The sequence below is a fragment of the Paracoccus versutus genome (assembly GCF_000763885.1).
Classification (GTDB): Bacteria; Pseudomonadota; Alphaproteobacteria; order Rhodobacterales; family Rhodobacteraceae; genus Paracoccus; species Paracoccus versutus.
Genome location: NZ_JRKO01000002.1, coordinates 53,992 through 109,185, shown reverse-complemented (window position 1 = coordinate 109,185; position 55,194 = coordinate 53,992). Strand labels below are relative to the sequence as shown.

At 68.8% G+C, this 55,194-nt stretch carries 52 protein-coding genes, 1 tRNA gene, 1 pseudogene and 1 riboswitch (1 of these 55 only partly in view); of the genes and pseudogenes, 22 read left to right on the top strand and 32 right to left on the bottom strand.

Going from position 1 to position 55,194, the window contains the following annotated elements:
- Positions 1-16 precede the first annotated feature (16 nt).
- Positions 17-592: a LysE family translocator gene (locus tag IT40_RS01620; protein WP_036749637.1), complete on the top strand. Its 576-nt coding sequence runs from the start codon at positions 17-19 to the stop codon at positions 590-592.
- Between the two features lie 151 nt (positions 593-743).
- Here the strand turns inward: IT40_RS01620 and IT40_RS01615 are convergent, their stop codons facing one another.
- The 5 genes from IT40_RS01615 to IT40_RS01595 all read right to left on the bottom strand — a co-directional run bounded on the left by IT40_RS01615 (position 744) and on the right by IT40_RS01595 (position 6,173).
- Positions 744-1,253: a CarD family transcriptional regulator gene (locus tag IT40_RS01615; RefSeq protein ID WP_036749634.1), complete on the bottom strand. Its 510-nt coding sequence runs from the start codon at positions 1,251-1,253 to the stop codon at positions 744-746.
- A 452-nt stretch (positions 1,254-1,705) separates the two neighbouring features.
- Entirely contained in the window at positions 1,706-2,044 is a 339-nt protein-coding gene (fdxA, locus tag IT40_RS01610) for a ferredoxin FdxA (protein WP_024845187.1), read from the bottom strand.
- Positions 2,045-2,224: 180 nt separating this feature from the next.
- The gene (locus IT40_RS01605; RefSeq protein WP_036749632.1) at positions 2,225-2,494 is read right to left on the bottom strand and encodes an RNA-binding S4 domain-containing protein; all 270 of its coding nucleotides are present in this window, start codon (positions 2,492-2,494) and stop codon (positions 2,225-2,227) included.
- A complete protein-coding gene (locus IT40_RS01600; RefSeq protein ID WP_036749627.1) occupies positions 2,491-5,427 on the bottom strand; it encodes a helicase-related protein in 2,937 nt (978 codons plus the stop codon). The genes IT40_RS01605 and IT40_RS01600 overlap by 4 nt, the downstream gene beginning before the upstream one ends.
- Positions 5,427-6,173: a tetratricopeptide repeat protein gene (locus IT40_RS01595; protein ID WP_036749624.1), complete on the bottom strand. Its 747-nt coding sequence runs from the start codon at positions 6,171-6,173 to the stop codon at positions 5,427-5,429. The genes IT40_RS01600 and IT40_RS01595 overlap by 1 nt, the downstream gene beginning before the upstream one ends.
- A 50-nt stretch (positions 6,174-6,223) precedes the next feature.
- Between IT40_RS01595 and IT40_RS01590 the strand changes: the two genes are divergently transcribed.
- The 5 genes from IT40_RS01590 (at position 6,224) to IT40_RS01570 (ending at position 11,509) form a co-directional block, all read left to right on the top strand.
- Complete coding sequence (locus IT40_RS01590) at positions 6,224-6,508, top strand: SCP2 sterol-binding domain-containing protein (RefSeq protein WP_036749621.1); 285 nt, start codon at positions 6,224-6,226, stop codon at positions 6,506-6,508.
- 4 nt (positions 6,509-6,512) lie between these two features.
- On the top strand, positions 6,513-7,457 hold the full coding sequence (locus IT40_RS01585) for an alpha/beta fold hydrolase (protein ID WP_036749618.1): 945 nt from the start codon (positions 6,513-6,515) through the stop codon (positions 7,455-7,457).
- Between the two features lie 89 nt (positions 7,458-7,546).
- A complete protein-coding gene (locus IT40_RS01580) occupies positions 7,547-9,403 on the top strand; it encodes a M3 family oligoendopeptidase (RefSeq protein ID WP_243700105.1) in 1,857 nt (618 codons plus the stop codon).
- A gap of 228 nt (positions 9,404-9,631) precedes the next feature.
- A complete protein-coding gene (locus IT40_RS01575) occupies positions 9,632-10,813 on the top strand; it encodes a dipeptidase (RefSeq protein ID WP_036749616.1) in 1,182 nt (393 codons plus the stop codon).
- Between the two features lie 36 nt (positions 10,814-10,849).
- Complete coding sequence (locus IT40_RS01570; protein WP_036749614.1) at positions 10,850-11,509, top strand: glutathione S-transferase family protein; 660 nt, start codon at positions 10,850-10,852, stop codon at positions 11,507-11,509.
- 584 nt (positions 11,510-12,093) lie between these two features.
- Here the strand turns inward: IT40_RS01570 and ppk2 are convergent.
- Positions 12,094-13,089 (bottom strand): polyphosphate kinase 2, encoded by a 996-nt coding sequence (ppk2, locus tag IT40_RS01565; protein ID WP_116171009.1) that lies wholly within the window; start codon positions 13,087-13,089, stop codon positions 12,094-12,096.
- 265 nt (positions 13,090-13,354) lie between these two features.
- Between ppk2 and parE the strand changes: the two genes are divergently transcribed.
- Both parE and IT40_RS01555 read left to right on the top strand, forming a co-directional pair.
- A complete protein-coding gene (parE, locus tag IT40_RS01560; RefSeq protein WP_036749608.1) occupies positions 13,355-15,325 on the top strand; it encodes a DNA topoisomerase IV subunit B in 1,971 nt (656 codons plus the stop codon).
- Complete coding sequence (locus IT40_RS01555; protein WP_036749605.1) at positions 15,322-15,657, top strand: YnfA family protein; 336 nt, start codon at positions 15,322-15,324, stop codon at positions 15,655-15,657. Before parE ends, IT40_RS01555 begins: the two co-directional genes overlap by 4 nt.
- A gap of 31 nt (positions 15,658-15,688) precedes the next feature.
- On the opposite strand, the gene IT40_RS01550 is transcribed toward IT40_RS01555, so the two are convergent.
- The 12 genes from IT40_RS01550 to ccoN all read right to left on the bottom strand — a co-directional run bounded on the left by IT40_RS01550 (position 15,689) and on the right by ccoN (position 27,040).
- Complete coding sequence (locus IT40_RS01550) at positions 15,689-16,012, bottom strand: hypothetical protein (RefSeq protein WP_036749762.1); 324 nt, start codon at positions 16,010-16,012, stop codon at positions 15,689-15,691.
- Between the two features lie 179 nt (positions 16,013-16,191).
- On the bottom strand, positions 16,192-16,815 hold the full coding sequence (locus IT40_RS01545; RefSeq protein ID WP_243700106.1) for a phosphatase PAP2 family protein: 624 nt from the start codon (positions 16,813-16,815) through the stop codon (positions 16,192-16,194).
- Positions 16,812-17,486 carry an ABC transporter ATP-binding protein gene (locus tag IT40_RS01540; protein ID WP_036749602.1) on the bottom strand — a complete coding sequence of 225 codons (675 nt, stop codon included), beginning with the start codon at positions 17,484-17,486 and terminating at the stop codon, positions 16,812-16,814. The genes IT40_RS01545 and IT40_RS01540 overlap by 4 nt, the downstream gene beginning before the upstream one ends.
- Entirely contained in the window at positions 17,479-18,780 is a 1,302-nt protein-coding gene (locus IT40_RS01535) for a lipoprotein-releasing ABC transporter permease subunit (RefSeq protein WP_036749599.1), read from the bottom strand. The genes IT40_RS01540 and IT40_RS01535 overlap by 8 nt, the downstream gene beginning before the upstream one ends.
- An 85-nt stretch (positions 18,781-18,865) precedes the next feature.
- Positions 18,866-19,024, bottom strand: coding sequence for a cbb3-type cytochrome oxidase assembly protein CcoS (gene ccoS, locus IT40_RS01530; RefSeq protein ID WP_036749596.1), 159 nt, complete (start codon positions 19,022-19,024; stop codon positions 18,866-18,868).
- Between the two features lie 10 nt (positions 19,025-19,034).
- Positions 19,035-21,245, bottom strand: coding sequence for a heavy metal translocating P-type ATPase (locus tag IT40_RS01525; protein WP_036749594.1), 2,211 nt, complete (start codon positions 21,243-21,245; stop codon positions 19,035-19,037).
- A 1-nt stretch (position 21,246) separates the two neighbouring features.
- The gene (locus IT40_RS01520; protein WP_036749592.1) at positions 21,247-21,711 is read right to left on the bottom strand and encodes a FixH family protein; all 465 of its coding nucleotides are present in this window, start codon (positions 21,709-21,711) and stop codon (positions 21,247-21,249) included.
- Positions 21,712-23,169 (bottom strand): cytochrome c oxidase accessory protein CcoG, encoded by a 1,458-nt coding sequence (ccoG, locus tag IT40_RS01515; protein WP_036749590.1) that lies wholly within the window; start codon positions 23,167-23,169, stop codon positions 21,712-21,714. It lies immediately after the preceding gene.
- Positions 23,170-23,442: 273 nt separating this feature from the next.
- On the bottom strand, positions 23,443-24,489 hold the full coding sequence (gene ccoP, locus IT40_RS01510; protein WP_175562291.1) for a cytochrome-c oxidase, cbb3-type subunit III: 1,047 nt from the start codon (positions 24,487-24,489) through the stop codon (positions 23,443-23,445).
- Positions 24,489-24,677 (bottom strand): CcoQ/FixQ family Cbb3-type cytochrome c oxidase assembly chaperone, encoded by a 189-nt coding sequence (locus IT40_RS01505; RefSeq protein ID WP_036749587.1) that lies wholly within the window; start codon positions 24,675-24,677, stop codon positions 24,489-24,491. Before IT40_RS01505 ends, ccoP begins: the two co-directional genes overlap by 1 nt.
- A gap of 8 nt (positions 24,678-24,685) precedes the next feature.
- On the bottom strand, positions 24,686-25,411 hold the full coding sequence (gene ccoO, locus IT40_RS01500) for a cytochrome-c oxidase, cbb3-type subunit II (RefSeq protein WP_036749584.1): 726 nt from the start codon (positions 25,409-25,411) through the stop codon (positions 24,686-24,688).
- 9 nt (positions 25,412-25,420) lie between these two features.
- Positions 25,421-27,040, bottom strand: coding sequence for a cytochrome-c oxidase, cbb3-type subunit I (ccoN, locus tag IT40_RS01495; protein ID WP_036749582.1), 1,620 nt, complete (start codon positions 27,038-27,040; stop codon positions 25,421-25,423).
- 250 nt (positions 27,041-27,290) lie between these two features.
- On the opposite strand from ccoN, the gene IT40_RS01490 reads away from it, so the two are divergent.
- On the top strand, positions 27,291-28,124 hold the full coding sequence (locus IT40_RS01490) for a universal stress protein (RefSeq protein WP_036749579.1): 834 nt from the start codon (positions 27,291-27,293) through the stop codon (positions 28,122-28,124).
- A 72-nt stretch (positions 28,125-28,196) separates the two neighbouring features.
- Here the strand turns inward: IT40_RS01490 and fnrL are convergent, their stop codons facing one another.
- On the bottom strand, positions 28,197-28,946 hold the full coding sequence (gene fnrL, locus IT40_RS01485; protein ID WP_036749576.1) for a transcriptional regulator FnrL: 750 nt from the start codon (positions 28,944-28,946) through the stop codon (positions 28,197-28,199).
- Positions 28,947-28,995: 49 nt separating this feature from the next.
- Between fnrL and hemN the strand changes: the two genes are divergently transcribed.
- Entirely contained in the window at positions 28,996-30,351 is a 1,356-nt protein-coding gene (gene hemN / locus IT40_RS01480) for an oxygen-independent coproporphyrinogen III oxidase (RefSeq protein WP_036749573.1), read from the top strand.
- Here the strand turns inward: hemN and IT40_RS01475 are convergent.
- The 3 genes from IT40_RS01475 to IT40_RS01465 all read right to left on the bottom strand — a co-directional run bounded on the left by IT40_RS01475 (position 30,348) and on the right by IT40_RS01465 (position 34,598).
- Complete coding sequence (locus tag IT40_RS01475) at positions 30,348-31,283, bottom strand: cation diffusion facilitator family transporter (protein ID WP_052095670.1); 936 nt, start codon at positions 31,281-31,283, stop codon at positions 30,348-30,350. The genes hemN and IT40_RS01475 overlap by 4 nt on opposite strands.
- Positions 31,284-31,356: 73 nt before the next feature.
- On the bottom strand, positions 31,357-34,200 hold the full coding sequence (polA, locus tag IT40_RS01470) for a DNA polymerase I (RefSeq protein ID WP_036749570.1): 2,844 nt from the start codon (positions 34,198-34,200) through the stop codon (positions 31,357-31,359).
- A 209-nt stretch (positions 34,201-34,409) separates the two neighbouring features.
- Positions 34,410-34,598, bottom strand: a complete 189-nt coding sequence (locus IT40_RS01465) for a zinc-finger domain-containing protein (protein WP_036749567.1) — start codon at positions 34,596-34,598, stop codon at positions 34,410-34,412.
- Between the two features lie 69 nt (positions 34,599-34,667).
- On the opposite strand from IT40_RS01465, the gene IT40_RS01460 reads away from it, so the two are divergent.
- Complete coding sequence (locus tag IT40_RS01460; protein ID WP_036749565.1) at positions 34,668-35,627, top strand: ABC transporter ATP-binding protein; 960 nt, start codon at positions 34,668-34,670, stop codon at positions 35,625-35,627.
- Here the strand turns inward: IT40_RS01460 and IT40_RS01455 are convergent.
- Together IT40_RS01455 and IT40_RS01450 are read right to left on the bottom strand one after the other, a co-directional pair.
- Positions 35,615-35,989 carry an HIT domain-containing protein gene (locus IT40_RS01455; protein ID WP_036749563.1) on the bottom strand — a complete coding sequence of 125 codons (375 nt, stop codon included), beginning with the start codon at positions 35,987-35,989 and terminating at the stop codon, positions 35,615-35,617. The genes IT40_RS01460 and IT40_RS01455 overlap by 13 nt on opposite strands.
- 10 nt (positions 35,990-35,999) lie before the next feature.
- On the bottom strand, positions 36,000-37,577 hold the full coding sequence (locus IT40_RS01450; protein ID WP_036749561.1) for a DUF5928 domain-containing protein: 1,578 nt from the start codon (positions 37,575-37,577) through the stop codon (positions 36,000-36,002).
- Positions 37,578-37,734: 157 nt separating this feature from the next.
- Between IT40_RS01450 and IT40_RS01445 the strand changes: the two genes are divergently transcribed.
- From IT40_RS01445 to IT40_RS01430, 4 genes are all read left to right on the top strand, one after another.
- The gene (locus IT40_RS01445) at positions 37,735-38,553 is read left to right on the top strand and encodes a sulfotransferase family protein (RefSeq protein ID WP_036749558.1); all 819 of its coding nucleotides are present in this window, start codon (positions 37,735-37,737) and stop codon (positions 38,551-38,553) included.
- Positions 38,554-38,844: 291 nt separating this feature from the next.
- On the top strand, positions 38,845-39,051 hold the full coding sequence (gene rpmF, locus IT40_RS01440; RefSeq protein WP_010392407.1) for a 50S ribosomal protein L32: 207 nt from the start codon (positions 38,845-38,847) through the stop codon (positions 39,049-39,051).
- A 17-nt stretch (positions 39,052-39,068) separates the two neighbouring features.
- Positions 39,069-40,181 carry a phosphate acyltransferase PlsX gene (plsX, locus tag IT40_RS01435; RefSeq protein WP_036749555.1) on the top strand — a complete coding sequence of 371 codons (1,113 nt, stop codon included), beginning with the start codon at positions 39,069-39,071 and terminating at the stop codon, positions 40,179-40,181.
- On the top strand, positions 40,181-41,152 hold the full coding sequence (locus IT40_RS01430) for a beta-ketoacyl-ACP synthase III (protein ID WP_036749551.1): 972 nt from the start codon (positions 40,181-40,183) through the stop codon (positions 41,150-41,152). The genes plsX and IT40_RS01430 overlap by 1 nt, the downstream gene beginning before the upstream one ends.
- A 4-nt stretch (positions 41,153-41,156) precedes the next feature.
- Here IT40_RS01430 and IT40_RS01425 read toward each other — a convergent pair whose 3' ends face one another.
- Positions 41,157-41,432 carry a DksA/TraR family C4-type zinc finger protein gene (locus IT40_RS01425; RefSeq protein ID WP_036749548.1) on the bottom strand — a complete coding sequence of 92 codons (276 nt, stop codon included), beginning with the start codon at positions 41,430-41,432 and terminating at the stop codon, positions 41,157-41,159.
- Between the two features lie 212 nt (positions 41,433-41,644).
- Between IT40_RS01425 and ihfA the strand changes: the two genes are divergently transcribed.
- From ihfA to IT40_RS01405, 4 genes are all read left to right on the top strand, one after another.
- Positions 41,645-41,953 carry an integration host factor subunit alpha gene (gene ihfA, locus IT40_RS01420; RefSeq protein ID WP_011748157.1) on the top strand — a complete coding sequence of 103 codons (309 nt, stop codon included), beginning with the start codon at positions 41,645-41,647 and terminating at the stop codon, positions 41,951-41,953.
- Complete coding sequence (locus IT40_RS01415; protein WP_036749546.1) at positions 41,953-42,537, top strand: MerR family transcriptional regulator; 585 nt, start codon at positions 41,953-41,955, stop codon at positions 42,535-42,537. The genes ihfA and IT40_RS01415 overlap by 1 nt, the downstream gene beginning before the upstream one ends.
- 124 nt (positions 42,538-42,661) lie before the next feature.
- Positions 42,662-42,739 (top strand) — tRNA-Pro (locus IT40_RS01410).
- A gap of 60 nt (positions 42,740-42,799) precedes the next feature.
- A complete protein-coding gene (locus IT40_RS01405; RefSeq protein WP_036749543.1) occupies positions 42,800-43,867 on the top strand; it encodes a 2'-deoxycytidine 5'-triphosphate deaminase in 1,068 nt (355 codons plus the stop codon).
- Positions 43,868-43,948: 81 nt separating this feature from the next.
- On the opposite strand, the gene IT40_RS01400 is transcribed toward IT40_RS01405, so the two are convergent.
- The 6 genes from IT40_RS01400 to argS form a co-directional block, all read right to left on the bottom strand.
- Positions 43,949-44,140 (bottom strand): hypothetical protein, encoded by a 192-nt coding sequence (locus tag IT40_RS01400; RefSeq protein WP_036749540.1) that lies wholly within the window; start codon positions 44,138-44,140, stop codon positions 43,949-43,951.
- 18 nt (positions 44,141-44,158) lie between these two features.
- A complete protein-coding gene (gene scpB / locus IT40_RS01395) occupies positions 44,159-44,821 on the bottom strand; it encodes an SMC-Scp complex subunit ScpB (RefSeq protein ID WP_036749537.1) in 663 nt (220 codons plus the stop codon).
- A complete protein-coding gene (locus tag IT40_RS01390) occupies positions 44,818-45,651 on the bottom strand; it encodes a segregation and condensation protein A (RefSeq protein ID WP_208021267.1) in 834 nt (277 codons plus the stop codon). Before IT40_RS01390 ends, scpB begins: the two co-directional genes overlap by 4 nt.
- Positions 45,652-45,711: 60 nt before the next feature.
- Complete coding sequence (gene nagZ / locus IT40_RS01385) at positions 45,712-46,698, bottom strand: beta-N-acetylhexosaminidase (RefSeq protein ID WP_036749534.1); 987 nt, start codon at positions 46,696-46,698, stop codon at positions 45,712-45,714.
- Positions 46,699-46,707: 9 nt separating this feature from the next.
- The gene (locus IT40_RS01380; protein ID WP_052095669.1) at positions 46,708-47,874 is read right to left on the bottom strand and encodes an SPOR domain-containing protein; all 1,167 of its coding nucleotides are present in this window, start codon (positions 47,872-47,874) and stop codon (positions 46,708-46,710) included.
- Positions 47,875-47,942: 68 nt separating this feature from the next.
- Entirely contained in the window at positions 47,943-49,688 is a 1,746-nt protein-coding gene (gene argS / locus IT40_RS01375) for an arginine--tRNA ligase (RefSeq protein WP_036749746.1), read from the bottom strand.
- Between the two features lie 257 nt (positions 49,689-49,945).
- On the opposite strand from argS, the pseudogene IT40_RS01370 reads away from it, so the two are divergent.
- The 3 genes and pseudogenes from IT40_RS01370 to metK all read left to right on the top strand — a co-directional run.
- A pseudogene (locus IT40_RS01370) lies at positions 49,946-51,499 on the top strand (DEAD/DEAH box helicase); the annotation flags it as partial.
- A 642-nt stretch (positions 51,500-52,141) separates the two neighbouring features.
- A complete protein-coding gene (gene lnt / locus IT40_RS01365) occupies positions 52,142-53,683 on the top strand; it encodes an apolipoprotein N-acyltransferase (protein ID WP_036749530.1) in 1,542 nt (513 codons plus the stop codon).
- Positions 53,684-53,714: 31 nt separating this feature from the next.
- Positions 53,715-53,763: riboswitch (SAM-SAH riboswitch) on the top strand.
- Positions 53,764-53,768: 5 nt separating this feature from the next.
- A complete protein-coding gene (gene metK / locus IT40_RS01360) occupies positions 53,769-54,935 on the top strand; it encodes a methionine adenosyltransferase (protein WP_036749526.1) in 1,167 nt (388 codons plus the stop codon).
- A gap of 162 nt (positions 54,936-55,097) precedes the next feature.
- On the opposite strand, the gene IT40_RS01355 is transcribed toward metK, so the two are convergent.
- Positions 55,098-55,194: the end of a J domain-containing protein gene (locus IT40_RS01355; RefSeq protein ID WP_036749523.1), read on the bottom strand. It continues 530 nt past the right edge of the window; only the last 97 of its 627 coding nucleotides appear in the window; its start codon lies off the right edge, out of view; its stop codon occupies positions 55,098-55,100.

Genomic DNA, 55,194 nt, shown 5'->3' with positions numbered 1-55,194 from the left:
AGAAGGGACGCGACCGATGACCATGACGGCATTCGTTTCGGCGGTTCTGGCGCTGCTGCTGGCGCCGGGGCCGACGAATACGCTGATGGGGATCGCCGGGGCGCGGCGCGGGCTGGCCAGCGTCGCGCGCCTGCTGCCCGCGGAACTGGCGGGCTATCTGACGACCGTCCTGCCGCTGGCCTTCCTGGGCGCGGGGCTGCTGGAACAGGTGCCGGCCCTGGCCGTCGGGCTGAAACTGGCGGCGGCCGTCTGGATCATGGTCCTGGCGACGGCGCTGTGGCGTGCGCCCGGCGATGAGGGCGAAAGCCGCGGGGTCGGCGCGCGGCGGATCTACGTGACCACCGTCCTGAACCCCAAGGCGCTGATCTTCGGCCTGGTCCTGCTTCCCGCGCCGCAGGATCCGGCCTTCGCGACACGGCTGGGGATGTTCTGCCTGATGGTGATGGGCGCGGCCCTGGCCTGGGGCTGCGCCGGGGCCTTGACGCAGGCGGGAAACGGCGGCGGAAAGCGGCTGCAAGGCGTCCAGCGGCTCGCCTCGGTCTGGCTGGCACTGGTTTCGATCTCGCTGGTCTTCGGCCTGATGCGCGCCTGACGCCCGCAACTTTACCCCACCGGCCTGATGCGCGCTCGACGCGGGCAACTTTTCCGACGGGGGTTTTGCCCCGCTCGGGTGCAGCCTTCCCGCCTCTCGGCATGAAAAAGGGCGCCCCTGCGGGCGCCCCGATCATCCCGACGGCCTGCCCTCAGGCGGCGCGGGCGGTCAGCACGGTTTCGACCTTCTTCTGCGCGCCGGCCTCGTCCATGCCGGACACGGCGGCGACCTCGCGGGTCAGGCGGTCGAGCGCGGCCTCGTAGAGCTGGCGCTCGGAATAGGACTGCTCGCGCTGGTCGTCGTTGCGATGCAGGTCGCGCACCACCTCGGCGATCGACATCAGGTCGCCCGAGTTGATCTTTTGCTCATATTCCTGGGCGCGGCGCGACCACATCGCGCGCTTGACGCGGGCCTTGCCCTTCAGCGTGTCCAGCGCCCGCTCGACCAGGTCCGGGGTCGAGAGGCCGCGCATGCCGATCTCGGTCGCGCGGGCGGTCGGGACGCGCAGGGTCATCTTGTCCTTTTCGAACGAGATCACGAACATTTCGAGGCGCAGTCCCGCCACCTCCTGCTCTTCGATCGAAACGATGCGGCCCACGCCATGGGTGGGATAGACGACAAAGTCATCGGGGCGGAATTCGGTCTTCTTGGCTTTCGACATTGGGCATCCTTCGCAGTTGCACCGCCACGCGGCACAAAAACCCCCAAGGCGGGACAATCCCCCCTTACGGGCCAACATTGTTGTTCTTGCACTTCTGACCGGGCAGTCGATCAGGACAGGCAGCAGCGCCGGCCAGGCCACAAAAGCAGCCCGACCGGCGCGAGATGGCTGCACCATAGCACAAAAATCGCGCCGGTTCAAAGGTTCCCTGAAAAGCGGCACCGGCCCCGTTTGACGAGAGAAAATCGTTCAGACTCAACACCAGGAAACGCTTCACCGAACAGAGCCGATGCATGGCCAGGGCGAATCGACGCCCTCGCCACGGATGCGATCTAGCGGTTGTGGCCCCGTCCCGCCAAGCGATGCGACAGTCAAATCCGACATATGATGCAGGATCGGCACAGTCGTTAGCATTTCAAACGAAATCGGCCCCGCGAACGGGACCGGAGGTCTCAATCCCCCTCGCCGGGCGCTTCCGAGAAATATTTCTCCAGCTTGCCGGGCATGCCGTCCATCTCCTGATAGCCGGGCATCGGATCCTTCTTGCGGGTGATTACCGGCCAGGATTCGGCATATTTGCGATTGAACTCGACCCATGTCTCCATGTCGGGCTCGGTATCGGGGCGAATCGCGTCGGCCGGGCATTCCGGTTCGCAGACGCCGCAGTCGATGCATTCGTCGGGATGGATGACCAGCGTGTTCTCGCCTTCATAAAAACAGTCCACGGGGCACACCTCGACGCAGTCGGTGTATTTGCACATGATGCAGTTTTCGGTGACGACATAGGTCATGGCGAGATATTCCTGTTTCCTGATCGGCTAGTTACGCCCGCCGCAGCCATCAATCAAGGCCACCGCCGGCGAAAAGACGAGGATAGGGCCGAGCCCCGGCCGGGATGGGATGGCGTTCTGTCGCAGGGGCGCGGGCAGGAACCCGGTTCCTTGTCCGGCTGACCGGAGTCCTTCGCCAGCCTAGAGTTCCTCGTAAAGCGTGGCCGCCTCGGTGGCCGGGCCGCGGCGTTCGCCCAGAAGCACGATCCGCAGCACCCTGACCCGGCCATGGGCCGAAACGGTGACGGTATCGCCGCCCCGCACCGCCTGCGCCGGCTTGCTGCAGGGCTGGCCGTTCAGCCTGATGCCCCCGGCGCCGATCGCATCGGCGGCCAGGGTGCGGGTCTTGAACAGCCGCGCGTGATGCAGCCAGCGGTCGAGCCTGATGCTTTCGCCGCCTTCCCCTCTCACGTCTTGTTCTTGAGCGCGGCGAGAACGGCGAAGGGGCTGTCCGGGTCGGCCTGTTTCTCGGCGCGCGGCGGGCGGGCCTCGAAGCTCTTGGGACCGTCATGGCGCGGCTTGCCCTTGGGCTTGCCCTTCGGGCCGCGGTCGGGCCGGTCGCCGCGTTCGCCGCGCGGCTTGCCGTCGAAGGGCTTGCCCTCGCGCCGATTCTCCTGCCCCGCCTCGCGTTCGCGACGCGGGCCGCGCTCGCCCTGCGGGCGGCCCTGACCCTGCCCTTGGCCTTGGCCTTGGCCCTGGCGCTCGCCGCGCTCGGGCCGGCGATGGCCGCCGCGGGGGCGCGGAGCCCAGGTGAAGCTGTAGAACACCTCGGTCTCGGGCGCCGCTTCGCCAGGTTCGGCGCCGGCTTCGGCCGCAACGACCTCGGCCTCCGCCTCGGCGGCCTTGCGGGCGGCCTGCTCGGCCTCCCATTTGGCGCGGGTCTCGGCGGCAAGCACGCTTTCCTCCTCGGTCAGCGGATGCTCGTGGTCGGCCTCTTGCGGCGCGGGCTCGGCGGCGGGCGCCGCCTCGGCGCGGGCCTTGGGGCGCTCGCTCCGCTCGGCGCGATAGCCCAGGCCCTGCATCAGCCCGGCGAACTGCTCCAGCGTCATGCCGGTGATCGACAGCATGTCGGGCGTCGCCTCGAAGCCGCCGCGGCTGTCCTGGCCGCGCAGCATGTCGGCCAGCCGCTCGAGCATGTCGATGCGAATCGCCCGCTCGCCCGCCGGGTGATAGCCCGACAGCGTGTAATAGCCCTTGGGCACGTCGGGCAGGTTGGGGATCGTCACCAGGCCGGGCGGCGGGCTTTCGGGAAACTCCGACAGGCCCTGGTCCAGCCCCCAAAGCACCAGCCGCAGCCGGGTCGGCGCCGGCTTCAGCAGCGCCGGCTGGAAGATGGTGAACTGGCCAAAGCGCACGCCATGCTTGCGCAGAAGGCCGCGCGCGTCCTGGTCCAGTTCCTTGACCTCGGTCGCCACGCCCTCGCGCGGCAGCACACCCAGCGCCTCGACCAGGCGGAACGCGAAGCCGCGGGCCAGCCCGGCCAGCGTCTCGTCGTTCCTGAGCGCCAGCAGCGGCTCGAACAGGGTGGCGATCTTGCGGTCGATGAAATGCTGCAGGCGACGGCGCACCTTCTCGGCGATCTCGGGGCCGGCCTCCTCGTCGACGAAGGCCTCGACGCCGGGTTTCAGCGCCTCGGCGCCCTTGACCAGCTTGCCCACCGCCGAGCTGCCCCACATCAGGCCGCCCTGCTCGGTGAAGTCCAGCTCGGTATCCGGCGCGTTATAGAAGCGGTCGGCGCGCAGATGGAACTCGGGGCGCAGCGCCTCATAGGCGGCGCGTTGCAGCATCCGCGCCTCGTCCCCGGTTGCGCTCGGATCGGCGTGGAAGCGGAAGCCTTCCAGACGGCCGGCGAATTCGCCCTCGACCGTCACTTCGCCCTTGTCATTCACCTCGGCCAAAAGGCTCTCCTTCTGTTTGAGCCGGCGCAGCAGCACGGAAGTGCGCCGGTCCACGAATCTTTGCGTCAGAGCCGCGTGCAACGCGTCCGACAACCGATCTTCTACCGCGCGCGTCTCGGCACGCCAATGACTTTCGTCCGACACCCAGCCGGATCGTTGGGCAACATAGGTCCAGGTGCGTATATATGCCAATCGTTTCGACAATGTGTCGATGTCGCCCTGAATCCGGTCAATGCGGCGGATCTGCCCCTCCAGCCAGTCGCCGGGCACCTTGCCCTCGCGCAGAAAGCCGAAGATCCGCGCCAGCAGCGTCGAATGCTCGGCCGCCGAGATCGAGCGGAAATCCGGGATCCGGCAGACGTCCCAGAGCAGCCGCACCTCGCGCGGATGCGTCACCTGGTCGCGGATCTCGGGCATCGCCGACAGCGCCTTGAGCGCGCGGATGTCGTCCGCCTCGCGCCCGCGCACCAGCCATTCCGATTGCGGCTGCGTCTCGAGGCTTTGCAAGAGCCGCTCGACCGTGCCGAATTCCAGCGCGGCATTGCGCCACATCAGCCGGCCGATCGGCTGGAAGCGGTGGTTCTCGATCGCCTCGATCAGCCCCTCGTCCAGCGGCGCGGCATCGCCGGTGACGCCGAAGCTGCCCGGCTCGGTATGCCGCCCCGCCCGGCCGGCGATCTGGCCCAGCTCATGCGGGAACAGCGGGCGATAGCGGCGGCCGTCGAATTTCTCGGTGGCGGAAAAGGCGATGTGGCGGATGTCGAGGTTCAGCCCCATGCCGATGGCATCGGTGGCGACCAGGTAATCGACCTCGCCCGCCTGATACATGGCGACCTGCGCGTTGCGGGTGCGCGGGCTGAGCGCCCCCATGACCACGGCGCAGCCGCCCTTCTGGCGGCGGATCAACTCGGCCGTGGCATAGACCTCCTCGACCGAGAAGCAGACGATGGCCGAGCGCGCCGGCATCCGGCTGATCTTTTTCGAGCCCGCCCAGCTGAGCGTCGAGAACCGCTCGCGCCGCATGAACTGCGCCTGCGGCACCAGCGCGGCGATGGCCGGGCGCATGGTGTCGCTGCCCAGCAGCAGGGTTTCATGCAGCCCGCGCATGTTGAGCAGCCGGTCGGTGAAGACATGGCCGCGCTCGGGGTCGGCGCAAAGCTGGATCTCGTCGATGGCGACGAAATCGGCGCCGACCTCGGGCATGGCCTCGGTGGTGGCGACCCAGTATTGCACGCGCTCGGGCACGATCCGCTCCTCGCCCGTGACCAGCGCCACGACCGAGGGGCCGCGCGCCTTGACGATGCGGTCATAGACCTCGCGCGCCAGCAGGCGCAGCGGCAGGCCGATGACCCCGGTGCGATGCGCCAGCATCCGGTCGATGGCGTAATGCGTCTTGCCGGTATTGGTCGGGCCAAGGACGGCCGTGACCCGCGATCTGTCACTCATCAGGCGTCGGTGCCCTGCAATTTGCGTTCGAGGCGCTGGACGGCATCCTGCGCCTCCTGTTGATGGGGGTGGATCTTCAGGCTCTGGCGAAAGGCCTCCAGCGCGTCCCGGTCGTCGCCCAGTTCCTCGAGGATGGTGCCCAGCTGGGTCAGGGCGCCGAAATGGCGCGGCTCGAGCCGCAGCACCTGCCCCAGATCGGCGATGGCCGGGCCGAAATCCCCGTCCAGATAGAAGGCGACCGAGCGCAGATACCAGCCCGCCGCGAAATCCGGCGCATGGTCGGTCAGCGCGGTCAGGTGGCCGATGGCGGTGACGGTGTCGCCCGTGTCCAGCGCCGCCTCGCCCCGCTTGTAGAGCAGGTCCATCGCCGCCGAGCCGGAGCGCGACCAGATGCGCAGGATGTCGGTCTCGGCCCGCGCCCAGGTCTCGCCGCCCGGCTGGGCCAGTTCGGCAAACAGCAGGTCCAGGTCCTCGCGCTCGCGCAGCCGCGCCTCGGCGGTCGGCTCGGAGGGGGCCGCGGGTTCGGAAAGCGGGCTTTCGGGCAGCGCCTCGCCTTCGTCCTCGGGCGGACCCTCCTCGTCCTCGGGAATATCGTCCTGCGGCGGTGCGTCCTGCACCGGCATCGCATGGGGCAAGGGCCCCCCGTCCTGCCGCGCATGGCCGGGGCCGGCCGCCGCCAGCCCCAGGAAAAGCGCTGCCGCAACGGCAAGATGGAAATGGGGGACTGGCAAAAGCATATTCCCCATGTAACTTTCCCCATCGTCTAATTCCAGACACGAGAACAGGAGATCCCAGAATGAGCAAAGTCATCGAGGCAGCCGTGGCCGCGCTGGACGAAAAGGCCAAGGGCTTCGACGGCACCGCCAAATTCGTCATCGAGGGCGAGGGGGCGGTCTATATCGACGCCGACGGCGCCCGTGCCGCCGACGACGAGGCCGAGGTGACGCTGACCGCCAGCCGCGAGACCTTCGAGGGCCTGCTGTCGGGCGACGTGAACCCGACCACCGCCTTCATGACCGGCAAGCTGCGGGTCGACGGCTCGATGGGCACGGCGATGAAGCTGGGCGCGCTGCTGTCCTGAAGCGATGAAGCCCGCGCCCTTCAACACGCTGCCCGGCGACCCCCTGCCCCTGGCCCGCGCCTTCTGGCTGCGGGCCGAGGACGGGGTGCGCCTGCGGGCGGCGCATTGGGCCGCGGGCGGCGCCTCGGGCACGGTGCTGCTGTTTCCGGGCCGCACCGAATACCTGGAGAAATACGCCGAGGTCGCGGCCGACCTGAACGCCGCCGGGCTGGACGTGCTGGCGCTGGACTGGCGCGGACAGGGCATGTCCGACCGCCTGCAGGACAATGTCCGGCCCGGCCATATCGGCGATTTCGCCGATTACCAGCGCGACGTGGTCGAACTGGTGGTCGCGGCGCAGGAACTGGACCTGCCGCGGCCCTGGCACCTGCTGGCGCATTCCATGGGCGGCACCATCGGCCTTGCCGCGCTCGACTCGGGCCTGCCGGTGCAAGGCGCGGCGTTCTCGGCGCCGATGTGGGGCATCAACCTGCGCGGCGTGCCCGAGGCGCTGGCGCTGGCGTTTGCCACCACGCTGGGCCGGCTGGGCCGCGGCGGCCACCCCGCGCCGCGCACGGGGGGCGAGAACAGCTTCGTGCTGATGGACCCGTTCCACGACAACCTGCTGACCCATGACGGCCGGCGCTGGGGCCGGCTGGTGGCCGAGGCCGCGGCCTGGCCCGACATCTCGGTCGGCGGCGCCAGCAACGACTGGCTGCGCGCGGCACTTCTGGAATGCCGGCGCCTGGCCGCCCTGCCCCCGCCCGCGCTGCCAGCGCTGATCGCGCTGGGGGATCGCGAGCGGGTCGTCTCGCCCCAGGCCATCCGCAGCCGCGCCGCCGCCTGGCCCGGCGCCCGGCTGCTGGACCTGGCCGATTGCCGGCACGAGCCGATGATGGAACGCGACCCCGTCCGCAGCCGCTTCCTGGACGCCGCCATCGCCCATTTCGGCGCCGCCGCCGCATCCTGAACCGCAGCCTGCACCCCCGTCCTGCACATCGCATGGCTTGCAGCCCGGCGGTTCAGAGGTCACATGTTGACCATACGAAAGGAGCGATCATGACGATTTCTGCCCGCAGCCCCCTGGACCGCGTCCTGCCGCGAGACGAGAATGCCTTGCCTGTCCCGGCCAAAACCCCCGATCTGGGCGCGCTGCCGGAATGGAATTTGGGCGATCTCTACCCCGCGCCCGATTCGCCGGAACTGGCCCGCGACGTCGAGGCGGTCGAGCGGGCCTGCTGCATCTTCGCCCGCGACTACGACGGCAAGCTGGTCTCGCTCGACGCCGGCAAGATGCTGGAATGCATCGAGCGCTACCAGGAGATCGACATCCTGGCCGGGCGGGTCATGTCCTATGCCGGGCTGCGCTATTACCAGAACACCACCGATTCGGCCCGCGCCAAGCAGATGGGCGACCTTCAGGACCGCATCACCGCGGCAACGACCAAGCTCGTGTTCTTCAGCCTGGAGTTCAACCGCATCCCCGACGCGCGCTACGAGGAAATCTTCGCCGCGCCGAACGGTCCCGCCCGCTACAAGCCGGTCTTCGACCGCATGCGCGCGATGCGCCCCTATCAGCTCTCGAACGAGCTGGAACGCTTCCTGCACGACAATTCGGTGGTCGGCGCCGCCGCCTGGAACCGGCTCTTCGACGAGACCACGGCCGGCCTGACCTTCGCCGTCGAGGGCGAGGACGAGGAACTGGGGCTGGAGGCGACGCTGAACCTGCTGACCGACCACGACCGCGCCCGGCGCGAGGCCGGCGCCTGCGCCCTGGCCGAGGTCTTCGGCAGGAACGTCAAGCTCTTCGCCCGCATCCACAACACGCTCGCCAAGGAAAAGGCCATCGAGGACAAGTGGCGCAAGATGCCGACGCCGCAGACGGCGCGGCACCTGTCGAACCATGTCGAGCCCGAGGTGGTCGAGGCGCTGAAGAACGCCGTCACCGCCGCCTATCCGCGCCTGTCGCATCGCTACTACCGGCTCAAGGCGCGCTGGCTGGGGCTCGACAAGCTCCAGGTCTGGGATCGCAACGCGCCGCTGCCCAGCGAAAGCCCGCGCCTGATCCCCTGGGCCGAGGCGCAGGCGACGGTGCTGGACGCCTATGCCGGCTTCTCGCCGAGGCTGGCGGAACTGGCGCAGCCCTTCTTCGAGCAGGGCTGGATCGACGCGGCGATGAAGCCCGGCAAGGCGCCGGGCGCCTTCGCCCATCCGACCGTGACCACCGTCCATCCCTATGTGCTGCTGAACTATCTGGGCAAGCCGCGCGACGTGATGACCCTGGCGCATGAACTGGGCCACGGCGTCCACCAGCGGCTGGCGGCAGCGCAGGGGGAACTGCTGGCCGCGACCCCGCTGACCCTGGCCGAAACGGCCAGCGTCTTCGGCGAAATGCTGACCTTCCGCGCGCTCCTGGCCCGGACCGGGGACAAGGCGCAGCGCAAGGCGCTGCTGGCCGGCAAGGTCGAGGACATGATCAACACGGTGGTGCGCCAGATCGCCTTCTACGACTTCGAATGCAAGCTGCACGCCGCACGCGCGCGGGGCGAGCTGACGCCGGACGACATCAACGCGCTGTGGATGTCGGTGCAGGCGGAAAGCCTGGGCGATGCCTTCGAATTCATGCCGGGCTACGAGACCTTCTGGACCTATGTGCCGCATTTCGTGCATTCGCCCTTCTACGTCTATGCCTATGCCTTCGGCGACGGGCTGGTGAACGCGCTTTACGCCGCCTACGAGGACGGGCTGCCCGAGTTCCAGGCGAAATATTTCGACATGCTGGCGGCGGGCGGCTCGTGCCATCACAAGGAATTGCTGGCGCCCTTCGGCCTCGACGCCTCAGACCCGGCCTTCTGGGACAAGGGCCTGTCGATGATCGAGGGCTTCATCGAGGAACTCGAGGCCATGGAGGACTGAACCCTCGCCGCCGGGGGCGCTTCGCCCCCCGGACCCCCAGAGGATATTTGGACACGAAAGAACAGCAAGGCCTCTTCCGCCGTTCTTCCGTGTCGAAATATCCCGGGGGAATCCCGAAGGGATGGGGGCAGAGCCCCCTCTTCCCCCCAAGCCGTTGCCGGGGCAGTTTTCCGTCGCCTGCGGCATGGGCCTGTCCTATGCTGCCGGGAAACCGAAAAAGGGGACGGCATGATCCGCATGATCCGACGCACCATCCTTTGGCTTCTGGGCCTGGCGGCCCTGGCCGCCGTCGTGGTGGCGATCTGGGGGCCGGGATTCGTCGAGCGCCGCCTGAACCCGGTTTCCGGGCCCGCCGAGGGCTGGCCGGTCTCGCCCCAGGCCGAAGCGCTGCACCAGCGGCTGGTGATCGGCGACTGGCATTCGGATGCGCTGCTCTGGGACCGCGACCTGCTGGGACGCGCCGAGCGCGGCCATACCGACATTCCGCGGCTGGCCGAGGGCAATGTCGCGGTGCAGGTCTTCACCACCGTCACCAAGAGCCCGCGCGGCCAGAACTATGGTCGCAACTCGGCCGAGGCGCCGGACAACATCACCCCGCTCTTCATCGGCCAGCTGCGCCCGCTGCCGAGCTGGTTCAGCCTCAAGGAGCGCGCGCTGGTCCAGGCCGCCGCCCTGCGCCGCGCCGCCGAGCGCGCGCCCGACCAGCTCATGCTGATCCGCTCGGCCGAGGATCTGCAGACCCTGCTGGAGGCGCGGCAGAACGGCGCGAAGACGGTCGGCGCCATCCTGGGCTCGGAAGGGGCGCATCCGCTGGAGGGGCAGATCGGCAACCTCCAGGTGCTTTACGGCGCCGGTTTCCGCCTGCTGGGCCTGACGCATTTCTTCGACAACGAGCTTGGCGGCAGCCTGCATGGCGAAGGCGGCAGCGGCGCCGGGCTCAGCCCCTTCGGCCGGCAGGTGGTCGAGGAGATGATGGCCAAGCGCATGATCATCGACCTGGCCCATGCCAGCCCGCAGATGGTGCGCGACGTTCTGGCCATTCCCGGCACCCGGCCGATCCTGTCCCATACCGGCATCCACGGCCATTGCCCCAGTCCGCGCAACCTCGACGACGCGCTGCTGCAGGCCATCGCCGGCAAGGGCGGGCTGATCGGCATCGGCTATTGGGCCGATGTCGTCTGCGGCAAGACCCCGGCCGACATCGCCGCCAGCATCCAGGCCGCCATCGCGCTGGTGGGCGAGGATCACGTCTCGCTCGGCTCGGATTACGACGGCTCGGTCGATGCGCCCTTCGATGCCTCGCATCTGGCCGCGCTGACCCAGGCGCTGCTGGATGCCGGGCTGAGCGACCAGCAGATCGCCAAGGTCATGGGCGGCAACATGATGCGCTATCTTGCCCAGATGCTCTGAACCCGCCTAAGCTGCCACCGCATCAAGGAGAGGCCCATGCTGACCGTCTATGGCGTCACCCGCTCGCGCGCATCGCGCATCATCTGGCTGTGTCATGAACTGGGCCTGCCCTTCAAGCAGGTGCCGGTGATCCAGGCCTATCGCCTGCCCGATCCCGATGCATCCGACGCGCCGCTGAACACGCATTCGCCGGATTTCCTGAAGCTCTCGCCCGCAGGCGCCATCCCGGTGATCCAGGACGGCGACCTGGTGCTGTCGGAATCGCTGGCCTGCACGCTGCACCTGGCGCGCAAATACGGCCAGCCCTTCGGCCCCGCCGATGCGATCGAGGATGCGCTGATGCTGCAATGGAGCTTCTACGCCGCCACCGCCATCGAACAGGACGCGCTGGTCATCCTGTTCAACCACGGCAAGGGCCAGGCCCAGCCCGGCGCGGCCCAGGCCACCGTGGCGCATGCCGCCGAGCGGCTGGTCCGCCCCCTGCGCGTGCTGGAGGATCACCTTGCCCGGCATGGCCACCTGGTCGGCGGCCGCTTCACCGTGGCCGACCTGAACCTGGCCGAGATCCTGCGCTATGCCCAGGGCTATGGCGAGCTGATGGAGCAATTCCCGGCCGTCACCGCCTGGCTTGACGATTGCCAGGCCCGTCCTGCCTTTCGCAAGATGTGGCAGGAACGGCTGGCGGAACCAGAGTAGGCGGGGCGCGATCCGGCAGGCGCGGGCTTTCGGCGACTACCTTGGGACAGGGCCGGCGGGCCAGTTCTGACCTCGGCCCCGCGCCTGTCCCGGCTGGCAAAGAACGGCCCCCTTGGGCATCGCAAGCCCCTGCGCTCCTTGGCCTTTAGCAGGCTGCTGAAAAAGTCCTCGCGACAGGACAGCGCGGGCAGGGCACCGGAAAATCCGCTTCAAATTTGCCGAAAACACCCCATTTTCGGGCCGATATTAGCTGGATCCAGAACGATTTCCGCTGCGTCGCCCTCTCAAAATCCTTTTTCAGCGGCCTGTTAGGCGGAACGGCCGTCTCGTCCACCCCAGCTTGCGACTGGCGTGCTGCGACACCGCACCAGCCGCCGGGGTTTTCCCGGCCTGCGGCCTGGGTCCATGACAGCCAGAAGGCCGGAACCGGTCGGGTTCCGGCGCTTGATTCTCGCAAGAGGACCGCCCGCCGGGTTCCCTCGCCTGCCTGTTCAACACGAGGGCCGGCGAAGCAGAGGATCTCGCCCGTTCGCGGCCATGCCGGTTTCAGGAAATGCCCGCGGCCGGCACGGCCGCAGGGGCGATCACCCCAGGGGCGGACCCGCCACCGGCGCCGTCCGCCGTTGGTCGGGGTGCAGCGATGCGCCCAGGATATGCTCGGCCGAATGGATCACATGGCTGGCATGGCCGACGATCAGCGGATCGGGCGGCGCCGCGATGGCCGCATCCTTGTCGGGATAGTCCAGCGTCGACAGGAAATGCCGCATGCAGTTCAGCCGCGCCCGCTTCTTGTCGTTCGACTTGACGATGGTCCAGGGCGCATCGGCGGTGTCGGTATAGAAGAACATCGCCTCCTTCGCCTCGGTGTAATCCTCCCATTTGTCGAGGCTGGCGAGGTCGATGGGCGAAAGCTTCCAGCGCTTCAGCGGATCGGTCTCGCGCGCCTCGAAACGCGCCCGCTGCTCGTCGCGGGTGACCGAGAACCAGTATTTGTAAAGCCGGATGCCCGAGCGGACCAGCATGCGCTCGAACTCCGGGGCCTGGCGCATGAATTCCAGGTATTCCACCGGCGAGCAGAAACCCATGACCCGCTCGACCCCGGCGCGGTTGTACCAGCTGCGGTCGTAGAACACCATCTCGCCCGCGGTCGGCAGGTGGCGGATGTAGCGTTGGAAGAACCATTGCCCGCGCTCGATCTCGGAGGGCTTGTTCAGCGCCACCACCCGCGCGAAACGCGGGTTCAGGTGTTCCATGAAGCGCTTGATCGTGCCGCCCTTGCCGGCGGCGTCGCGGCCCTCGAACAGGATGACGAATTTCTGCCCCGTCTCCTGCGCCCAGATCTGCGCCTTCAGCAACTCTGCCTGCAGCCGGGCCTTTTCCCGCTCATAGGCGACGCGCCCCATGCGGCGCGGATAGGGATAGCGTCCGGTTTCGAAGGCCAGCCGGATCGCATCCGGGTCGAGGCTGGGAAAGCTTTTCGGCCCCCTGGGCTCCGCATCGGCCGAGGGCACGATGGCGGGGGTGGCCGATGGCTCTGCCGTCCCCGCCCCGGTCCCGGCGCACTCGCTAACCGGCGGCATGACCAGGGACTCACTCGAAACCGGATGACCTTCCATATGCCCTGACCATACTGCAACTCGATACTCCATAGGATATGGCACGGCGCGCGGCGGCACACTTTGATCCTGGTCAACAAAACCCGGTCCGGGTCATGAAAGCGACGCAAATCCGTCATGATCCCCCTCCCATCCCTTGCGGTCGGCGGCGGGCGATCCACTTTCCCTTGCCCCCGGCCCGCCGGGCATGAGATAACCCCGCCCCAGAAGAACAAGACGAGCAGGTGCCATGGCCGACGATCTCTTCCCCGCCGCGGATAAGGCTTCCGAAAGCTATTCGGCATCCTCGATCGAGGTGCTGGAGGGGCTGGAGCCGGTGCGCAAGCGACCCGGCATGTATATCGGCGGCACCGACGAACGCGCGCTGCATCACCTGGTCGCCGAGATCCTCGACAACTCGATGGACGAGGCGGTGGCCGGCCATGCCAGCCGCATCGAGGTCGAGCTGCTGGCCGATTTCAGCGTGGTGATCCGCGACAACGGCCGCGGCATCCCCATCGACCCGCATCCGAAATTCCCCGGCAAGTCGGCGCTGGAGGTGATCCTCTGCACGCTGCACGCCGGCGGCAAGTTCTCGGGCGACGCCTACCAGACCTCGGGTGGGCTGCACGGCGTCGGCGCCTCGGTGGTCAACGCGCTTTCCGACAGCATGGTGGTGCAGGTCGCCCGCAACCGCGAGCTTTACGAGCAGCGCTTCTCGCGCGGCCTGCCGCTGGGCCCGGTCGAGAAGGTCGGCGCCGCCCCGAACCGGCGCGGCACCACCGTCACCTTCCACGCCGACGAGCAGATCTTCGGCCATCACCGCTTCAAGCCGGCGCGGCTGCTGCGCATGGTCAAGTCCAAGGCCTATCTGTTCTCGGGCGTCGAGATCCGCTGGAAGTCCGAAATCGACGACGGCGAAACGCCGCTGGAAGCCACGTTCCACTTTCCGGGCGGGCTTGCCGATTACCTGGGCGAGGTGCTGGGCAATGCCTCGACCTATGCCGACCGCCCCTTTGCCGGCAGCGTCGATTTCAAGGAAAAGTTCAACACGCCGGGCAAGGTGGACTGGGCGATCAACTGGACGCCGTCGCGCGACGGCTTCATCCAGTCCTATTGCAACACCGTGCCCACGCCCGAGGGCGGCACCCATGAGGCCGGCTTCTGGTCGGCGATCCTGCGCGGCATCCGCGCCTATGGCGAGCGGGTGAGCAACAAGAAGGCGGCGCAGATCACCCGCGACGACCTGCTGGCGGGCGGCTGCGCGTTGGTTTCCTGCTTCATCCGCGAGCCGGAATTCGTCGGCCAGACCAAGGACCGGCTGGCCACCACCGAGGCGCAGCGCCTGGTCGAGGGCGCGGTGCGCGACCATTTCGACAACTGGCTGGCGGCGGATACCAAATCGGCCGGCGCCATCCTGGACTTCCTGGTGCTGCGCGCCGAGGAGCGGCTGCGGCGCCGGCAGGAAAAGGAAACCGCCCGCAAGTCGGCCACGAAAAAGCTGCGCCTGCCCGGCAAGCTGGTCGATTGCTCGGCCACCAACCGCGACGGCACCGAGCTTTTCATCGTCGAGGGCGATTCGGCGGGCGGCAGCGCCAAGATGGCGCGCGAACGCACCACCCAGGCGCTGCTGCCCTTGCGCGGCAAGATCCTGAACGTGCTGGGCGCGGCCTCGTCCAAGCTGGGCTCTAACCAGGAGATCGCCGATCTCTGCCAGGCGCTGGGGGTCGGCATGGGCTCGCGCTTCAACGTCGACGACCTGCGCTATGACAAGGTCATCATCATGACGGATGCCGATGTGGACGGCGCCCATATCGCCAGCCTGCTGATGACCTTCTTCTTCACCCAGATGCGGCCGCTGATCGACAAGGGGCATCTCTACCTGGCCTGCCCGCCGCTTTACCGGCTGACGCAAGGGCCGCATCGCATCTATGTCGCCGACGACGCCGAGAAAGAGGCGTGGCTCGCCAAGGGCCTGGGCGGCAAGGGCAAGATCGACGTGCAGCGCTTCAAGGGCCTGGGCGAGATGGACGCCAAGGACCTGAAGGACACCACGATGAACCCCAGGACGCGCAAGTTGATCCGCGTCTCGATCGACGAGGAAGAGGGCGGCGAGACCGGAGACCTGGTCGAGCGGCTGATGGGCAAGAAGCCCGAACTGCGCTTCCAGTTCATCCAGGAGAATGCCCAATTCGCCGATGCAGAGGAACTGGACGTGTGATCCTGGCCGCACCGCTTGCGATCTATGTCCTGGCGGCGCTGGCCGAGATTGCCGGCTGCTTTGCTTTCTGGGCCTGGCTGCGGCTTGGCAAATCGCCGCTCTGGCTGGTTCCGGGGATGCTGTCCCTGGCGGTTTTCGCCTGGCTCCTGACGCGGGTGGATGCCGATTTCGCCGGCCGCGCCTATGCGGCCTATGGCGGGATCTATGTCACGGCCTCGCTGGGCTGGCTTTGGCTGTCCGAAGGCCAGGTGCCGACGCGCTGGGATCTGCTCGGCGGCGGGCTTTGCGTGCTGGGGGCGATGGTAATCCTGGCCGGGTCGCGCACGGGATAGCCCCCGCCGCGCACGCGGCGTCGCGACCTTCCTAGCCGCAGGTCGTGGGTGTGCCCTTCGCGACGATCGCGTGCCAGTCGGCGCCCAGCGTTTCGCGCGCCGACAGCGCATTCCTCGCCTCCGGCGAGCCTTCGGGAACCATCTTCACCACCATGCCCTGCGAGTAGTTCTGCTGGAAGCCGCGAAGGAAATCGCCCTGCAGCCCGCTGTCGCTGTGATCGCCCAGGATCACGAAGCGGTCGCCGCCCTTGCGGATGACCTCGATCGCCGCCGATTTGAAGGCCACGTTGCGGGCGCCCGACGGGCCGCAGGCCGGTGCCGCATGGGTCGCGACCTTGAACGTGTCCCTGGTCATGGGCTGGATCTGGGTCTGGGCGCAGGCCGCAAGGACCGGCAAAAGCGCTAGCGCCGCTGGCAGGGCAGGAATACGCATCCGGGAACCTCGCTTGGATGAACCGTCGTTCGGAGTATGCAGAACATTTCCCGAACATCAATCGCGATGTTCCTAAAATACAAGCTTTCACAATTGGTTAATCAAAACCGCATCCCCAGCGAAAAGCTTACCCCCTCGCTGCCAATGCCGAAGCTCGCGGCGCCGAACGAAACCCCCAGCAGCGCGCCGCTGAACACCTGCGCCGGGGTGTGTTCACCGGCATGGACCCGGCTCCAGCCCGTCAGCCCGGCCGCGCCATAGGCCAGGGCGCCGGCCTCGGGGCGGTCGTCGAAGCATTTTCCGGCCAGGTCCGAGGCGCCGAAGAAGGCCGCCGCCGTATGGCCCGAGGGGAAGCCCTTGCCCTCGCCCGAGGGGCGGCGCGAGATCGGGGCGCCGTCGAAGAACTCCTTCATTCCCCAGGCCAGCGCCGCCTGCAAAACGCCGCGCACCGCGAAATCCTCCAGCCGGTCCTGGTCGGCGGCGCAGACCGCCGCCGCCAGCGGCAGGCCGTATTTCATCGCCGTGCCGAACTGCTCGAACGGGTCGGCATAAGCCTGGGCGGGCAGCAGGCAGAGCAGCCCGAGCAGGGCTGCGCTACGCCTGCGCGCGCGGCGCGAGGACTTGGGGCTCGCAGGCCCAGCCGGGCCTGGCGCCGTGGTCGCCATGCTGCGGCCATGCACCGCGCATCCACCGGCCATGCACCGCCGGCCGGCATCCGCGCTCATGCCGCACCGCCCTCGCCCAGCCGGATCACCCGGTCCATCCGTGCCGCCAGATCCATGTTATGGGTGGCGATCAGCGCCGCGAGCCCGGTCTCGCGCACCAGCGACATCAGCACGTCGAAGACCTTGTCCGAAGTCGCCGGATCCAGGTTCCCCGTCGGCTCGTCCGCCAGCAGCAGCGAGGGCTGGTTCGCCAGCGCCCGGCAGAAGGCGACGCGCTGCTGCTCGCCCCCCGACAGCTGCGCCGGGCGGTGGTCGGCGCGGTGCGACAGCCCCACGCGGCCCAGCAGGTCCAGCGCCCGCGCCCGCGCCGCCGCCTGCGAAACCCCATTGGCAAGCTGCGGCAGGACGATGTTCTCGGCCGCCGAGAACTCGGGCAGCAGGTGGTGGAATTGATAGACGAAGCCCAGCTCCTCGCGCCGCGCCTCGGTCCGGGCACGGTCGCTTTGCCCGGCCATGTCGCGCCCGTTCAGCAGCACCCGCCCCGAATCGGCGCTGTCGAGAAGCCCGGCGATATGCAGCAGCGTCGATTTCCCGGCGCCCGAGGGGGCAACCAGCGCCACCACCTCGCCGCGGGCGATGCGCAGGGACAGCCCGTCCAGAACCGGCACCGGGGCGGGTCCGCCGATGCCGTAAGTCTTGGAGATCCCTTCCAGAACCAGGATGTCATTCATAGCGCAGCGCCTCGACCGGGTTCATGCGCGCGGCGCGGCGCGCGGGAAAGATGGTGACGACGAAGGACAGCGCCAGCGACAGCGCCGCCGCGCGGAAGATGTCCCAGGCCCGCAGCTCCGCCGTCAGGTGATAGATGCCGCGCACCTCGGGCTGCCAGGCATTGCCGCCGGTCAGCGCGTTCAGCGCCGCCATGATGTGATCGACGTTCAGCGACAGCGCCACCCCCAGAGCCACGCCGGCGATGGTGCCGATCACCCCGGTAAAGGCGCCGCAGAGGAAGAAGACCCGCAGGACCGAGCCCTCGGTCAGGCCCATGGTGCGCAGGATGCCGATGTCGCGGCCCTTGTTCTTGACCAGCATGATCAGCCCCGAGGTGATGTTCATCGAGGCGATCAGCACCAGGATCGACAGGATGATGAACATCACGTCGTCCTCCATGTCGAGCGCGGCCAGGAACGAACCCGAGGCGTCGCGCCAGGTCCAGACCTGCGCCCGCTCGCCCGCCGCCTGCAAGAGCGGCATGGTCCAGTCGTCGATCCGCTCGGGGTCGGCGACATAGACCCCGATCTCGTCGACCTGCCCCTCGCGGTTGAAGAAGCTCTGCGCCTCGGCCATGGGCATGTAGACGCGCGCCTTGTCCACGTCGTAGCGCCCGGCCGAGAAGATATAGACCACCTCGAAGGATTCGACCCTGGGCGTGGTGCCGAAGGGGGTCTTGGCGCCCTCGGGCGCGACCAGTTGCAGCCGGTCGCCCACGCCCAGGCCCAGGTCGCGCGCCATGCCGATGCCGATGGCGATGCCGCGGTCGAAATCGTCGAGATTCCCCAGCGCGCTCTGCGGATCGGCGATGCCCGACATTTCCTTGAGCGCATCGAGCGTGATGCCATGGACATCGCCCAGCGAAGCCGCATCGCCCTGCCGCGCCATGACCTGCGCGCGCACGGCCGGGACGGCGCGGATCACGCCGGGGATCTGCGCGATCCGGGCAGCGACCGCATCGTAATCCTCGACCCGGCCGGGGGTGACATAGGTTTCCTCGGTCAGCTCGTTATAGATCTGGGTGGGGGCGTAATAGACCGTGCTATGGGCGTTGGCGCCCAGGATCGTATCGACGAACTCGGCCCGGAAGCCCGCGCGCACCGCCAGGGTGGCGATCAGCGCCATCACCCCCAGGGTGATGCCAAGCAGGCTGATCCAGGTCATCACGCTGACCCCGCCCTCGGCCCGGCGCGCGCGCAGGTAGCGCCAGGCGATCATGAATTCGAAACGCGAAAACGGGGCGGGGCTGGCCATCGCTCACCTGTCTGTTGGGTGGCGCCTGATTGGCCTTTCGCCGCCGGCAATGCAAGCCAACAAGGCCGTGACCGCGGCGCGGCCGTCACGGCTTGGGGCGGTCGTCCCATTCCGAGCTGAGGATCCGCTCGGCATCGCCTTTCGGATCCTCGTATTGCCGGCCGCGCAGCGACCAGATGAAGGCCACCAGGCCAAGCCCGCCAAGGCCCAGGGAAACCGGAATCAGAAGGCCCAGGATTTCCATGCTTTCCTCCTTACCGCAGCCGCAGCGCGTTCAGCGTCACGCTGATCGAACTCAGCGACATGGCCAGCGCCGCCATCAGCGGCGTCGCGAATCCGGCGATGGCGATGGGCACCGCGACGATGTTGTAGACCAGCGAGATGGCGAAATTCTCCTTGATCCGGGCGCGGGCGCTGCGCGCCAACTCCAGCCCCTCGGCCACCGGGGCAAGGTCGCTGCCCATCAGCACCATGTCCGAGGCGGTGCGCGCCGCATCCAGCGCCGAGGCGGGCGAGATCGAGACATGCGCCTCGGTCAGGGCGGCGGTGTCGTTCAGCCCGTCGCCGACCATCAGCGGATGCAGCCCCTGCTGGCGCAGATCGCGCAGGGCCTCGGCCTTTTCGACCGGGGTGACGCCGGCGCGCCATTCCGCGATGCCCAGCCGCTGCGCCAGATCCTGGACCACCGGCGCCGCATCGCCCGACAGCAGCATCACCCGCCGGCCCGAGCCAAGGATGCGCGCCACGCAGGCCTCGGCCCCCGGCCGCAGCCGGTCCGAGAACTCCAGCCGGATCGGCGCGCCCTGCCCCCCCTCATCACCCAGCGACAGCCAGCTTGCCGAAAGCGTCGCCTCGCCATGCCGGGCGCCCAGCCAGTCGGCACGGCCCAGCCGCACCTCGCGCCCCTGCCAGATCCCGGCGATGCCATAGCCCGGCACCTCGCGCAGATCGCTGAGCGGGGCGGGTTCGGTGCCGGCCTCGCGCAGCGCCTGGGCGAGTGCCTGCGACAGCGGATGGCCCGATCCCTGCGACAGGGCCAGCGCCACCGGCCGCGCCTCGGCCGGGATGGGGTCCAGCGAAACCAGCTGCGGCACGCCCATGGTCAGGGTGCCGGTCTTGTCGAAGACCACGGCATCGACCTCGGCCAGGCGCTCCAGCGCGGTGCCGTCCTTGATCAGCATGCCGCGCCGGAACAGCCGCCCCGAGGCGGCCGTGACCACCGCCGGCACCGCCAGGCCCAGGGCGCAGGGGCAGGTGATGATCAGCACCGCAGCGGCCACGTTCACCGCCAGCCGCAGGTCATGCGTCGCGAAATACCAGCCGAGGAAGCTGCAGAAGGCCAGAAGATGCACCAGCGGCGAATAAAGCCGCGAGGCGCGGTCGGCGAGCCCGGTGTAATGGCCGCGCGCCGATTCCGCCGCCGCGACCAGCGCCGTCAGCCGCGCCAGCGAGCTGTCGCGCCCGGCTGCCGTCACCCGCATGACCAGCGGGCCGGTCAGGTTCACCTCGCCCGCCGAAAGCGCGACGCCCGGACGGGCGGGAACCGGGATGCTTTCGCCGGTCAGCAGCGAGCGGTCGATCTCGCTGCTGCCCTCGGCGATCTCGCCATCGGCGGGGATGCGGGCGCCGGGGCGGATGCGGATCAGGTCGCCCGGAACCAGCTCGACCACCGGCACCGGCTCGTCGCCCGCGGTGGTGACGCGGAAGGCGCGCGGCACCTCCAGCGCGGTCAGTTCCTCGGCGGCCGAGCGGGCGACGGCGCGGGTGCGATAGTCCAGGTAGCGCCCGATCAGCAGGAAGAAGCACAGCATCACCGCCGCGTCGAAATAGGCGTGATGGCCGGATTGCACCGTCTCATAGACCGAAATCGCGCTGGCCAGGACCAGCGCCAGCGAGATCGGCACGTCCATGCCGAGCCGCCCGTGCCTGAGCGCCCGCCAGGCGCTGGCGAAGAAGGGCTGGCCGGCAAAGGCGACCGTCGGCAGGGCGATGGCGCCGGAAATCCAGTGGAACATGTCGCGCGTCGCGTCCTCGGCCCCCGACCAGACCGCGACCGACAGGATCATGATGTTCATCATCGCGAAGCCCGCGACGCCGATGCGCATCAGGATGTCGCGGCCCTGCCGGTCGGCGGCGCTGGCGGAGAGCGCGGCCGGGTCAAGCTCATGCGCCTCGTAGCCGATGCCCTCGACCACCGGGATCAGTTCCTCGGCACTCATGCCGGGCGCGTCCACGGTGACGCGGCGCAGCGTCAGGTTGACCCGCGCGTCCCTGACGCCGGGATGGCGGTTCAGCACCCGCTCGACATCGGTGATGCAGGTCGCGCAATGGATCGTCGGCAGGGACAGGACGATGTCCTCCTGCCCGCCCCCGCCCGCGGCGATACGCTGCGCCAGCGGCGCCGCGTCGCAGGCCGGACAGGCCGAGAGCCGGGCGTCGTGGTCGTGCAGCGTGGCGTCGGACATCTCAGTTCACCCGGTTGCCGTGGTAATGGTCGATGCGCTGGCGGAACACCGTGCCGTCGGGGGCGGTCGCGGCCAGGTGGATGTTCCACGTCCCCGGCGCCAGCACCAGGGGCGCGCGGAACAGCCCGCCGGAATAGGTGAACTCGGGGCGCTGGTCGTCGCGCACATGGGTCGGCCGGCCGACCGTCACCTCGAGCCCCTGCACCGGCGCCGGAAGGCCCTGCCCGTCCCGGATCGCCAGCACCAGCTCGCGGCCGTCATACTCCGGCGTCACCGTCCAGTTCAGCGCCGCCTGCGCGTCGCGGTCGCGGTCGAAGCTTTGCGAGGCGACATAGCTGTTCTTGACCTCGAGCCCAGGAAAGGTGCCCACGGCCTTGAAGGCCATGAACAGGTTGACGGCGATGATGGTGCCAAAGGCGCCCAGGGTGATGATCAGCACATGGCGGCCGGTCAGTTCGCGGGGCATCTATTCGCTCCTTCCGTGGAAGACGGTGTCGATACGGGACTTCCTCCCATCGGTGGCATCCTCGACCCAAAGCGTCAACTCGCTCTGTGCCCCCTCGGCCAGCGCCGAGCCCTTTTCGGCGGTGATATAGACGCGCTGGGTATGGGTGCTGTCCGCCGCGACGTGAAGATCGGCGGCCGGCAGCCCCTCCAGCGTCAGGCCGACGCCGGCCGGCGCGGTGCCGTCGGGCCCGGCGACCGAGACGGTGAAGTCGCGCTCGGACCCCTGCTTGTTGCGCAGCCGCAGCGCATAGGTGTTGCGGATCGCGCCATCGGCCATGGTGACGTAAAGCGGGTTCCTGACCGGCGTCACGTTCAGGTCGAAGGGCGAGCGCAGGAACAGCGCCACCACCAGCGCGACGCCGATCCCCGCCCAGAGCGTGAAATACAGCATCGTGCGCGGGCGCAGGATATGCTTGAGCACCGGCTTCGGCGTCTCGCCCGCGCGCTCGGCGGCCTCGTCCTTCAGCGCCATGTAGTCGATCAGCCCGCGCGGCTTGCCGATCTTGTCCATCACCTCGTCGCAGGCGTCGATGCACAGCGCGCAGGTGATGCATTCCAGCTGCTGGCCGTCGCGGATGTCGATGCCCATGGGGCAGACGTTGACGCAGGCCATGCAGTCGATGCAATCGCCCTTGGCGCCGCCGTCGGATTTCGTGGGCTCGCCCTTGTGCAGCTTGCCGCGCGGCTCGCCGCGCCATTCGCGATAGGCGACGGTCAGCGTGTCCTCGTCCATCATCGCGGCCTGGATGCGCGGCCAGGGGCAGGCATAGACGCAGATCTGCTCGCGCGCGAAGCCGCCGAAGACGAAGGTGGTCGCGGTCAGGATGCCCATGGTGATATAGGCGACGGGATGGGCCTGGCCTATCAGCAGATTGCCCAGCAGCGTCGGCGCATCGGTGAAATAGAAGATCCAGGCGCCGCCGGTCGCCAGCGCGATGAGCAGCCAGATCGTCCATTTCGTCAGCCGCAGCCGCAGCTTGCGCAAGTCCCAGGAGGCGTTCCACAGCCGCAGCCGGGCGTTGCGGTCGCCCTCGACCCAGCGTTCGGTCAGCAGGAAAAGGTCGGTCCAGACCGTCTGCGGGCAAGCATAGCCGCACCAGACCCGCCCCAGAGCCGAGGTGAAGAGGAAAAGCCCCAAGCCCGCCATGACCAGCAGCCCGGCGACGAAATAGAATTCATGCGGCCAGATCTCGATCCAGAAGAAATAGAAGCGGCGGTTGGCCAGGTCGATCAGCACCGCCTGGTCGGGCATGGCGGGACCGCGGTCCCAGCGGATCCAGGGGGTGACGTAATAGATCGCCAGCGTCACCGCCATGATGATCCATTTCAGGTTGCGAAACCAGCCATGGACCCGGCGGGGAAAGATCGGCTCTCGGGCAGCATAAAGGCGTGGCGGGTCGATGTCGGAATTCGACATGATTGGCTCCTGTAGCGCGTGGCTCGGGTATATAGAGCCTGGCAGCGGTGACGCATTGATCTGCGTCAAGCGCGGGCTGGCCGAGCATAGCGAGGGGGGATGCGGGGAACATAGGCCGAATTGTCGCATCCGCATAAGAAACCGGCCCGGCCGGCTTGCGCCAGGACCAGGCCCTGCGTTTGATAAGAACACCGGCCCCCCTTGGAAACGCGCGAACAGGACGGGGGGCCGGTGCCACCGTGGCCGGTTTCCCGGCCACGGATCTGGGATCAGTTATTCGCCGCCGCCAAGGCTGTGGACATAGGCGGCGACGGCGACGATGTCGGCGTCGGACAGGCGCCCGGTCCAGGCCGGCATGACGCCGAAGGGACCGTCGCGCACGATGCGGGTGATCGTCTCCGGGTCCGAACCGTAAAGCCACACGGCATCGGTCAAGTCCGGCGCACCCTGGGCGCGGTCGCCGGTGCCGTCCTCGGCATGGCAGGACGAGCAGTTGTCGGCGAACAACTCCACGCCCTCGGCCGCCAGCGCCGCGTCATGCGGCAGACCGCCCAGCTCCAGCACATGGTTCACGACCTGGCGGATCTGGGTGTTGTCCAGCAGTTCGTCGGTGCCGAAGCGCGGCATCTCGGAATAGCGGGTGTCGCCGTCCTTGGGATCGCGGATGCCATGCATGACCGTGGTGTGGATCTCTTCCAGCGTGCCGCCCCAGAGCCAGTCGTTGTCCAGCAGCGAGGGATAGCCCGTGGCCCCGCCCGCGCCCGAGCCGTGGCACTGCGCGCACCAGGTGCGGAAGATCGCGGCGCCGGCATTGGCGGTATAGTTCGCCAGTTCCGGGTCGGCGGCGATCTCTTCCAGCGGGGTCTCGACCAGCTTGGCCTGGATCGGGGCGTTGGCGTCGTTGAAGCGCTGGATCTCGGCCGCCACGTCGGAGCGGTAGCTTTGGCCCAGAAGGCCGCGCGTCGCCCCGTTCACCAGCGGGATGGCCGGATAGGCGATGAAGTAGAACACCCCCCAGACGATGGTGGCATAGAAGGTCCACAGCCACCAGCGCGGCAGCGGGTTGTCATATTCCTCGATCCCGTCCCAGCTGTGCCCGGTCGAGGGCACCTCGACCACCCTGCGCCCGCCCTTGCGGTCGCGCACGACGCGGGTGGCACCCGGCCGCGGCGTGACCGGGGGATGCAGCGGTCCCTCGGGCCCCTCGGGCGGATGGGCCAGGATCTTGGCCTTGTGGGCCTCGTCGGCGGCCTGGCGTTCCAGCTCGATCCGGTTGTCGGGATTTTGCGGGCTGGTGTGCTCGTCGTCGCTATCGGCCATCACTCGACCTCCTTCTCGCCCGCCGGTGCGGGTTTCGTCTCGTTGCGGAAGATGCTTTCGGCCGCGTCGCGATGCAGCGGCCGCGAGCCCGGCCTGAGGGCGAAGACGATCGCCCCCAGGAAGAACAGCACCAGCAGCAGCAGCACCCAGCTGTCGGCCAGTTCGCGAAGGAAGGAATACCTGTCCATGGCGGGCCTCAGCGGTTCGGATCGGGTTCGAAGGTCGAGAAATCGACCATCGTGCCCAGGACCTGGAGATAGGCGATCAGGGCGTCCATCTCGGACACGCCGGGACGGCGGTCGAAATTGCGCTGCTGCGCCCCCGGATAGCGTTCCTCCAGCCCCGAGGCATCGGCATCGGGATCGGCCTGGGCGGCGAAGTCGCCGACCGCCGCGGCGATCATCTGGTCGTCATAGGGCACGCCGACCATCGCATCGGTCCGCAGCCGTTGCGCCATGTTCGAGGAGTCGATGGGGCGGTCCAGCAGGAAGCCGTATTTGGGCATGATCGATTCCGGCACCACCGCCTGGGGATTGACCAGGTGGTCGATATGCCATTCGTCCGAATAGCGGCCGCCCACGCGGGCCAGGTCCGGCCCGGTCCGCTTGGAGCCCCACTGGAACGGATGGTCGTACATCGACTCGGCCGCCAGGCTGTAATGGCCATAGCGCTCGACCTCGTCGCGCATCGGGCGGATCATCTGGCTGTGGCAGACATAGCAGCCCTCGCGGACGTAGATGTCGCGGCCCTTCAGCTCCAGCGGCGTATAGGGCCGCATGCCCTGCACCTTCTCGATGGTGTTCTGCAGGTAGAACAGCGGCGCGATCTCGACGATGCCACCGATGGTCACGACGAGGAAGGAAAAGACCAGCAGCAGCGTGGCGTTCTTTTCCAGGACCTTGTGCTTTTCAAGAATGGCCATGATCCGTCCTCATTCTGCCGGGACCGCGACCGTGGTCGCATGGGTCTTGGGTTGCTTGGCGACGGTGGCCCACAGGTTGTAGCACATGATCAGCGCGCCGGTCAGGTAAAGCACGCCGCCCATTCCCCGCACCACGTTCATCGGGAATTTCGCGGCCACCGTGTCGGCGAATGCGTTGACCAGGAAGCCCTGGGCGTCGACCTCGCGCCACATCAGCCCCTCCATGATGCCCGAGACCCACATCGAGGCCGCGTAGAGCACCAGCCCGATGGTGGCGAGCCAGAAGTGCCAGCTGACCAGGCCCGTCGAGTAAAGCCGCTCACGCCCCCAAAGACGCGGCACCAGGTAGTAGAGCGCGCCAAAGGTGATCATGCCGTTCCAGCCGAGCGCGCCGGAATGCACGTGGCCGATGGTCCAGTCGGTGTAGTGGCTCAGCGAGTTCACCGCCTTGATCGACATCATCGGCCCCTCGAAGGTCGCCATGCCGTAGAAGCCGACGGCCACCACCATCATGCGGATCACCGGATCGGTGCGCAGCTTGTCCCAGGCGCCCGAAAGCGTCATCAGGCCGTTGATCATGCCGCCCCAGCTGGGCATCCACAGGATGATCGAGAACACCATGCCCAGCGTCGAGGCCCAGTCGGGCAGCGCGGTATAGTGCAGGTGGTGCGGACCGGCCCAGATATACAGGAAGATCAGCGCCCAGAAGTGGATGATCGACAGCTTGTAGCTGTAGACCGGGCGCTCGGCCTGCTTGGGGATGAAGTAATACATCATGCCCAGGAAGCCCGCCGTCAGGAAGAAGCCCACCGCATTGTGGCCATACCACCATTGCGTCATCGCGTCCTGCACGCCCGAGAAGAGCTGCACCGACTTCGAGCCGAAGGGGCTGACCGGGATCGTCAGGTTGTTGACGATATGCAGCATGGCGATGGTGACGATGAAGGACAGGTAGAACCAGTTCGCCACGTAGATATGCGGCTCTTTCCGCTTCAGGATCGTGCCCAGGAACACCGCCAGGTAGACGACCCAGACCACGGTCAGCCACCAGTCGGCATACCATTCGGGCTCGGCATATTCCTTGGACTGGGTGGCGCCCAGGATATAGCCGGTCGCCGCCAGCAGGATGAAGAGCTGGTAGCCCCAGAACACGAACCAGGCCGCGTTGCCGCCCCAGAGCCGCGCCGCCGAGGTGCGCTGCACCACGTAGAACGAGGTCGCGATCAGCGCGTTGCCGCCGAAGGCGAAGATCACCGCCGAGGTGTGCAGCGGCCTGAGCTTGCCGAAGTTGGTATAGCCCATGGTGACGTCGCTGAGGTTCAGCGCCGGGAAGGCCAGCTGAAAGGCGATGATCACCCCGACCAGGAAGCCGACCACGCCCCACAGGGCGGTGGCGATCACGCCGGCCCGGACCACGTCGTCCATGTATTGCGTCTCGGGATGCGGCTCGAGCGAAGGTTGCTCGTTGCCCATCTGGCGCAGCACCCGCAGAAACATGACGCCCGCCGCCAGCATGACGATCAGGGCATTCACGAGATAGGCGGGATCATCGGGTCGCGCGTAATTGGCGGCGATCGCGGCCAGGACCGCAATCGTGCCAAGCGCGATCAGCTTGATGGTATCCAACATTAAGTTCCTGTCCTTCATCCTGCGCCGAAGGCGGCCGATTCGCATTGGATGCGGCGGGTTCGCGGCTTCGACAGCTTCTTCTAACGTCACACGGTTTCGTGAGACTTTGATCTGCGTCAATCCGTCCGTTCTGGATAGGCGTAAAATTCCCAAATATCTGGACAGGATGTCGCAGCCGGCCGCCAACGGCGATTGCGATCCTGCCGGATGCAGGTGAAACTCGCCTCTGAACCCCGAAAGGAGAGGGCCCATGGGCTACAAGACCATCCTGACCGTTCTGACCGATGCCGACCAGCAAAAGCAGCTGGATTCGGCCATTGCCATGACCCGGCGCGAGGATGCGCATCTCGACGTGTTCTGCATGGGCGTGGATCACACCCAAAGCGGCTACTACTATGCAGGCGCCTCGGCCTATGTGTTCCAGGAATCCATCGACAAGGCCGTGGCGGCGGCAGGCGAGCTGGAGGAGCGGGTCCGCGACCGGCTCGACCCCGAGGACATCCGCTGGTCCGTCGATTCCGCGGTGGCGCAGGTCGGCGGGCTTTCGACGCTGGTGGGCATGCGCGCGCGCTATTCCGACCTCGTGGTGCTGAGTCGCCCCTATGGCGAGGGCGCGCCCACCGATGCCGAGGCCGTGACCGAGGCGGCGCTGTTCGAGGGCTCGGCCCCGGTGCTGATCGTGCCCGACGCGCTGAAGGAGCCCTTCGGCAGGAAGGTCATGATCGCCTGGAACCAGTCGAACGAGGCGCTGGCCGCCGTGCGCCGCGCCCTGCCGTTGCTGATCGCCGCCGACAGCGTCGAGATCACGGTGATCGACCCCTCGCCCAGCGGTCCCGAACGCTCGGATCCCGGCGGGGCGCTGTGCCAGATGCTGACGCGCCACGGCGTCCGGGCCGAGATCGCGGTTCTGGCCCGCACCCAGCCGCTGGTCAGCGACATCCTGAACCGCCGCGCGACCGAGATCGGCGCCGACATGCTGGTGATGGGCGCCTATGGCCATTCCCGCTTCCGCGAGGCGATCCTGGGCGGCGCGACGCGCAACATGCTGGAAAAGGCGCAGGTGCCGGTGCTGATGGCGCGCTGATCGGCCAGTCCCCGCCAACTGGCGGCCCAACGCCCCGGACACGCCGTCCGGGGCACCTTGGCGGGCGGCGCGCTAGCTCAGCGGCCCGCCGTCCGAATCATCGCCGCTTTCCGTGACCAGCCGGACGAAGGAGGGCACGATCACCCGCCGCTTGCCGTCCAGCTCGATCACCCCTTCGCGCTTCAGCGCGCTCATCTGCCGGCTCACCGTCTCCAGCGTCAGGCCCAGGTAATCCGCCATCGCCTCGCGCGTCAGCGGCAGTTCGATGGCGATGCGGCCTTCGGGCCGGCGCTTGATCAGCGCCGCCTCGCGCCGGGCCAGGATCACCAGAAGCGAGGCGATCTTCTCGCGCGCGGATTTGCGGCCCAGGAGCAGCAGCCAGTCGCGGGCGGCGTCCAGCTCGTCCAGCGTCATCTCCAGAAGCCGGCTGGCGATGCGGGGATTGTCTATCAGCAGCTTTTCAAAGGGTTTGCGGCGGAAACAGCACAGCACCAGGTTGCTGGTCGCGGTGACGGTATAGGTCGCCATCTCGCGCCCCGGCCGGCCCAGGAAGTCGCTGGGCAGAAGCAGGCCGACCATCTGCGTGCGCCCGTCCTCGAGCTGCTGGGTCAGCCCGGCCATGCCGGCGACCACCGAGGCCACGAAGTCCATCCGGTCGCCGGCCCAGACCACGACCTGTCCCGCCTCGTAGCGGCGATAGAACTTCATGCCCTCCAGTTCGGCCAGTTCGTCGCCTTCGCAATGCGCGCAGACGGCCCGATACCGAATGGGGCAGATTTCGCAGGGCTGCTGCGTCGCGCAGAGGGCGGCGTCATGTGGCATTTGATTTGGGTCAAGGTTCCGGCGCGTGTTCAGCGCTAGATATAGCAACATGGAACAACAATCGCAACTTGAGCGGCTCGGACTGTTTGACGCGCGCGTGCCGCGCTATACCAGCTACCCCACCGCGCCGCATTTCACCCCCGCCGTGGGCGAGCCGGTCTTCCGCGACTGGGTCGCGGCAATCCCCGCCGGCGCGGCGATCTCGCTCTACATGCATGTGCCGTTCTGTCGGCGGCTGTGCTGGTTCTGCGCCTGCCGCACCCAGGGCACGCAATCCGACGAGCCGGTGCGCGCCTATGCCAAGGCGCTGCTGGCGGAACTGGACATGCTGAAATCCGCGCTCGCCCCCGGCGTCAGGCTGTCGCGCCTGCATTGGGGCGGCGGCACCCCCACGCTGATGCCGGCCGAGATGATGCGGCTGGTCGCCGGCGCGGTCCTCGGTGCCTTCCCGCTGGCCGAGGGCGCCGAGTTCTCGGTCGAGATCGACCCGAACGAGATCGACGAGGCCCGCATGGACGCGCTGGCCGAGGCCGGGCTGACCCGCGCCTCGATCGGGGTGCAGGATTTCGACCCCGAGATCCAGAAGATCATCGGCCGCGAACAAAGCTTCGAGGTGACGAAACGCGCCGTGGACATGATCCGCGACCGCGGCATCGCCAGCCTGAACGCGGACATCCTCTATGGCCTGCCCAACCAGAACCCGCGCAAGATCGCCGAATCGGTGCAGAAGCTCCTGGCGCTCTCGCCCGACCGGGTGGCGCTTTACGGCTATGCCCATGTGCCCTGGATGGCCAAGCGGCAGGTGATGATCCCCTCCGAGGCCCTGCCCGACCCCTATGGCCGGCTGCGGCTGTTCGAGACCGCGCGCGAGCTGTTCCTGGCCGACGGCTATGACGAGATCGGCATCGACCATTTCGCCCGCCCCGGCGACGGGCTGGCCCGCGCGCAAAAGGCCGGGCTCCTGCGGCGCAACTTCCAGGGCTATACCGACGACCGGGCCGAGGTGCTGGTGGGGCTGGGCGCCTCGTCGATCTCGCGCTTCCCGCAGGGCTATGCGCAGAACGCCCCGGCCACCGGCGCCCATCTGGCCAGGATCCGCGACGGGCGCTTCTCGACCACGCGCGGCCATGCCTTCACGCCCGAGGACCGCTGGCGCTCGCGCATGATCGAGGCGCTGATGTGCGATTTCGAGATCCGGGCCGAGGAATTCATCCGCGGCCACGGCTTCGACGCCGACCGCCTGGCCCAGGTCTTCGCCCCCGTCGCCGCGCATTTCGGCGAGATGGTCGAGGCCGATGCCGCGGGCCTGCGCATCACGCCCAAGGGGCGGCCGCTGACCCGGATGATCGCCCGCATGTTCGACGGCTACGACATGGCGGCATCGGGCCATTCCGCCGCGATCTAATGCGGATGATGGCCGTGGCCGTCATCCCGGTCGCCGCAGGGCTCGCCCTCGCGCTCGGTCTCGATGGTGGCATGGCCGATGCCGAAGTCGCGCCGCAACAGCGCCTTGACCCGGCGCACCGCCTGCGCCGGATCGGCCCCCGCGCGCAGCACCAGATGCGCCGATAGCGCGTTGCGCCGCTCGTCGATCTGCCACAGGTGCAGGTGATGCGCGCCCGCCACGCCCTCGACCGCGGCCATGGCGCGGGCCAGCGCCGCGTGATCGACCCCGGCGGGCGCGGCCAGCATCAGCATGCGCATCACCGGCCCGATCTCCCGCCCGATATGCCACAGGATCACCGCCGAGATCAGCAGCGTCAGGATCGGATCGGCGATCTGCCAGCCGAAAGCCCAGATCAGCGCCCCGCCCAGGAGCACCGCGACCGAGACCGCCGCATCGGCCAGGTTGTGCAGGAAGGCCGCGCGAATGTTCACGCTCTCGCGCGACGCCCGCCAGACCAGCGCCGCGGTCAGCGCATCCACCACCAGCGCGAAACCCGCCAGCGCCATGACCAGCCCGCCCGCGACCTGCGGCGGATGGGCGAGCCGCCCCAGCGCCTCGATCCCCAGCCAGGTCGAGATGGCGATCAGCGCGATGTAATTGACGAAGGCCGCGACGATCTCGGCCCGGCCCCAGCCATAGCTCATCTCGGGGCTGGCGGGCCGCCGCGCCAGCCGCCGGGCGCCAAAGGCCAGCACCAGCGCCAGCGCATCCGAGAGATTATGCACCCCATCCGCGATCAGCGCCGTGGAATCGGCGACATAGCCGCCCAGGATCTGCGCCCCGGTCAGCGCCAGGTTGACCACCACCGCAATCAGGATGGCGCCGTCGCCCACCCCGCCCGGCAGGTGCGAATGCCCGTGCCCGCCGTCATGCGAATGCGAATGGCCCATCCCGCCCTCCTTCGCCGGCTTCTTCGTTCCCCAAATACCCCTGCGGCCGCGCCACCCACGCGACCGCCGCCGCTCAATGCGCCTCGGCCCAGTTCGCCCCCTGCCCGGCATCGACGATCAGCGGCACGTCCAGCCGGACCGCGGGATCGGCCGCGCCCTGCATGACGCCGCGCGCCGCCGCGACCAGCTCGGGCACGGCAGACTCCTCGACCTCGAAGACCAGTTCGTCATGCACCTGCAGCAGCATCCGCGCCGGCAGGTGGCCGATCGCCTCCGGCATGCGGATCATGGCGCGGCGGATGATGTCGGCGGCCGCGCCCTGGATCGGCGCGTTGATCGCCGCCCGCCGCGCCCCGCCGGCCGCCGGCCCGGACTGGTTGATGCCCGGCGTCATGATCCGCCGCCCGAACAGGGTACGCACGAAACCGTCCTGCTTGGCCCCGGCGACGGTGCGGTCCATATAGGCGCGGATCTCGGGGAAACGCTCGAAATAGGTGTCGATGAAGGCCTGCGCCTCGGCCCGCGGAATGCGCAGGTTGCGCGCCAGGCCAAAGCCCGAGATGCCATAGATCACCCCGAAGTTGATCGCCTTGGCGCGGCGGCGGATCATCGGGTCCATGCCCTCGACCGGCACGCCGAACATCTGGCTCGCGGTCATGGCATGGATGTCGATGCCGTCGCGGAACGCCTGCTTCAACGCCGGGATCTGCGCCACATGCGCAAGAATCCGCAGCTCGATCTGGCTGTAGTCCAGGCTGACGATCCGCATCCCCGGCCCGGCGACGAAGGCTTCGCGGATGCGCCGCCCCTCGTCGGTCCTGACCGGGATGTTCTGCAGGTTCGGATCGGTCGAGGCCAGCCGGCCGGTCTGCGCCCCGGCGATGGAATAGCAGGTATGGACCCGCCCGGTCTCGGGGTTCACATGCAGGGGCAGCGCATCGGTATAGGTCGATTTCAGCTTCGAGATCGCCCGCCAGTCCAGCACCCGCGCCGGCAACTCGTGCCCCTCGGCGGCCAGGTCCTCCAGCACCTCGGCGCCGGTGGAAAAGGCGCCGGTCTTGCCCTGCTTGCCCCCGGCCAGGCCCATGCGCTGGAACAGGATCTCGCCCAGCTGCTTGGGGCTGCCCACGTTGAAGGGCCCGCCGGCCAGCTCGTGGATCTCGGCCTCCAGCCCCGCCATCTTCTGGGCAAAGGCGTTGGACATGCGCTTGAGATGCTCGGAATCGATGCGGATGCCCGCCATCTCCATATCGGCCAGCACCGCGATCATCGGCCGCTCCAGCCGCTCATAGGCGGTGGTGACATGGTTCGGCGCCAGCTTCGGGCGCAGGTGATGCCAGAGCCGCCAGGTCACTTCGGCATCCTCGGCGGCATATTCGCTGGCCTTGTCGATCGTCACCTGCGAGAAATTGATCTGCGCCTTGCCCGAGCCGATCAGATCCTTGATCGGCAGGCAGCGATGGCCCAGGTACAGGTCCGCCAGCTCGTCCATGCCGTGGTTGTGCGCCCCGGCATTCAGCGCATAGGACAGCAGCATGGTGTCGTCCAGCGGCGCCATGCGGATGCCGTGGCGGGCCAGAAGCTTCCAGTCATACTTGACGTTCTGGCCGATCTTCAGCACCGAGGGATCCTCAAGCACCGGCTTGAGCATGGCCAGCGCCCGCTCCCGGTCCATCTGCCCCTCGACCCGCGCGCCCGAGCCGAACAGGTCCGCCGCGCCGTCGACATGGCCCAGCGGCAGATAGGCCGCCCGCCCCGGCCCGGTGCACAGCGAGACCCCGACCAGATCGGCCTGCATCTCGTCGAGCCCGGTGGTCTCGGTGTCGATGGCGACCACGCCCTTTTCGGCGATCTCGGCCAGCCATTCGGCCAGCACCGCCTCGTCGCGGATGGTGACATAAAGGCTGCGGTCGATCGCCGGCAGTTCGGCCGCCGGCGCGGCCCCCGTCCCGGCCCCGCTCCCCGCCCCGCTCCCGGCCACGGCGGCCGGCACCGGCGCCGCCTCGGCCATGCTCGGCGGCTCGGCGCCGAACCGCTCGGCCACGCGCTTGGTCAGGGTGCGCAGCTCCATCCGAACCAGGAAATCCAGCAGCGCCTCGGGATCGGGCTCGCGGATCTCCAGGCTCTCCAGGGTGAAGTCCAGCGCCATGCGGCAATCCAGCTCGACCAGCCGCTTCGAGATGCGGATCTGCTCGGCATGGTCGATCAGCGTCTGCCGCCGCTTGGGCTGCCTGATCTCCTCCGCCCGCGCCAGCAGGCTCTCCAGGTCGCCGTATTCGTCGATCAGTTGCGCGGCGGTCTTGATGCCGATTCCCGGTGCGCCCGGCACGTTGTCGATGGAATCGCCGGCCAGGGCCTGCACATCCACCACCCGCTCGGGGCCGACGCCGAATTTCTCGCGCACCTCGTCGGGGCCGATGGGCTTGCCCTTGATCGGGTCCATCATCTCGACCCCGCCGCCGACCAGCTGCATCAGGTCCTTGTCGCTGCTGATGATCGTCACCCGACCGCCCGCGTCCCGCGCCTGGCAGGCAAGGCTCGCGATGATGTCGTCGGCCTCAAAGCCCTCGGTCTCGATGCAGGCGATGTTGAAGGCCCGCGTCGCCTCGCGGGTCAACGGGAACTGCGGCCGCAGGTCTTCAGGCGGCTCGGGCCGGTTGGCCTTGTAGAGCGGATAGATGTCGTTGCGAAAGGTGCGCGCCGAATGGTCGAAGATCACCGCGGCATGGGTCGGCTGGTCCGAGCCCTTGCCGTCCTGCAGGTATTTCCACACCATGTTGCAAAAACCCGCCACCGCCCCGATGGGAAGCCCGTCCGAGCGCCGGGTCAGCGGCGGCAGCGCGTGATAGGCGCGAAAGATGAAGGCCGAGCCGTCGATCAGGTGGAGGTGATGGCCCTTGCCGAATCCGTCCGTCATATGTGCGCGCCCCCTGCTCTTGCATTCGCCCGCCTTGATGCCACGAAGCGGCCCTGGGGCCAAGGCCGCGCGGCCCGGCTTTCTCCGTTTGAAAATACCCCCGCCGGAGGCGTCGCAACGCCCCGGCCGGCCGGACATTGCCGCCTGGGGCCGCCTGGGGCCACCTGGGAAAGCCGCCGCGGCGGGCAGGCCCAGGCAGCAGCCGCGCTTCAGTGGTCGTCGTGCGCGTGTTCGCGGTCGATGACGAAGCGCTTGTCGCAATAGCCGCATTCGACCCAGCCGGTATCGCGCGGAATGGCCAGCCAGACGCGCGGATGACCGAGGCCCCGCTTCTCGTCGCCGTCGCAGGCGACCTTCCAGGAGGTGACGGTCTGGATCTCGGGGGCCGGAATGGTCATGGCGGTTCCTTGAGCTCTGACGACAAACGGGGTTAAACCGGCGGCGATCATAATGAACGCGAAGAGCCGATGCCAGCCCCCCAGCAAAGCCCGAACGCCATCGAAATCAGCGGCCTGACCAAGACCTATGCCGCCGCCGGCCAAGCCCCGGCGAAACAGGCGGTCAAGGGGCTGGACCTCGCGATCCCCGCCGGCTCGATCTTCGGCCTGCTCGGGCCCAACGGCGCCGGCAAGTCGACCACGATCAACATCCTGGCCGGGCTGGTGCGCAAGTCCGCCGGCAAGGTGATGATCTGGGGCTTCGACCAGGACGTGAACCCGCGCCAGTCCCGCGCCGCCATCGGCGTCATGCCGCAGGAACTCAACATCGACCCCTTCCTGACCCCCCGCGCCAGCCTCGAGGTGCAGGCCGGCCTCTACGGCGTCCCCAAGCGCGAGCGCTGGACCGACGAACTGCTGGAACTCGTCGGGCTGACCGAACAGGCGGAAAGCTATTCGCGCCATCTCTCGGGCGGCATGAAGCGGCGGCTGCTCCTGGCCAAGGCGCTGGTGCATCGGCCGCAGATCCTGGTCCTCGACGAACCCACCGCCGGCGTCGACATCCAGCTGCGCGAGATGCTGTGGCGCAACGTGCGCCGGCTGAACGACCAGGGCATGACCATCATCCTGACCACGCATTACCTGGAAGAGGCCGAGGAGATGTGCGACCGCATCGCCATCATCGACCATGGCGAGCTGATCCTGTGCGAGGATACCGCCGCCCTGCTCGGCCGCGCCGATTCCAAGACGCTGGTCGTCGATACCGGCGAGGCCCGCGCCCTGCCCGCCCTGCCCGAGGGCGTGCGGGCCGAACGGCGCGGGGACGGCCGGCTCGCGCTCAGCTATGCGCCCTCGCGCATCCCGACGGACGGGCTGATCGACGCGCTGCGCGCCGCGGGCCTGCCGATCCGCGACCTCGCGGTCGAGGCGCCGGACCTCGAGGACGTCTTCGTCCAGCTGACCTCGCGCCCGGCGCCTCAGCCCGGCTGAACCATGCGGCCCATCGGCCGGCCGCCCAGGATGTGCATGTGGAAATGCGGCACCTCCTGCACGCCATGCTCGCCGGCATTGGTGATGGCGCGGAAGCCCTGCCCGCCATCCAGCGCCACGCCCAGCTCGCGCGCCACCCTGGCCAGGGCGCGGTGGAAATCCACGATCTCGGCATCCGAGGCATTGGCGGCGAAATCGTCGTAGCTGACATAGGCCCCCTTGGGGATCGCCAGCACATGCACCGGCGCCTGCGGCCGGATGTCGCGGAAGACCAGCGTATGCTCGGTCTCCAGCACGGTGTCGTTGGGGATCTCGCCGCGCAGGATGCGGGCGAAGATATTGCTGTCGTCATAGGCGGGCATGGCTCTCTCCTCAGTCGCTGAACAGGTGGTCGGTCCGGGCAAGCGCCAGCGCGGTCTCGGCCGGCAGATCCAGGAAACGCGCCAGTTGCGCGGTATTCTCGGCGACCGGCCGCCAGGGCGCGATGGAATGGAAGCCGGGGAAATCCATGTCGCGCAGCCGCTCGGCCTCGTGTTCCAGGTCGGCGCGCACCATGGGCAGCAGCCGTTCGATCACCTCGGGGGCGGTCTCGCTCCCGGCCAGCCCCACGCGGGCGATATGGCCGCGCAGGTAATCGTCGTCGAATTCGGAATCCACCAGCAGGACGCGGGTATCGGCCTTGTCCGAGGTCAGATCCTGGATCAGATACAGCGCCGAGGGGTCCAGGCACAAGACCAGCCGGTTCGATTCGAAATGCTGGAACAGCAGCCGGATCAGCGCGCGCCGGTGCCGGTCGCGCTTCTCGACCGTGGTCTCGACCCCGCCCAGGTCGGGCAGATGCGCCTCGGGCTCGTTGAACAGGTAATCCACCGCCGGAATCGGCGTATGCGCCCGGATCGCCGCGGTCAGCCGCTTGGCGACATGCCATTTCTTGGCCACCACCAGCAGCAGCGTGTTGTCGCGGCCTAGGCTGCCCTCGGCCTCCCAGAACCGCTGGCCGAAGCGCCGCCCGACCCGGCCCCGCCCGGTCAGGAAGCGAAACAGCCCCGTCGCCTCGTTCGAGATCGGGAAATGCACGCCGCTGGCCGCCCAAAGCGCGCCCAGCCGCTCGCGCAGGCGGATCGCCTCGGGGCTGATCTTGCGGGCGAACAGGTAGTTCTGCCCCATCAGCAGATCGTAATGGTCGTTGTAGAAAGTCACCGGCATGCCGTAGTCGGTGAAGATCAGATAGGTCAGCGTGCGGGTGCGGATCTCGCGCCGCGGCACGACATGGGGCACGACGGTCTGGAAGAAGGTCTCGTCCGGGATCCAGGTGGTCGAGAAGAAGCGCATCACGTCCGGCCGGCTGGCGCAGAAATCCAGCACCTTCTCGACGGTCAGGCGGCGCAGGCACCACCATTGCGACCCGATCATGACCTGGATGTCGGCCGGCACCCGGCGCCGCAGGCCGAATCGCTTCTGCAAATCGTAGCTGGCATAGAACAGCCATTTCTGCGTGCGCTCGTTGAACCAGTGCCGGTAGACCAGCCGCTCTTCCTTGAAGCCGGTCTTGATCCAGTCCGATTCGAAGAAATCGAAGCTCTCGATATAGTCGCAATCCTCGCCGTCCAGCAGGCCATGGGCATATTCGGCCGACTTGATCGGCATGCAATCGCCCGAGAGCATGTAGAAATGCGTGGCCCGCGGAAAGGCGGCGACGGCGGCGCGCACCGCCTCCAGCGTGGCGCCGACCAGCGACCATTCCCCCCAGCCGCATTTCCAGCGCCGCTGCGCAAAGACCACCGAGGCGTTGTCGGCCAGCGCCGCCCGGATCAGCTCGTAGTCGCGCGGATTGGCCCGGCCGTCGAAATGGATCGCCACGTAATCGCCCGAGGCGGTCAGCCGGCGAGCCTGCGCCACCACGCCCTCGGGATCCTTGTGGCACAGCAGAATAAAGGCAATACGCGCCATCTCGTTACCCATCTTGTCCGCTTCACGCGGGCAATGCTCACACTGGTTGAAACTCTGCCGGTGATTTGCATTGTGTCCTTACCGATTTTGGCCGAAGGGGCAACCCGCCGGCACATCCGCCGCGGCCGGTGCAGTCTTTGTAAAGGGAATGAGAGTTATGGGTTTTCCAGGAACGTGGATGACGGAAAGCGAAAGCATGGTCTATCGCGTCGTCCCGAAATGCGCCTGCTCCTCGATCGGGCAGATCATGTTCTATTCCGACCACGGCCGCTATTTCGACGGCGACATCCACGACGCCACCAGCGGGTTGCACAAGTGGAACCAGCCCGAAAGCCAGCCGCTGATCGAGGCGAACGTGGCGGCGCACAAGGCGCTGACCTTCACCTGCGTGCGCAACCCCTATGCGCGCATCCTGTCCTCGTTCTTCGACAAGATCGCGGGCATCCAGCGCAACGGCAAGCGCTACCGCGGCAACCTGGTGCCGGAACTGATGCAACGCTACGGCGTCGACGTCGGCAGCCCCGAGAACGGCTTCGAATTCGACCAGGTCGCCAGCTTCCGCCGCTTCCTGCTGTTTGCGCGCGACACCATCCGCTGGCGCCGGCCGATGGAGCCGGACATCCACTGGTCGGCCGTCTCGGGCCATGTCGCCACCTTCATCGTCAACGGCGGGCGCTACGACCAGATCCTCTTCACCGAGAAATTCGACGAGGGCATGCAGAAGGTGCTGGACGCCGCGCCGACCCCGGTGCGGCTGAAGGTGAAGGACGTGCCCAAGTTCAACGAATCCGAAGGCCACGGCCCCAAGCGCGCCCACAAGGTCAGCGCCTATTTCGACGACCTGTCGCGCCACCTGGTCTGGGAAATCTACAAGAAGGACTTCCAGCTCTTCAAATACGACTTCGACGACCCGGACAACAAGCTGCCCAGAAACGAGATCGACCTCGAGGAAGTCCACGCCAAGCTCGGCCGCTGAACCCGGCCCGCCCCACTGGCGCCCGGCTTCTTCCTGCTTAAATATCCCCGCCGGAGGCAGCGGCGCGCATGCGCCGCTTCCCTTGCAGTTTTCCCTTGCGCAATACGAAAATCCCGCTATTTTGCCGCCTTCATTCGACCGGCGGGGGAATCCCGGACCGCGGCCCCCGCTTTGCGAGCAGTTTTCGCGACTTGCGGCCAACGCTCCAGTGGCCTATGCCCGCCCCAGACAAGAACACCAAATCCGGGGCCGCCCAGGCTGGTTGCCCCCCGAACCCCTTGAGGTTGAGACATGGCCGTCCCTCAGAACCGAGTTACCCGCTCCCGCCGCAACATGCGCCGTTCGCATGATGCGCTCGTCGCCGGCAACCCGAACGAATGCCCCAACTGCGGCGAGCTGAAGCGCCCGCATCACGTCTGCCCCTCCTGCGGCCATTATGCCGACCGCGAGGTCGTGGCGCAGGCCAATGAGGTCGACCTGGACGAAGACGCGGCCTGAGCGGACCGACCGCGGATATGGCTTCGGCAGATTCCAGCACTCTGCCTCGCGTCCCTGGCGACGGGGGCGGCGTGGTGATCTCCGTTGACGCGATGGGCGGCGACCGCGGCCCGGCGACGGTGGTCGCCGGCATGGCCGAAAGCGCCAGCAAGAACCCCGACATCCGCTTCATCGTCCACGGCCCGCGGGCCGAGCTGGAACGGCTGATCGCCCGCCGCGGCGATCTGGCCCGGCGTTGCGACATCCGCGACGCGGCCGGCGTCGTCACCATGGGCGACAAGCCCAGCCAGGTGCTGCGCAAGGGCGAGGGCACCTCGATGTGGTCCGCCCTCGAATCGGTGCGCCGGGGCGAGGCGACGGCCGCCGTCTCCTGCGGCAATACCGGCGCGCTGATGGCGCTTTCGATGCTGCGGCTGCGCAAGCTGCCCGGCGTGAACCGCCCCGCCATCGCCTGCCTCTGGCCCTCGCGCAACCCGCAGGGCTTCAACGTCATGCTCGACGTCGGCGCCGACATCCGCGCCGATGCGCAGGACTTGCTGACCTATGCGCTGATGGGCGCCTCCTATGCCCGCAACGGCTTCGGGCTCGAGCGGCCGCGCGTCGGCCTGCTGAACGTCGGGACCGAGGACCACAAGGGCCGGCCCGAGCTGAAACAGGCGCATGAGCTGATCCCCACCACGGCGCAGGCGGCGAATTTCGACTATGTCGGCTTCGTCGAGGGCGGCGACCTGCCCTCGGCCCGCGTCGACGTGATCGTGACCGACGGCTTCACCGGCAATGTCGCGCTGAAGACCGGCGAGGGCACGGCGAAGCTGGTGGGCGAGCTGCTCAAGGAAGCCTTCGGCAAGTCCGTGCTGTCGAAATTCGCGGCGCTGCTGGCCATGGGCTCGCTCCGGCGGCTGCAAAAGCGCATCGACCCGCGCCGCGTCAACGGCGGCGTCTTCCTGGGCCTGAACGGGACGGTGGTGAAATCGCACGGCTCGGCCGATGCCACCGGCGTCTCGGCGGCGATCAAGCTGGCCTTCCGGCTGGCGCAATCCGGCTTTCAGGACCGGCTGGCGGCGCGCGTGGCGCAATCCGTCGCGGCGGCCGGCCAAATCAACGGCAGCAAGGAAAGCGAGGCGTCCTGATGCGGCGTGCGATCGTCCGGGGAACCGGCCATTACCTGCCCGAGCGCGTGGTCGAGAACAGCTGGTTCGAGGACAAGCTGGACACCAGCGACGAATGGATCCGCGCCCGCACCGGCATCGAGCGGCGCCATTTCGCCGCCGAGGACCAGCGCACCAGCGACCTGGGCATCCTGGCCGCGCAGGCGGCGCTGGCCGATGCCGGGCTCGACGCCGGACAGATCGACGCGGTGATCGTGGCCACCTCGACCCCCGACCTGACCTTTCCCTCGGTCGCGACCATGGTGCAGGCCGGGCTGGGCATGCGCCGGGGCTTCGCCTATGACCTGCAGGCGGTCTGCGCCGGCTTCGTCTATGCGCTGGCCAATGCCGATGCGATGATCCGCGCCGGGCTTGCCGATCGCGTGCTGCTGATCGGGGCCGAAACCTTCAGCCGGATCATGGACTGGACCGACCGCGGCACTTGCGTGCTGTTCGGCGACGGCGCCGGCGCCGTGGTGCTGGAGGCGGCCGAGGGCCAGGGCACCTCCGCCGACCGCGGCATCCTCGCGACCGACCTGAACAGCGACGGGCAATATCGCGACCTGCTCTATGTCGACGGCGGCGTGGCCAGCACCGGCACCGCCGGGCATCTGCGCATGCAGGGCAACCTGGTCTTCCGCCACGCGGTCGAAAAGCTGGCCGACACCGCCCATCGCGCGCTCGACCGCGCCGGGCTGACGCCCGAGCAGGTGGACTGGCTGGTGCCGCACCAGGCCAACCTGCGCATCATCGAGGCCACGGCCAAGCGCATGCGCCTGCCGATGGAAAAAGTGGTGCTGACGGTGGCCGACCATGGCAATACCTCGGCCGCCTCGATCCCGCTGGCGCTGTCGGTGGCCAATGCCGAGGGCCGCTTCAAGCCCGGCGACGTGCTAGTGGCCGAGGCCATCGGCGGCGGCCTCGCCTGGGGCTCGGTCGTGCTGCGCTGGTAAGCCGCTATTTCAGCTGCGAATCCTTCGATCCGCGCCGGTTGATGCCCGCCGCCGGCCGCCAGGCCTTGTCGCGGCCGGATTGACAGTCCACGCACAGCCGGACGCCCGGAATCGCCTGCCGCCGCGCCTCGGGGATCGGCTCGTCGCATTCCTCGCAGATGAAGGCGCTTTCCTGCGCCACGCGCTGCGCATTGCGCAGCCGCATCCGCTCGATCGCCTCCTGCGTGGAAACCTCGATCTGCTCGTTCACCGCATCGTCGCGCGCCCAGCCGCCGGCCATGTCAGCTCCGTCCCGCTTGCCCTTTCCCTTCCAAGATAGGCGCGGATTGCCGCCATTCCAAGCAGCCCGCAGGCGGCCATGCGCGGGGTCTTGCGGGTAAGGCGCGAATAATGCGGAACAAAATCGGCCGATGAGGGAACGGAATCGGGCCGGGGTTGTTGACTCGGCGCCGTAAAGAAATCATCCTTCGCACCATTCAAGAGGTTTCCGAGATGAGCGACTCTACCCTGACCCGCATGGACCTGGCCGAGGCCGTGTTCCGTGAGGTGGGTCTGTCCCGCCACGAATCGGCCCAGCTTGTCGAAAGCGTGCTTGGCCATATCTCCGATGCGCTGGTGCGCGGCGAGCAGGTCAAGATCTCGTCCTTCGGCACGTTTTCGGTCCGCGACAAGAACGAACGCATCGGCCGCAACCCCAAGACCGGGGAAGAGGTGCCGATCACGCCGCGCCGGGTGCTGTCCTTCCGGCCGTCGCATCTGATGAAGGATCGGGTGGCGGCGGGGAACAGGCGCAAGGGCTGATGAGCAAGTCCCCCGACGCCTTCAGATCCATCGGCGAGGTCTCGCGCCTCGTGGGCGTCGCGCCGCATGTGCTGCGCTACTGGGAATCGCAATTCACGCAGCTTGCGCCGGTGAAACGCGCCGACGGCCGCCGCTATTACCGGCCCGAGGACGTGCGGCTGGCCGCCGGCCTCTGCCAGGTCATGCGCGAGGAAGGGCTCAGCATCCGCGGCGCCAAGCGGCTGATCGCCGCCGACCGCGGCGCCGCCCTGCGCGAGATCGGCGCCGCCCGCCTGGGCGAGACCCTGGGCGAGGCCGGCGCGGCGGACCACCCCGGCCCCGCCGTGCGCCTGGCCCTGCCCGAGCGGGAGGCCGCGCCGACGGCGGCAAAGGCCGCACCCCGGCCGGCCCGGCCGAACCCTCCGGCCCGGCAGGCCGAATCGCTGCCGCTCTTCGCCGCGCTCGATCCGGGCCGGGAGCCCGCAGCCGGCTGGCTCGGCCGGCTGGTGGCCACCGCCCTGGCGCTGCGCCAGCACGAATTGCAGGGCAAGCCCCTGCCCGCGCAGGCGAAAACCCTGCGCGACGCGCTGGCCGGCGCGCGCTGACGGGCATGGGCGCCCGCTTTCCGGCCCGCGCCGGCGGACTATCCACAGCAATCGAGATTCTTGCCGAAATTTCCGCCCCAGGCCCCTTGTGCTGGCGGCCCGCTTCGCTCTATATGCCCCTCGTCGGGCCGTGGCGCAGCCTGGTTAGCGCGTCCGTCTGGGGGGCGGAAGGCCGCGAGTTCGAATCTCGCCGGCCCGACCATTCCGAAAACGCCCATCCCCGTCCGGGGGTGGGCGTTTCCTTTTGCCGAAAGGGTTTCGCGTGAACGGTGTGCTTCCCGATACGTCCCTGCGCCAGCTGATCGCAAGCGGTGCGATCTCAGCCGACCAGCCGATCCTGCCCGAACAGGTCCAGCCCGCCAGCCTCGACCTGCGCCTGGGCGCGACGGCATGGCGGCTGCGCGCCTCGTTCCTGGCCGGACGCGGGCGCCGGGTCGGCGACCGGCTCAAGGATTTCGAGATGCATCGCATGGACCTTGCCGGCGGCGCCGTGCTGGAAAAGGGCTGCGTCTACCTGGTGCCGCTGATGGAGCGGCTGTCCCTGCCCCAGGGCCTCGACGCGGTCGCCAATGCCAAAAGCTCGACCGGACGGCTCGACCTGCTGACGCGGCTCGTCACCGACGAGGGCACCGAATTCGATCGCCTGCCCCAGGGCTACGACGGCCCGATCTATGCCGAGATCTGCCCGCGCAGCTTCTCGGTCCTGGTGCGGCCCGGCATGCGGCTGAACCAGCTGCGGCTGCGCCAGGGCCAGGCGGTGCTGTCGGATGCCGAGCTGCGCAAGCTGCACGCGCAGGAGCCGCTGGTGACGGGCGAGGCGCTGATCGACGATGGCCTGGGCTTCTCGGTCGACCTGCGCCCCGAGGCGGGCGACCTGGTCGGCTACCGCGCCCGGCCGCATAGCGGGGTCATCGACCTCGACCGCATCGGCGCCTACCGGGCCCGCGACTTCTGGGACGAGCTGCGCAGCACCGACGGCCAGCTGATCCTCGACCCCGGCGCCTTCTATATCCTGGTCAGCCGCGAGGCGGTGGCGATCCCACCCGACTACGCCGCCGAAATGGCACCCTACCTGGCGATGGTGGGCGAGTTCCGCGTGCATTACGCCGGCTTCTTCGATCCGGGCTTCGGCCATGGCGCCGCCGGCCGGGGCGCGCGCGGCGTGCTCGAGGTGCGCTGCCATGAGGCCCCCTTCGCGCTGGAACACGGCCAGGTCGTCGGCCGCCTGGTCTACGAGCGCATGGCGGCGCGCCCCGAACGGCTCTACGGCAGCGGCATCGCCTCGAACTACCAGGGCCAGGGCCTCAAGCTCGCCAAGCAATTCGCCTGAACAGCCGCTCGCCCTGCATTCTTCCGTGTCCCAATATCCCGGGGGAGTCGCGCGCCAGCGCGACGGGGGCAGAGCCCCCTATCACATCCGCCGGGTGATGCGCGCCGCCTGACAGGCGCGCTTGACCACCTCGCGCATGGCCTTTTCGCGGCCTCGCTGCTGAGGGGTCCGACGCTCGCCCGGCTTGGGCGCATTCATCCGCCGGATGCCCCAGTTCAGCAGCCGGTTCGCGACCTTACGCGTTAGATCGGAAATTAAACGATTCAAATTCATGGCATTACAGCCAATTCTTCATTCATCTTCGAACAGATCCTCGGCCATGGCCCCGGCGTCCTCGCCGTCCGCCTCGCCGAACAGGCCGGGCGCCAGCCCCTCGCCCGGCGGGCGCGATTCCAGCAGGCCCGCCGCGCGCAGCTCGGCCAATCCCGGCAGGTCGCGGGCGCTCTCCAGGCCGAAATGATCCAGGAAGGCCTCGGTCACGACGAACGTCACCGGCCGGCCGGGGGTCTGGCGGCGGCGGCCGATGCGGACCCAGTCCAGCTCGATCAGCTGGTCCAGCGTGCCGCGGCTGACAGCGACGCCGCGAATCTCCTCGATCTCGGCGCGGGTGACGGGCTGGTGATAGGCGATGATCGCCAGGGTCTCGGTCGCGGCGCGCGACAGGCGGCGGCTTTCGACCACGCTTTCCTGCATCAGGAAGCCCAGGTCGGCGGCGGTGCGAAAGGCCCAGGCATCGCCCACCCGCGCCAGCTGCACCCCCCGCCCCTCGTAGCGGGCGCGCAAGGCGCGCAGCGCCTCGGCCGGGTCGCAGCCGGCCGGCAGGCGGGCGGCGATCTCGCGCTGGCTCATCGGCTCGGCCGAGGCGAACAGGATCGCCTCGACCATGCGCTCCTGCTCGGGCAGGGGCGGCGGCGGAAAGTGCTGCGGGTCGGGGGCGGTGTCGTCCTGGCTCATTCTGGGCGCCTGCGGATGGTGATCGGGGCGAAGGTGCCGGCCTGGCTGATTTCGACCGCGCCCTGCCGGGCCAGTTCCAGCGTCGCGGCAAAGGTCGCCGCGGTGGCCGAGCGGCGGCGCTGCGGGTCGGCCTCCCAGCCCTCGGGCAGGAAGGCGGAAAGCGCGGTCCAGTCGCCGGCATAGCCGATCAGACCGCGCACCCGGTCCAGCGCCTGCTCCATGGTCAGCACGTCGCGGCGGTCGAAGGCATAGGGCCGGAACTCGTCGCGGGTGCGCAGCCTGGCATAGGCGCGCATCAGGTCGATCAGCCCGGCCTGCCAGGCGACCTGGCGCTGGCGGGCGACGGTTTCGGGCGCTCCGCGGGCGAAACGGTCCTGCCCCAGCCGGTCGCGCGCCATCAGCCGCGCCGCCGCCTCGCGCATGGCGTTCAGCCGTTCCAGCTGGAAGGCCAGATGCGCCGCCATCTCCTCTGCCGACGGGCCCTCGGCCTCGGGATCGGGTGGCAGAAGCAGGCGGGATTTCAGATAGGCCAGCCAGGCGGCCATGACCAGGTAATCGGCGGCCAGCTCGATGCGCAGCGCGCGGGCCTCGTCGACGAAGGCCAGATACTGGTCGGCAAGCTCCAGCACCGAAACCTGCATCAGGTCGACCTTCTGCGTGCGCGACAGCGTGAGCAGCAGGTCCAGCGGCCCCTCGAAACCCGAGACATCGACGACCAGCACCTCCTCGGCGCGGCGCTCGGCCACGGCCTGCGGCCCAAGCCCCAGCAGATGCGGCGCCGGGTCCGGCGCGGGGTCGGGCACGGGGGTCAGGTAGGGCACCTTGGTCATGTCGCGTCCAGGCTAGGGAACCTGCGCAGAATCCGCGATAGACCGGGGCTAGTCAACCGATCAGGCCGCCAGCCCGCCAAGCGCCGCCAGTTCCGCCCGCAACGAAGCAATATCCTGCTGCACCGGCGCGCGGCGCAGCGCCAGCGCCGCCTCGGCCCGCGCGACGGCGCGGGGCGCCATGGCGCCGGCGGCGGCGACGATCTCTTCCATCTGCGCCGGGGTCTCGTTGCAGGACAGCACCAGGTCGCAGCCGGCGGCGATGGTGGCGGCGGCGCGCTCGGCCGGGCTGCCGGACAGCGCCTGCATGCCGATGTCGTCGGACATGAGCAGCCCGTCGAAGCCGATCTCGCGCCGGATCAGGTCGATCACGGCGGCCGAGGCGGTGGCGGGCGCATCGTCGATGGCGGCAAAGCGGATATGCGCGGTCATCGCCATGGGCAGGTCGGCGAGCGCGCGGAACGGGGCGAAATCGGTGGCGCGCAGCTCGTCCAGCGAAGCCTCGACCACCGGCAGGTCCTTGTGGCTGTCCACCCGCGCCCGGCCATGGCCGGGCATGTGCTTGACGACCGGCAGCACCCCGGCGGCCAGCATGGCCTGCGCCGCGGCCCGGCCCAGGCGGATCACCGTTTCGGCATCCGAGCCGAGGCAGCGGTTCTTCAGGAAGGGATGGGTCTCGTCGCGGGCCATGTCCAGGACCGGGGCGCAATCGGCGTCGATGCCGACGGCGCGCAATTCCTGCGCCAGCAGGTGATGGTGCAGCCAGACGGCGCGCTCGCCCCGGCCCGCCTGGTCCAGGGGCGCCGGCCAGTCGGTCCAATGCGGCGCGCGCATGCGCTGGACCCGCCCGCCCTCCTGGTCCACCAGCACCGGGGCGTCGCGGCCCAACGCCTCGCGCAGCTCGGCCGTCAGCCGGCGCAGGCGGTCCGGCGTATCGACGTTGCGCGCAAACAGGATGAAGCCCCAGGGATCGGCGGCGCGAAAGAAGTCGCGCTCGGCCCGGCTCAGCTCCGGGCCGGCGATGCCGCCGAGGATGGTGGCGCCGGCCATCTCAGCGGCTCATTTCGCCATGGCGGGGATGCAGTCCACGCCCTCGGCGATCAGCGCCGCGCAGAAGCGCCGCGCCTCGTCGCGCGATTCGAAGCCGGCGGCGCGCAGGCGCCAGAAGCTGCGGCCATTGGCCTTGTGTTCCTGGACCACCATGCCCTTGCCGGCGAAAAGCGCGCCGAACTTGCCCGAGACGCGGTTCCATTCGCCCCGTGCCAGCGCATCGCTGTCGAAGGCGCCGATCTGCACCAGCGGCGCGCCCGAGGCGACCTGCGCAGGTGCCGGTGCCGGGGTTTTGGGCGCGGCGGCGGGGCGGCTTTCGGCCGCGGCACGCGCGGGCGCGGCATCGCTGGCGACCGCCGGGGCGGCGGCGGCCACGCGGCGCGGACGGGGTGCGGGACGCGGCGATTGCGCGATGGCGCCCGGCACCGGCTGGGCCCCGGCCTCGGCCAGCGCGGTGGTGATGGCCATGTCGCGCGTCTCGTTGCCGGCCAGGTCGGTCACGGCCTCGTTCACCGGCGCATCGGCGGCGGGCGCGTCCGAGATCACCGCGCTGGCGACGCTTTCCGCGGCCGCATCGGGCTGGGCCAGGGTCTCGCCGTCGGGGCGGGCGATGACGCGGGCGGTTTCGTCGATCAGCGGCGCCTCGATCGGATGCGAGGGCTCTTGCGCCGTCGCGCCCAGCTCGCCCATGGGCACGTCCTGGCTGTCAAGCGGCGTCGCGGCGGGCGCGATGGCCACGCGGTCCACCGCCGCGGTTTCGGCGCCGGCAGCGACCGTGTTCACCGCCAGGCCGGTGCGCTGGGTCAGCTCGCCGCCCGGATTGTCGGGCGCGGTGCGGGCCTCGCCCTCGATGGCGCGGATCACCGGCACGCCCGAGACGTCGCGCACCACCAGCTTGTAGCCCCAGACCGCCAGGATCACGATCAGCCCGACCGAGACCAGCGCCCCCAGGTAATGCGTCAGTCGCGTGATCCGCCCCAGGAGCGAAGGCGATTCGGCCAGCGATTCGGCATGGGCGTAGGGGTGCTGTTCGTCCCAGCCGCCGTCCTGCCAGTCCTGGTCCTGCCAATCCTCGGCATAGCCCTGCTGCCCGTCGGCATGGGGATAGCCCTGCGACAGCCTGTGGGGCTGCGACCCGTCAAACCCGCCCGAAGAGCGGAAATCTACTACCGTCATTCCTGCCTGCCTGCCGGTTGTTCCGACGCTGCTCGTTTATCTGCTCGTCCCCGGCAGGGCGCCGTTATTCAGCGCATTTCTTTGGCCGGAGTCACCCCCAAGATACCAAGACCGGCCGAAATGACAACGCCAACGGACCGTGCCAGCGCGATTTTCGCCGCCATGGCCACCGGATCGCCCTCTTGCAGGAAGCGCAGGGCGGGTTCGTCATTGCCGCGGTTCCACAGCGAATGCAGCTCGGATGCGATGTCGTAAAGGAAAAACGCGATCCGGTGCGGCTCATGCGCGCGGGCGGCGATTTCGACCGTGCGTGGCCATTCTGCAACTTTGCGGGCCAGTTCCAGCTCGGCCGGATGCGACAATTGCGCCAGATCCGCCTGCGCCAGCGCCGCGTCCGAGGTATCGACGCCCATCGCCGCCGCCTTGGTCAGGACCGAGTTCACCCGCGCGCTGGCATATTGCACATACCAGACCGGGTTGTCCTTGGACTGCTCCAGCACCTTGTCGAAGTCGAAGTCCAGCGCCGCGTCGTTCTTGCGCGTCAGCATGTGGAAGCGGGTCACGTCCGCGCCCGCCTGCTCGACCACGTCGCGCAGGGTGACGAAGGTGCCGGCGCGCTTGGACATCTTGAAGGGCTCGCCGTTCTTGAACAGCTTGACCAGCTGGATCAGCTTGACGTCCAGCGGCACGCGGCCGTTCGACAGCGCCTTGACCGCCGCGGTCATGCGCTTGACATAGCCGCCATGGTCGGCGCCGAACACGTCGATCAGCGCGTCGAAGCCGCGCTCGATCTTGTCCCAGTGATAGGCGATGTCGGGCGCGAAATAGGTCCAGGAGCCGTCGGATTTCTTGACCGGCCGGTCCACGTCGTCGCCATGCGCGGTCGAGCGGAACAGCGTCTGCTCGCGCGGCTCCCAATCCTCGGGGGTCTTGCCCTTGGGCGGCTCCAGCACGCCTTCATAGATCAGCCCGGCCTGGCGCAGCCGCTCGATCGCGGCCTCGATCCGGCCGGTGCCGTAAAGCGCCTTCTCGCTGGAAAACACGTCCATGTGGACGTTGAGCAGCGCCAGATCCTCGCGGATCATGTCCATCATCGCCTGGGTGGCGAAATCGCGCACCTCGGCCAGCCATTCCGATTCCGGCCGCTCCAGCAGGCTGGTGCCGTATTTCGCCTTCAGCGCCTCGCCCACCGGGATCAGGTAGTCGCCGGGATAAAGCCCCTCGCGGATCTCGGGCTCCAGCCCGTTGGCCTCGCGATAGCGTTCATAGGCGGAACGCGCCAGCACATCGACCTGGGCGCCGCCGTCGTTGATATAGTATTCGCGCGTGACCGCATGCCCCGAGAAATCCAGAAGCGCCGCCAGAGCGTCGCCAAAGACCGCGCCGCGGGTGTGGCCGACATGCATCGGTCCGGTCGGGTTGGCGCTGACGAATTCCACGTTGATCCGCTGGCCCTTGCCCATGTCCGAGCGGCCGTAATCCCCGCCCTCGGCCAGCGCGGCGCGCACGACGCCCTGCCATTCGCCCGGCGCCAGGCGCAGGTTCAGGAAGCCCGGCCCCGCCACCTCGGCCGAGGCGATGCGCGGATCGGCGGCCAGGCGGGCGGCCAGCGCCTCGGCGATGTCGCGCGGCTTCAGGCCGGCGGGCTTGGCCAGCACCATGGCGGCATTGGTGGCCATGTCGCCATGCGCGGCGTCCCGCGGCGGCTCGACCGTCACATTGGCGGTGTCGAGGCCCGCGGGCAGCGCGCCCGCCTGTTCCATCTGCGCCAGCGCATCAAGGACCAGCGCGCGGATATCCGAGAAAAGGTTCATGGCTTCCATCCGTAAGATCGTCCGGGGATAGCGCCTGCCCAAGGGGGCCGTCAACCGGCCCGCCGAACGGCAGTCGCGCATCAGATTGACGAAGAGCGGGTTTTCCGCTAGGCCCGCCCTGTCTGCATCCGGCAGGCAAGGCGAGGGGCGTGCGGAAATTGCGTCCCGACCCGCCGCGAAAATCCGGTTTCCCGGATGGCGGCGATGGACGCATGAACGGCGCGGGCTGGTTCCGCGCATTGATACGAAAGCCCTGAATGACCAAGTTTTCCGATCTGAAGCTGGACCCCAAGGTTCTGAAAGCCATCTCCGAGGCGGGGTATGAAACGCCCACGCCGATCCAGGCCGGGGCGATTCCCCCGGCGCTGGAAGGGCGCGACGTGCTGGGCATCGCCCAGACCGGCACCGGCAAGACCGCCAGCTTCACCCTGCCGATGATCACCCTGCTGGGCCGCGGCCGGGCGCGGGCGCGGATGCCGCGGTCGCTGGTGCTGTGCCCGACGCGCGAACTGGCCGCCCAGGTGGCCGAGAACTTCGACATCTACGCCAAGCACACCCGGCTGACCAAGGCGCTGCTGATCGGCGGCGTCAGCTTCGGGGAACAGGACAAGCTGATCGACCGCGGCGTCGACGTGCTGATCGCGACGCCCGGCCGGCTGCTGGATCATTTCGAGCGCGGCAAGCTCTTGCTGACCGGCGTGCAGATCATGGTGGTGGACGAGGCCGACCGCATGCTCGACATGGGCTTCATCCCCGACATCGAGCGCATCTTCCAGCTGACGCCCTTCACCCGGCAGACGCTGTTCTTCAGCGCCACCATGGCGCCCGAGATCGAGCGCATCACCGACACCTTCCTGCATGCGCCCGAGCGCATCGAGGTCGCCCGCCAGGCCACCACCAGCGAGACGATCACCCAGAAGCTGATCGAGATCACTCCCACCCGCCGCGACCAGACCGCCAAGCAGAAGCGCGAATTGCTGCGCGCGCTGATCCGCGCCGAGGGCGAGGGGCTCAAGAACGCCATCATCTTCTGCAACCGCAAGACCGAGGTGGACATCGTCGCCAAGTCGCTCAAGGCGCATGGCTTCGACGCCGCGCCGATCCACGGCGACCTGGACCAGCGCCACCGCATGGCGACGCTGGACGGGTTCCGCGAAGGGACGCTGCGCTTCCTGATCGCCTCGGACGTGGCGGCGCGCGGGCTCGACATCCCGGCGGTCAGCCATGTGTTCAACTTCGACCTGCCCAGCCATGCCGAGGACTATGTCCACCGCATCGGCCGCACCGGCCGCGCCGGGCGGCTGGGCACCGCGATTTCCATCGCGACCCCCGCGGACGAGAAATACCTGGGCGCCATCGAATCGCTGGTCAAGCAGACCCTGCCCCGCGCGCCGGTGCCCGAGGGCTTTGCCCTTTCCACCGCCGCCCAGGGCGCGCCGCGCCCGGCGCGCGAATCCGGCCGCAAGGAACGCGGGCGCGACCGCGACCGCCGGGGCCGGCGCGACGACAGCGAACAGCGCGCCCAGGCGCCCGTCCAGGCCCACGAGCCCCGCGCCGAGGCCAAGCCCGTCGAACAGGCCGAGCGCCGGCACGACCGCGCCCCCCGCGAGGAACGCCGGGACGAGCGCCGGGACGAACGTCGCGAACGCCATGGCGAGCGTCACGACCGGCGCGAGGATCGCCGCACCGACCGCCATCCGGTCATGGGCATGGGCGAGCATATGCCCGAATTCCTGACCCGCAGCTTCCGCCCCGGCTTCCGCGACCCGATCGAGGAATCCCCGGTCGAAAAGGCCACGGCCGAGCCCCTGCGTGACGAGGTGGCACCCGAGCCGGCCGAAGGCGCCGCCGAGCGCCAGCCTGCCGAACAGCCGTCCGCCGAACGCAGGCCCGGCAAACGCCGCCGGGGGGAATCCGCCCGGACCAAGGCGGCCGCGCAGCCTGCCGAGACCGCCGCCGCCGAGCCGACCGCCGAGCCGACCGTCGTGCCCGCACCCACGCCCGCCGAGGCCCCGACTCCGGCCCCGGCCGAAGCCCTGGCCGAGCCGGCGATCCAGCCCGCGGAACCGGCAGCGGAATCGGCCCCCGAACCGGAAACGGCCCCCGAACCCGTGCCCGTGGAAGCCGCCGCCGAGCCGGTAGCCGAGCCCGAGGCCAAGGAAAAGCCCGTCCGCAAGCGCAAGCCGCGCACCCCCAAGGCCAAGGCCGAGCCCGCCGCCGCGGAGGCTCCGGCAGAGGCGGATCAGCCCGCGCCCGAACAGCCGGACGCCGCGGCCGAGGCCGAGCCCGCCGCCAAGCCCGCCCGCAAGGCGGCGAAAAAGCCGGCCAAGCCTCGCGCGCCGCGCAAGACCAAGGCCAAGGCGGCCGAGGCCGAAGCGGCCGCCCCCGACGCACCCGGCGCCGATGCCGCGCCGAGCCCGGACGACACCACCGCCGGGGCCTGAGCCGGTTCCATGGCGGCCCTTTCGGCCTTCACGCCATCCTCGCGACGCGGGCGCCCGTCCTGGGCGATGCTCGCCCTTGGCGTGGGGCTGGGGGCCATGGCCGCGCTGGGTCAGGCGCCCTGGGATCTCTGGCCGCTGACGCTGCTGGCGCTGGCCCTGCTATGCCGGCAGGTCGCGCGGGCGGAAACGCCCCGCGCTGCCGCCTGGCACGCCTTTGCCGCCGGGCTGGGCCATTTCGCGCTGGCGATGGCCTGGATCGTCGAGCCCTTCCTGGTCGAGCCCGAGACCTACGGCTGGATGGCCCCCTTTGCGCTGGTGCTGACCGCGGCGGGCGGGGCGTTGTTCTGGACCGTGCCCGCCTGGCTCGCCGTGCGCCTCGCGCCGGGCTTTCCCCGCCAGGGGCTGGGCTTCGCCGCGCTGATGGTGCTGTCGGACTGGATGCGAGGCTGGATCTTTACCGGCCTGCCCTGGGCGCTGGCTGGCCATGTCTGGATCGACACCCCCGCCGGGCAGGTCGCGGCCACCCTGGGCGCGATCGGGCTGTCCGGCCTGACCATGCTGGCCGCCGCCCTACCCCTGTGCTTTCGCCGCCCCGGCCGGTTCCCGGCCCTGCCCGGCACGGTGCTGGCCGCTCTGGTCGTCGCCACCGCCTGGAGCGCGGGGCTGGCGCGCCTGGCCCAGCCCCTGCCGCCCGATACCGGCCTGCGCCTGCGCCTGATCCAGCCGGACGCCACCCAGGCGCTGAAATGGGATCCCTGGTGGTCCGAGGTGTTCTTCCGCCGCCTGCTCGACCTTTCGGCCATCCGCGATCCCGACCTGCCGCCGCCGGACGCGGTGATCTGGCCCGAGACGGCGGTGAACTTCCTGCTCGAACAATCCGGCACCGCGTCGCAGGACATCGCCGCCTATGTCGGCGCCCCGGTCGTGCTGGGCATCCAGCGGGTCGAGGGCAGCCGCTACTTCAACAGCCTGACCGAGTTCTCGGCCGAAGGAATCGGTCCCGTCTACGACAAGTTCCACCTGGTTCCCTTTGGCGAATACACGCCCTGGGGCGACATGATGGCACAGTTCGGCATCCGCGCCTTTGCCGCCCAGCACGGTTTCGGCTATTCCGCCGGTCCCGGCCCGCAGGTCATGCGCCTGCCCGGCCTGCCGCCGATGCAGCCGCTGATCTGCTACGAGGCCGTGTTCTCGCACCACCTGATCGCGGGGGAAAACCGGCCGGGCTGGCTTCTGCAAGTCACCAACGACGCCTGGTTCGGCCAGCTTTCCGGCCCGTGGCAGCACCTGGCCCAGGCCCGGCTGCGCGCCATCGAATCAGGCCTGCCGCTGATGCGGGCGGCGAATACCGGCGTCTCGGCGGTGATCGACGCGCGGGGGGCCTTGCGCGCCACGCTGGGCCTGAACCGCGCCGGCCGCATCGACACCGCCCTGCCCGCGGCGCTGCCGCCCACGCCCTGGTCGCAGCTCGGCGACTGGCCGGCCGTGGCGATGGCGCTGGCGGCCTTTCTGCTGGCCGCCCTGGGGCCGCGGCGCAAGTTGCGCAGTTGACGGCGGCGGGCGCGTCCACTAACGCTTCGCCTGACCGTCACAACGGCTTCCTGGCGTGGCGGCGTCATTTCAACGGAGCATCTTCATGGCCAGACAGAACTATGTGTTCACCTCGGAATCCGTCTCCGAGGGCCACCCCGACAAATTGTGCGACCAGATCTCGGACGCCGTGCTGGACGCGCTGCTGGCCGAGGATCCGGCCGCCCGCGTCGCCTGCGAAACCTTCGCGACGACCGGCACCGTGGTGATCGGGGGCGAGATCGGCCTGACCGACCAGAAGAAGCTGGGCGAATACATGGGCCGCATCAGCGAGATCGCCCGCGAGACGATCCGCGACATCGGCTATGAGCAGGAAAAGTTCCACTGGAACACCTGCCACGTCCACAACTACCTGCACGAGCAATCCGCCCATATCAGCCAGGGCGTGGACCGCGACGGCGCCGGCGACCAGGGCATCATGTTCGGCTACGCCGTGGACGAGACGCCGGAACTGATGCCCGCGCCGATCCAATATGCGCATGCGATCCTGCGCCGCCTGGCCGAGGCGCGCAAATCCGGCGCCGAGCCGACGCTGGGCCCGGATGCGAAGTCCCAGCTGAGCCTGCGCTACGAGAACGGCAAGCCGGTCGAGATCACCAGCCTGGTGCTGTCGCACCAGCACAAGGACGAAAGCCAGGGCTCGGACGACATCCGCGCCATCGTCGAGCCCTATATCCGCGAGGTGCTGCCCGCGGAATGGCTGACCGAGAATACGGAATGGTGGGTGAACCCGACGGGCACCTTCGTCATCGGCGGGCCGGACGGCGACGCCGGCCTGACCGGGCGCAAGATCATCGTCGACACCTATGGCGGCGCAGCGCCGCATGGCGGCGGCGCCTTCTCGGGCAAGGATCCGACCAAGGTGGACCGCTCGGCCGCCTATGCCGCGCGCTACCTGGCCAAGAACGTGGTCGCCGCGGGCCTGGCAAAACGCTGCGTGATCCAGCTGTCCTATGCCATCGGCGTGGCCAAGCCGCTGTCGATCTATGCCGACACCTTCGGCACCAGCGAGATCCCCGAGACCGAGATCGAGCGCGCCGTCTCGCGCGCCATGGACCTGACGCCGCGCGGAATCCGCGAGCATCTGGCGCTTTGCCGCCCGATCTATCGCCGCACCGCCGCCTATGGCCATTTCGGCCGCGCGCCCGATGCCGATGGCGGCTTCTCCTGGGAACGGACCGACCTTGTCGAGGCGATCAAGCGCGAACTGTAAGGCCGCAGGGGGCTTTGCCCCCGCGCGTTCCGCGCTCCCCCAGGATATTTGGACACGAAAGAAGCCAGGGCGCCTACTTCCCTTTCTTTCGTGGAAAAATATCCTGCGGGGGAAGCCCGTCGGGCTTGCCCGGCGGGCGTGGGGGCGCAAAGCCCCCATCCTTCAATCCTTGAAGCTGCGGCTGTCCTTGATCTGGTCCCAGGCCCAGACCACCTCCTGGAGGCGGTCCTCGTCCGAGCGGTCGCCGCCGTTCATGTCG

What these genes read in the sequence shown, in the direction of transcription:
- IT40_RS01590 (WP_036749621.1), top strand. Translation starts at nt 6,224, where the DNA reads ATGAGCAAAGTCATCGAGGCAGCCGTGGCCGCGCTGGACGAAAAGGCC.
- IT40_RS01535 (WP_036749599.1), bottom strand. Translation starts at nt 18,780, where the DNA reads ATGGCCAGCCCCGCCCCGTTTTCGCGTTTCGAATTCATGATCGCCTGG.
- ccoS (WP_036749596.1), bottom strand. Translation starts at nt 19,024, where the DNA reads ATGGAAATCCTGGGCCTTCTGATTCCGGTTTCCCTGGGCCTTGGCGGG.
- parE (WP_036749608.1), top strand. Translation starts at nt 13,355, where the DNA reads ATGGCCGACGATCTCTTCCCCGCCGCGGATAAGGCTTCCGAAAGCTAT.
- IT40_RS01460 (WP_036749565.1), top strand. Translation starts at nt 34,668, where the DNA reads ATGCCAGCCCCCCAGCAAAGCCCGAACGCCATCGAAATCAGCGGCCTG.
- IT40_RS01390 (WP_208021267.1), bottom strand. Translation starts at nt 45,651, where the DNA reads ATGACCAAGGTGCCCTACCTGACCCCCGTGCCCGACCCCGCGCCGGAC.
- IT40_RS01600 (WP_036749627.1), bottom strand. Translation starts at nt 5,427, where the DNA reads ATGAGTGACAGATCGCGGGTCACGGCCGTCCTTGGCCCGACCAATACC.
- IT40_RS01415 (WP_036749546.1), top strand. Translation starts at nt 41,953, where the DNA reads ATGAGCAAGTCCCCCGACGCCTTCAGATCCATCGGCGAGGTCTCGCGC.
- IT40_RS01505 (WP_036749587.1), bottom strand. Translation starts at nt 24,677, where the DNA reads ATGGACAGGTATTCCTTCCTTCGCGAACTGGCCGACAGCTGGGTGCTG.
- IT40_RS01545 (WP_243700106.1), bottom strand. Translation starts at nt 16,815, where the DNA reads ATGAGCGCGGATGCCGGCCGGCGGTGCATGGCCGGTGGATGCGCGGTG.
- IT40_RS01620 (WP_036749637.1), top strand. Translation starts at nt 17, where the DNA reads ATGACCATGACGGCATTCGTTTCGGCGGTTCTGGCGCTGCTGCTGGCG.
- ccoO (WP_036749584.1), bottom strand. Translation starts at nt 25,411, where the DNA reads ATGGCCATTCTTGAAAAGCACAAGGTCCTGGAAAAGAACGCCACGCTG.
- IT40_RS01490 (WP_036749579.1), top strand. Translation starts at nt 27,291, where the DNA reads ATGGGCTACAAGACCATCCTGACCGTTCTGACCGATGCCGACCAGCAA.
- IT40_RS01450 (WP_036749561.1), bottom strand. Translation starts at nt 37,577, where the DNA reads ATGGCGCGTATTGCCTTTATTCTGCTGTGCCACAAGGATCCCGAGGGC.
- metK (WP_036749526.1), top strand. Translation starts at nt 53,769, where the DNA reads ATGGCCAGACAGAACTATGTGTTCACCTCGGAATCCGTCTCCGAGGGC.
- IT40_RS01380 (WP_052095669.1), bottom strand. Translation starts at nt 47,874, where the DNA reads ATGACGGTAGTAGATTTCCGCTCTTCGGGCGGGTTTGACGGGTCGCAG.
- IT40_RS01475 (WP_052095670.1), bottom strand. Translation starts at nt 31,283, where the DNA reads ATGGGCCATTCGCATTCGCATGACGGCGGGCACGGGCATTCGCACCTG.
- IT40_RS01525 (WP_036749594.1), bottom strand. Translation starts at nt 21,245, where the DNA reads ATGTCCGACGCCACGCTGCACGACCACGACGCCCGGCTCTCGGCCTGT.
- IT40_RS01445 (WP_036749558.1), top strand. Translation starts at nt 37,735, where the DNA reads ATGGGTTTTCCAGGAACGTGGATGACGGAAAGCGAAAGCATGGTCTAT.
- IT40_RS01585 (WP_036749618.1), top strand. Translation starts at nt 6,513, where the DNA reads ATGAAGCCCGCGCCCTTCAACACGCTGCCCGGCGACCCCCTGCCCCTG.
- plsX (WP_036749555.1), top strand. Translation starts at nt 39,069, where the DNA reads ATGGCTTCGGCAGATTCCAGCACTCTGCCTCGCGTCCCTGGCGACGGG.
- scpB (WP_036749537.1), bottom strand. Translation starts at nt 44,821, where the DNA reads ATGAGCCAGGACGACACCGCCCCCGACCCGCAGCACTTTCCGCCGCCG.
- IT40_RS01400 (WP_036749540.1), bottom strand. Translation starts at nt 44,140, where the DNA reads ATGAATTTGAATCGTTTAATTTCCGATCTAACGCGTAAGGTCGCGAAC.
- fnrL (WP_036749576.1), bottom strand. Translation starts at nt 28,946, where the DNA reads ATGCCACATGACGCCGCCCTCTGCGCGACGCAGCAGCCCTGCGAAATC.
- IT40_RS01455 (WP_036749563.1), bottom strand. Translation starts at nt 35,989, where the DNA reads ATGCCCGCCTATGACGACAGCAATATCTTCGCCCGCATCCTGCGCGGC.
- IT40_RS01550 (WP_036749762.1), bottom strand. Translation starts at nt 16,012, where the DNA reads ATGACCAGGGACACGTTCAAGGTCGCGACCCATGCGGCACCGGCCTGC.
- IT40_RS01425 (WP_036749548.1), bottom strand. Translation starts at nt 41,432, where the DNA reads ATGGCCGGCGGCTGGGCGCGCGACGATGCGGTGAACGAGCAGATCGAG.
- hemN (WP_036749573.1), top strand. Translation starts at nt 28,996, where the DNA reads ATGGAACAACAATCGCAACTTGAGCGGCTCGGACTGTTTGACGCGCGC.
- polA (WP_036749570.1), bottom strand. Translation starts at nt 34,200, where the DNA reads ATGACGGACGGATTCGGCAAGGGCCATCACCTCCACCTGATCGACGGC.
- ccoG (WP_036749590.1), bottom strand. Translation starts at nt 23,169, where the DNA reads ATGTCGAATTCCGACATCGACCCGCCACGCCTTTATGCTGCCCGAGAG.
- IT40_RS01520 (WP_036749592.1), bottom strand. Translation starts at nt 21,711, where the DNA reads ATGCCCCGCGAACTGACCGGCCGCCATGTGCTGATCATCACCCTGGGC.
- fdxA (WP_024845187.1), bottom strand. Translation starts at nt 2,044, where the DNA reads ATGACCTATGTCGTCACCGAAAACTGCATCATGTGCAAATACACCGAC.
- ccoN (WP_036749582.1), bottom strand. Translation starts at nt 27,040, where the DNA reads ATGTTGGATACCATCAAGCTGATCGCGCTTGGCACGATTGCGGTCCTG.
- IT40_RS01615 (WP_036749634.1), bottom strand. Translation starts at nt 1,253, where the DNA reads ATGTCGAAAGCCAAGAAGACCGAATTCCGCCCCGATGACTTTGTCGTC.
- IT40_RS01575 (WP_036749616.1), top strand. Translation starts at nt 9,632, where the DNA reads ATGATCCGCATGATCCGACGCACCATCCTTTGGCTTCTGGGCCTGGCG.
- rpmF (WP_010392407.1), top strand. Translation starts at nt 38,845, where the DNA reads ATGGCCGTCCCTCAGAACCGAGTTACCCGCTCCCGCCGCAACATGCGC.
- IT40_RS01570 (WP_036749614.1), top strand. Translation starts at nt 10,850, where the DNA reads ATGCTGACCGTCTATGGCGTCACCCGCTCGCGCGCATCGCGCATCATC.
- IT40_RS01595 (WP_036749624.1), bottom strand. Translation starts at nt 6,173, where the DNA reads ATGGGGAATATGCTTTTGCCAGTCCCCCATTTCCATCTTGCCGTTGCG.
- ppk2 (WP_116171009.1), bottom strand. Translation starts at nt 13,089, where the DNA reads ATGCCGCCGGTTAGCGAGTGCGCCGGGACCGGGGCGGGGACGGCAGAG.
- ihfA (WP_011748157.1), top strand. Translation starts at nt 41,645, where the DNA reads ATGAGCGACTCTACCCTGACCCGCATGGACCTGGCCGAGGCCGTGTTC.
- argS (WP_036749746.1), bottom strand. Translation starts at nt 49,688, where the DNA reads ATGAACCTTTTCTCGGATATCCGCGCGCTGGTCCTTGATGCGCTGGCG.
- IT40_RS01540 (WP_036749602.1), bottom strand. Translation starts at nt 17,486, where the DNA reads ATGAATGACATCCTGGTTCTGGAAGGGATCTCCAAGACTTACGGCATC.
- lnt (WP_036749530.1), top strand. Translation starts at nt 52,142, where the DNA reads ATGGCGGCCCTTTCGGCCTTCACGCCATCCTCGCGACGCGGGCGCCCG.
- IT40_RS01580 (WP_243700105.1), top strand. Translation starts at nt 7,547, where the DNA reads ATGACGATTTCTGCCCGCAGCCCCCTGGACCGCGTCCTGCCGCGAGAC.
- nagZ (WP_036749534.1), bottom strand. Translation starts at nt 46,698, where the DNA reads ATGGCCGGCGCCACCATCCTCGGCGGCATCGCCGGCCCGGAGCTGAGC.
- ccoP (WP_175562291.1), bottom strand. Translation starts at nt 24,489, where the DNA reads ATGGCCGATAGCGACGACGAGCACACCAGCCCGCAAAATCCCGACAAC.
- IT40_RS01430 (WP_036749551.1), top strand. Translation starts at nt 40,181, where the DNA reads ATGCGGCGTGCGATCGTCCGGGGAACCGGCCATTACCTGCCCGAGCGC.
- IT40_RS01465 (WP_036749567.1), bottom strand. Translation starts at nt 34,598, where the DNA reads ATGACCATTCCGGCCCCCGAGATCCAGACCGTCACCTCCTGGAAGGTC.